We start from the raw sequence: 53,690 nt of genomic DNA, 5'->3' as shown, positions 1-53,690 counted from the left end.
GCGGGCGGGGGGCGTAGGCTGTTTGCGGCCCGGGCGAGATCTTTGCGAGTCCCGCCGCTTTGCAATCGAAGGAGATTATCATGACCGTCAATCGCGCCTCCGCCCGCTATGAAGGTTTCGGCAAGGACGGCAAAGGGTCGATCACGACCAAGTCGGGGGTGCTCGACGCCCAGCCCTATGGCTTCGGCACCCGTTTCGAGGGGCAGCCCGGAACCAACCCCGAGGAGTTGATCGCCGCGGCGCACGCCGCCTGTTTCACCATGGCGCTGTCCTTCGGCCTCGCGCGTGCGGGCTATTCGGGCGACACGCTGGAGACGAGCGCGGCGGTGACGCTCGAGTCGCAGGACGGCGGCTTCACGATCACCCGGTCGGCGCTGACGCTGACCGGCAAGGTGCCGGGCATATCGGCGGACGAATTCGCCGCGATCGCCGGCGAGGCCGAAAAGACTTGTCCGGTGTCGAAGCTGCTGAACTGCGAGATCATACTCGAGCATAAGCTCGAAAGTTAAGCAGCCCGGCGCAGCGGCGGAGGCAATTCGTCGGCCATGAAGTCGAACATCGCCTGCGCCGGCGGCGCGAGCGTCCAGCTTTGCAGCACGCGGTGCCGACGATGGCCGACATGGCTTTCGATCAACGCCAGCTCGCGCGGAATCCAGGTCCAGGCGAGCGGCGCGGCGGGGAAATCGCATTCGCCATAGCCGAGCGTGATGTGCGGGCGGAGGCCCGCCTTGCGGTGCATGGGCGCGATATCATGCGGCGCGAGCAAAGCGACAATCGCTTCGTAAAGCTGGCGGACCCCGCCGCCGCCGCCCGCGGTGACGAGCTCGGCGCCCTCATCGCGGGCGACGATCCGGCCGAAGGGAATCGGGCTCGCCGCGGGCAGGCCGGTTTCGAGCGCCTTTGCCACCCGCTGGCGCAGGAAGGGATGCGGCGCCGCCGTCTCGGCAATCGTGCACAGCGTCAGATGATAAAGCTGCGGCTTCAGCCCCGCGAACAGATCGCCCGCGACCGGCGGCAATTGGCGCGCCAGCCAGCCGGCGCGGTCGGCGGCGACCTGAAAGCCCAGAAAATAGCGGAACAGAGGCACCATCATCATTCTCCGAATCGGATAATGTTCCTATTATGTTCTTATCTGGCGCGCGAGTCGAATCCTTCCCTCGACGGAAGAGAGCATCGGTCGAAACCCTCCTGTTCCCCCGCGAAGGCGGGGGTCCATCCTCGATGCTGTCGCTGTCCTGCACCGCGGACTGAATATCGATAGGGCGGAAGATGGACCCCCGCCTGCGCGGGGGAGCAGGGCGTTTGAGAATGGTCGGGTGCGTTACTGGCAGTTGGCCTCGCGCTTTTCTTCCTTGCCGCTGGCGAGGAACCAGCGGGCCTTGTCGGGATCGGCGGCTTCGTCGAAATAGCAGACATCGGTCGCGCCGCTGCGCGGATCGATCTGGACCGACCATTGGTGCGGGCCGCAATTATGCGCTTCGCACGCCCAGGACACGATTTTGTCGCCGCGCATCTCGATCGGCGCGGCGGGCCCCTGAAGGGTCGTGATCGCCTTGCGCACCGCGGCGTCCGTCACCGTCGCGGCGATGCCCGCCTTGACGAGCGCATGGTCGTTCCACGCGACCCCGTCGACCTTGTCGAACGGATATTTGCCGACATAGGAGGCGAGCTTGCTGCCCGCGGTCGGCGGCAGCGGCGAGGTTTCGCTGGGGCCGGTGTCGGACGCCCTGGTGGCGCTCGCGCCGGGTGGATCGCCGGTCGGGGCGGTCGCCGTCGGCGCTTCGCCTTTGGGCGCGTCGGCCGCCGCCTTGTCGGCTTTGGCGCCGCACCCGGCGACGACCAGGGCCAAAGTCAGGACAGGGGCGGCGAGGAAGGGAAGGCGACGAACGGGCATGGGGCTCTTTCTCCTGCTGTCGCGCCTTTCCTATCATGGCGTGGCGGCGAGAGCCATCGGCGCGGCGAGGCGGTGGTCCTCGCCCGTGCGGCACGGCTGGAAAATCCGGGCCCGATATGCCATCCTCATGCGATGGCAAAGGACATGCCCGCAAAGGGAAAAGCGCCCGTCCTGCTGTCGGGCGGCAATCCGCAGATCGCAAAGGGCGACGGCGACGCGCCGGTGCAGGCCTATATCGCCGCGATGCCGGGGTGGAAGTCGGCCGTCTGGGCGCGGCTCGATGCGCTGATCGAGCGGACGGTGCCGGGGGTGCGCAAGGCGGTGAAGTGGAATTCGCCCCTCTATGGCGCGCCCGCTGCCCTGCCGAACCATTGGTTCCTCAGCGTCCATTGCTATGATCGCTATATCAAGGTCGCCTTTTTCGACGGCCAGCGGCTCGACCCGGTGCCCCCGGTTTCGTCGAAGAGCGGAAGCACGCGCTATGTCCATATCCATGAGGCCGATGCGGTCGACGAAGCCGCATTCGCCGACTGGGTGCACCAGGCGTGCGCGCTGCCCGGCGAGAAGATGTGAGGGCGAGGATGGCGGACGACGATCCTGCGGCGCTGATCGATGCCAAGATCGCGTCGCTCGGCGACTGGCGCGGGGCGACGCTGGCGACGCTGCGCGCGCTGATCCGCGAGGCCGATCCAACGATCGAGGAGGCGGTCAAATGGCGCAAGCCGACCAATCCCGCGGGGGTGCCGACATGGGAGCGCGCGGGGGTGATCTGCACCGGCGAAACCTATCGCGACAAGGTCAAGCTGACCTTTGCCAGGGGCGCGGCGGTCGATGATCCGACGCGGCTTTTCAATGCGAGCCTCGACGGTCATGTCCGGCGCGCGATCGACCTGTTCGAGGGCGATGCGGTCGACGCCGCGGCGTTCAAGGCGCTGGTGCGCGGCGCGGTTGCGGCGAATCTGGCGAAACCCGCGCGCGGCGGGACATAAGCCGGCGCGCCCGCGGGGGCACCGCGATCAGGGGGCCTTGCTCCCGTCGGTGTCATGACCGCCTTCGCTATCGTCGGAGGGATCGAGCCGCACCACCCATTGCGGCTGCCGCTTCCCGGTGCTGGAGGGCGGCGACAGCGCGATGTCGGGCGAGGGCACCAGATCGTCGCCGGTTTCGATCCACCCGCGCCCGTCGCATTTGGGGCAGCACGCGCGGATCGAGCGCTGGCTGATCAGGTCGATCTGGCTGTTCCACTGGCCATGGCCGGCGCAGACGGGGCAGCGCAGGTCGAGATCGCCGGTGCGAGGCCGGACGGAGATGCCGTCGAGCGCGTGCGGATCGTGCGGGCCGGAACAATGGACGATGTTCGAGGGGTGCGACATACGGCCAGTTTATCACGCGGGGGAATGGCAAGGAAAGGGGCCGCCGACCGCTCCGGGTAGCGGCCCCGTCGTTAGGGTCAGGACCCATTAATTGCACGATCGAGGCGTCGAAATGGCGAAGATATTGGGTTTGGGTGGCCGCCGCGGGTAGCATCGCTACCCGCAAGGCCGCACGAGCCCAAGATCGAAGCCATTTCGGCGTCCCTTCGGGATTTGACCGATTTTGCCCATGGCTTCGTCGGCAAGTCTTGAAATATCGACATATTCCGTCGCCTTGCCTCCTCGCCCTGAGCAAAATCGCTTCAAACCTCGATCGCGCAATCAATGGGTCCTGACCCTAGGCGTCAGCGGCAGCGCACGTCGTTCTTGTTGTTGCCGCTGCGTTCGATCGCGCGTCCGGCGACCGCGCCGCCGACCGCGCCGAGGATGGTGCCCAGCGTCTCCGATTTGCCGGGGGCGATGACATTGCCGATCACGCCGCCGGCGATGCCGCCGACGATCAGCCCGGTCGATCCGTCGTTGCGGCGGCAATAATATTTATTGTCGCGGCCGCGATAGACGCGGTCGCTGTTCGACAGGCGGCGTTCCTTGTACCGGCGGTCGTTGCGGTAATATTGATCGGCATAATAGCCGCCCTGGCGCGGGTCGGGGCGGTCATAATCATAATGGCCGTTCTGGGCGTAATAGCCCTGATCATAATAGCCATAGCCGCCATCGTCATAGCGCCCGGCGCCCGCACCGACACCGCCATAAAGGCCGTTCGAGGCGCAGCCGGCCGCGAGCGCGGTTGCGGCGGCAAGGGGCAGGATCATCAGCGTGTTCATCGACATCACTCCATCAGGATCGCGTGCCGGGCCAAGCGGGGCGTGGGCATGCTCTGTTTTTGCCCCACGCATGGAATAAAGCCCCGAGACGGATGGGAGTTCCGCCGGGGTCAGGCGGCGCGGAGCCGCCAGCGGCCGTGGTCGACATGGGTGGTCTGGCCGACGACGCTTTCCGTCAGGATGATCTCGTCGACCGTCCAGCCGATCGGCGGCATTGTCTTGCCCAGAATCTGAGTGCCCAGGCGGTCGCCGCGATAGTTGATCGTGATGTGCGGTTCGGGGGTGGTGCCGTCCATGATCGGCGCCTTCTCACGCAGCAGATGGTTCACCAGCGCCTTCTGGAACGCCCGCGCCTCGGCTAGCGGCTCGCGCGTGCGCAGCGTCACCGCCTTGCGGTTCTCGATCCGGTCGAAGGCGAGCGGAAAGGGCGCCGCGACGAAGCTGTCCAGCGCGGCGATGGTCGCGGGCAGCCACGCGGGCGGCGCATGGTGGAGGTCGTAGAGCGAGATGAGCGTGACATGGAGGAGGTGGGGGCCGCGTCCGGGATCGTTGCGCGGCAGCGCGGCAATCTGCGCCTGCACCTCCGGCGGCGGCTTGGCCATGACGTAGAGGGGGCTTCGGGCGCGCATGGGCGGAGTGTAGCATGGTGTGGGCGTGAGGCCGACTGGCGCCGCTCCATGCGGAAAGGAATTTGCGGAGTTAATAAACTGTCCCGCAATCCCAAGAGCTAATCAATTATTGTTTGAGTTTCACATTTTTCATGGGATTGTAAATGGCCATGGGAGGGTGAGATGATAGAATTTGAGCTCAAGTTCGACGGGGGATTTGCGGATCAGGGGCTAATTGAGTTCTACGATGCGGCTAAAGCGTTGGCCGGTTTTCAGAGATCTTTAGCATTAACGACACATCTTGCGATCAATGGCGAGATCATAACTCAAGCGCCATATGCTCGAGGGTTTAAGATTTTTGTTCCTCCGTTCCAAGAGGGAAGTTGGAAAACCAAGGCTATAATCGTATTGGGAGCAACTGTTACGCTGACCTCGGCCGGAAAAGACTCGCCTTTAGGTCACTTGGTAACGTCAATATATGACGCGGCGCTATACAATACGATGGGTTTTCACGTCGACTACGACAAGACTCTGCAGCAGCTTTATTCTGAAAATTCTAGGCCCAGCATTACTCCAGAAAAATTGGATAGTCTGTGCGAAAAGATAGAAAATAGCATTGCTGATATGCATAGGCCTATTGTCATATCGGAAACCGCTACGCGGGCACAGGTTGAAAAATGTGGGTCCCGCAGCGGCTCAATTGGTCCCGTAATGTCACCGATGACTTACGAGTACGTAAAACAAACAAGACGCGAGGACGAAGAGTCTTTCGTGGACGGCTTTGTTTCGAGCTACAATATCAACACATTTACAGGAAGGTTATATTCGGAGGAAGAAGGCAGGCCTATACCCTTTGAACTGGAAGAAGGAGCGAGAGTCCGCCGCATTGTAGGCATGCTAACACGCAGTCAGCACATCAATGGCCAATCGCGCTTCGATCCCAAGGCGCGAGTCCGATTGCACTGTCACAAACTAACTAGCCCTAATAGAAAAATAAAAAGACTTTCCGTAAGTTCTGTTGATAGTTTTGACTAGATGGCTGAGTATTATCTTCCTACGCTGGTCCTTGCCCTATCGTTGCTAATATGCGATTCTTCAGGCCTCGTTTTAACTCATCTGCGTTTGTCCAAACAATATGGTTAAATTGTCGAGTATCGAAGTGAATATGGTTCATGAGGTCAGATCTACATGTCCAGATGACCGGAAGGCCAAGGCCGAGTGCAAATCCAGCTTCAAAATAAACGCCTCCCCGAGGCGATCCGATATTACTAGTGAAATCTGCTATTAGAAATTTACTTTTTCTAATCTCACCGATTATCTCATCGTCAATCCTATTGTTGTGCTCTTTTCGATCAATTCGAAGTGGACGAAATCCGCACTCTCTGACTGCCCCCTCTACCCCTTTTTCATAGGGCTCCTGCATACTTTGATCGAACCACATTGCCACGAATGCTTGATCGGACTTATGCGCTGAAGAGTCCTGTTCAAATCGGGCATAACCGGCTGGAAGGACGGTGATCTCATCGATCGCAGATCCAGTGGGAGCTTTGATAAGATTTTGATCCGCTAGCATGCTCAATAAGAACCAGACCTCTTCTTCATTCAGAGAATCTGACCAAGCAAAAAGAGGTGCCGCCGCGGCGCCGGTTCTAAATCCGATATAAAAAATATCTGGGTCTGAAGGAATGACCGTCTCTTTAGGAAATACGATCTTTTTTCCTAGATAGTCGGAGCTTCGTATAAGGTATTCAAGCAATCTTCCGGCCCGTGCTTGTGGTAGGAAAGTCGGATACTCAGGAAGAGCGGATATGGTTTGAGTGGATATAGAAGCGATTGAACCTAAGGCGTTATTCTCGACAATCTCATGTGTCAGAGCTACCTTTTGCTGTTCCGTCAGTGCTTGAACTGCTGAAGCCGCCGAGCCGGAAAGAAAGTAGCGGCCTCCTGCCCTCGGAGAATCGAATGCGACGCCATCTCTTTCCTCATAACCCCTAAGGGGTATCGCGGGCGTTCCCCAAATAGCGCATTGCGTAGCCGCCATTCCTTACTCCGAGCAAAGGCCACTTTTGAACAGATGCTGGTCGTTAGTGGCCTAGCTTGCAAGGTCAATCATGCTCCCGATCACCCGCGCCCATATACAGCTCGCGCCCCGTGTCCTCATAGACCTGGCTCATTTCCGCCATGCCCTTCTCGGCTTCTTCGGCGGCGATGAAGCCGGCGCTGTCCTGATTTTGCAGCTTCGCGAATTCCCGCACTTCCTGGCTGATCTTCATCGAGCAGAACTTTGGCCCGCACATGCTGCAGAAATGCGCGGTCTTGGCGCCTTCGGCGGGGAGGGTCTGGTCGTGATATTGCTCCGCCGTGTCGGGGTCGAGCGACAGGTTGAACTGGTCGCGCCAGCGGAATTCGAAGCGGGCTTTCGATAGCGCATCGTCGCGGACCTGTGCGGCGGGGTGGCCCTTGGCGAGGTCGGCGGCGTGGGCGGCCAGTTTATAGGTGACGACGCCGACCTTCACATCGTCGCGGTCGGGGAGGCCGAGATGCTCCTTGGGCGTGACGTAGCAAAGCATCGCGGTGCCGTACCAGCCGATCTGCGCGGCGCCGATGCCGCTGGTGATATGGTCGTAACCCGGCGCGATGTCGGTGGTGAGCGGCCCGAGCGTATAGAAGGGCGCCTCGCCGCACGCTTCGAGCTGCTTTTCCATGTTCTCCTTGATCTTGTGCATCGGGACGTGGCCCGGGCCCTCGATCATCACCTGCACATCCTGCGCCCAGGCGCGCTTGGTGAGCTCGCCCAGCGTGTAGAGCTCGGCGAACTGCGCCTCGTCGTTCGCGTCGTAGATGCTGCCGGGACGCAGGCCATCGCCGAGGCTGTAGGCGACGTCATAGGCCTTCATGATCTCGGTAATCTCGTCGAAGCGTTCGTAGAGGAAGCTTTCCTTGTGATGCGCGAGGCACCATTTCGCCATGATGCTGCCGCCGCGCGACACGATGCCGGTCATGCGCTTGGCCGCGAGGGGGACGTAGGGCAGGCGGACCCCGGCGTGGATGGTGAAATAGTCGACGCCCTGTTCGGCCTGCTCGATCAGCGTGTCGGCGAAGATCTCCCACGTCAGGTCCTCGGCGACGCCGCCGACCTTTTCGAGCGCCTGATAGATGGGGACGGTGCCGATCGGGACGGGCGAATTGCGGATGATCCATTCGCGGGTGTCGTGGATGTTGCGGCCGGTCGACAGGTCCATGACGGTGTCGGCGCCCCAGCGGATCGACCAGACCATCTTGTCGACCTCGGCCGCGACATCGCTGGCGACCGCGCTGTTGCCGATATTGGCGTTGATCTTGACGAGGAAGTTGCGGCCGATCGCCATCGGCTCGCTTTCGGGGTGGTTGATGTTGCTGGGGATGATCGCGCGGCCGCGCGCGACCTCGTCGCGGACGAATTCGGGGGTGACGTAATCGGGGATGCTGGCGCCGAAGCTTTCCCCGTCGCGCTTATATTCGGCGAGGCGCGCGCGGCCGAGATTCTCGCGCTCGGCGACATATTCCATCTCGGGCGTGATGATACCCTGACGGGCGTAGTGCATCTGGCTGACGTTCGCGCCGGGCTTGGCGCGCAGCACCTGGCGGCGGACGTTGGGGAAGGCGGGGACGCCGCCGCTGCGGTCGGGGCCGAGCTGGCCGTTATCCTCGGGGCGAACCTCGCGCTGGGTGACTTCGGTGACGTCGCCGCGGCTGCGAATCCACTGGCTGCGGATTTCGGGGAGGCCGGCGTTGATGTCGATCGTCGCGTTCGCGTCGGTGTAGGGGCCGCTGGTGTCGTAGACGCGCACCGGGGGCTCGCCCGAATGCGGGTCGAGGTCGATCTCGCGCATCGCGACGCGGATGCCGCTGCCGGTTTGCGTCGCGACGTGGATCTTGCGGCTGCCACGGATCGGGCCGGTGGTCACACCGATCGGGGTCGCTTGCGCCTTGTCGAGGCGGGAATCGATATCGGCCATGGCATTCGCTCCAATTGTCGGAGCGAGAATGGGGATTCCGTGTGCGGAACGCCGACCCTCCCTCCGCCGGTATGACCCGGATCAGGTTCAACGGGTCGCGGGCTATTCCGCTCTCAACCCCTGCCTGCGCAGGGGCTCCCCGGGGATGGGGTGGTTCTAGGCTGGCCGGGGAGGCGTGTCCAGCGGCGGCTGCGTTCGCATTGCACGATTGTAATGTTGCGGACGCGCTGGTGCCATGACCGCCGTGCGATGGTCGAGCCCATCCCACAGTGGGGATGAAAGGAAAGTCCATCATGCAGATCATCAAACTCGCGACGCTCGGCGCTGCCGCGCTGTTCGCGCTGTCGGGGACGGCCGCCACGGCCCAGAATGCGACGCCCTATTGTTCGAAGACGGTCACCGACAATTGCATGCAGCGCGAGGGCCATGCCGCCGCGCATCATATGGCGCCGAAACACCACGCTGCCGCCAAGCACCATGCTGCTGCGAAACGCCACGCAACCGCCAAGCGCCATGCCCCCGCGAAACATCGCGTTGCCGCGCATCATCGCTCCGCGCCGCATCACAAGATGGCGGCGAAAGCCGCGCCGGCGCCCGCGCGCAAGATGTAGTATCGGGTTCGCGCGCCGCCGTCGGCATGGCGGCGCGCAATCCGTTTTCATCACGCACCGCCTTGCGGCTCGAACCGGTCCGGCTAATGTCCAAAGAACAAGGGACATCGAATAGCGGGAGAGCGATATGGCGTCGGTGGTGGACGAAGCGCGGGCGGTGAGCCCGGTCGATGTCAGCGACATCGCGCTTTATGTCGAGGACAAGTGGCGCGAGCCGTTCGCGAAGCTGCGCGCCGAGATGCCGGTGAGCTGGTGCCCCGACAGCCCCTATGGCGGCTATTGGTCGGTGGCGACTCACGCGCTGGTGCAGGCGGTCGAGCTTGACCCCGCGACCTTCTCCTCGTCGTGGGAGAATGGCAATATCGTCATCGCCGACCCGCCACCGCAGTCGAACCTGCCCAATTTCATCGCCGCCGACCCGCCGGTCCACACCGCGCAGCGCCGGGTGATCTCCCCCGCCTTCAACCCGAGCCAGATGAGCGAGCGCGAGAAGGTGGTCAAGCAGCGGACGCGCGAACTGTTCGACGGCCTGCCGCTCGGCGAGACGTTCGACTGGGTCGAGCGGGTGTCGGTGCCGCTGACGATCGGGATGCTGTGCATCTTGTTCGATTTTCCGTGGGAGGAACGCCACGATCTCAAGCGCTGGTCGGACTATGGCGGCAATGTCTCGCCCGAGACCGCGACCGAGGAATATCGCGCCGAATGGATGGCGCAAATGCAGGCGATGCTCGCGCGCTTCGACGCCGAATTCGCCGCGCGCAAGGCGCTGCCGCCGAGCGACGACCTCCTCTCGCGCATGGTGCACAGCGAGGCGATGGGGAACCTCAATCCGATGGAGCGGCTTGCGAACATCGCGCTGCTGATCGTCGGCGGCAACGACACGACGCGCAATTCGATGAGCGGGCTGGTCGAGGCGCTGCACCGTTTTCCGGGCGAACTCGACCGGCTGCGCGCCGACGCATCGCTGATCCCCAATGCGGCGCAGGAGATCATCCGCTGGCAGTCGCCGGTCACCCATATGCGGCGAACCTGCATGCGCGACATCGAGCTGGGCGGACAGGCCTTGCGCAAGGGCGAGAAGGTGATCCTCTGGTATATTTCGGCGAACCGCGACGAGAGCGTCTTTGCCGACGCCGATGTCTTTGACGTGCGCCGCGAGAATGCGCGGCGGCACGTCGCCTTCGGACACGGCATCCATCGCTGCGTCGGCGCGCGGCTGGCCGAGATCCAGCTTTGCACGCTGATCGAGGAGATTGTGGGCCGCGGCATCCGCATCGCGCCGCAGGGGTCGGCCGAGCGATTGCCGAGCCCGTTCCTGCATGGCTTTACGCATATGCCGGTGCGGATCGTGGTGGGATAGTGGTCGGCCTTTCTTTCCGATTCGGAAAGAAATGACTTGCCAATGTGGAAAGTGGTGGCTATCGCTTTCCACATTGGAAAGTTGAGGAGCCATTTCATGAATCCGATCGAAGCCCGCGCCGCGCTCGACAGCATCGATGCCGCGCAACGCGACCTGGCGCTGAAGGCCACCTATTGTCCGCTGTGGCGGCACGCCGCCTTCGCTGCGGTCCTGACGATTCTGGTTCTGGGCGTCGGGTTCGGCCTGGCGATCCAGTTGCCGAGCGTCGTCCTTGCGATGGCAGGGGTCGCGTGGCTGGTCACCGACGATCGGCGGCGCTACGGCGTCTTCGTCAACGGATACCGCAAAGGCGCGACGCTGCCGGTGACGCTGGCCTTGGTCGCCGTCATGGTCGCCACGATGGCGGCCGAAATCCACGCTCGCATCAGCGGCTTGTCGATCGTCCCCAAGTTGGGAATCGGCGGAATCGCCTTTGTCGCGGCGCTGGGCGCGAGCATCGCGTGGAGCCGTAGTTATCGCCGCGAACTGATGCGGGGGGCGGCATGAGCGTCGATGCGATCGACATGCTGCTTCATCCGCCGGCGCGGTTGCAGATCGCGGCGCTGCTTGCGAAGGTCAGCGAAATGGAATTCGCCAAGCTGCGCGAACTCACCCGCGTCAGCGATTCGGTGCTGTCGAAGCATCTCGCGGCTTTGGGCGACGCCGGCTATGTCCATTTGCGCAAGGCCGCGGTCGGCGGGCGTCAGCGGACCTGGGCGTCGCTGACCCGTGTCGGCGCCCGCGCGCTTGACGCCCATGTCGCTGCGCTGCGCGCTCTGGTCGCGCATCTGCCCGCCGCGGCCGAATAGGGGAGGAGCCGGAAGCGGCTCCGGTCGGCGCTCAGGCGCCGGGGATCGAGGCGCTGGCGTCGCGGCCGTCGCCTTCGGGAGCGAAGACGATGTCGCGGGTGACGAGACCCTTATCGACGACCTGGGTGCCGGGGCTGCCGACGCTGCTGCGGATGCCGGGGACGGCGCGATCGCCATCGGCCTGGCCGATGACCTGCGCTTCGGCCGCGCTGCGCGGCGCGTCGCCGCCGAAGAGCGCCTTGAGCGTCTGTTCGGCGGTGGTTTCATTGCCCGGACGCGCGGCGCCGGGGGCGGGCGGGGTCAGCGAAAAATCGGGCGGCACGACGAGCGGCGCCTGGCGCGACACCGCCATTTCGTCGGGGCGGTCGCGGTTGAACAGGCTGTTCGAGCCGCAGGCCGAAAGCGTCGTCGCAAGAATCGAGGCGGCGAGGATGGCGGTGGTCCGGTTCACGTAAATCATACTCCCAATGCGCCCCGTTTAATCAGCAGCGGGCTTCTCGTCAGAGACAGCTGGCGCTTCGGGGGTCTTTTCGCCCAAGAGCAGCGCGCGCGCAACCAGCAAAACGACGCCGATCGTGATGCACGCATCGGCGACGTTGAAGATCATAAAGGGCTTGAAGGCGCCGATGTGCAGGTCGGCATAGTCGACGACATAGCCGAGCCGCACGCGATCGACGATATTGCCGAGCGCGCCACCAAGAATCAGCGCGAGCGCGATCACGTCGCCCTTCGCCTTTTCGCGCGTCATCCAGACGGCGACGCCGATCGCGACCGCCGCAGTCACTGCGACGAGCGTCCATCGCGTCGTGTCGTTGCATTTTGCGAACATCGACAGCGAGATGCCGCAATTCTCCGCCCAGGTCAGATTGAAGAAGGAGGTCAGTTCGATCGACCGGCCGGGCTGGGTCGCAACCGATAGCGGGACGGTGACGACCCACTTCGCGAGCTGGTCGAGGGCGAAGGCGACCGCCGCGACGAGAAGGCCGAAGCCGAGATGGGGCGAACGCTGGCTCATGCTGCGTCCAATACCGTCTCGCAGCGATTGCACAAGCTGCCGTCCTCGGCGACCTCGGGCAGGTGGCGCCAGCAGCGGCCGCATTTGTGGTTTTCAGTGCGCTTCACGTCCCAGTCGCCCTGATGGACGGTCGAGGTGATGAAAATTTCCTCGACATCGACGTCGCCGGACTCGTGGGGGAGCCACACTTCGGCTTCGAGGCTGGAACGGATGATCTTTTCGCGGCGCAGCGGTTCGATGCGTTCGGTGACGTGCGCGCGGGTTTCGCGGATTTGTGCCCATTTTTCGGCCATCGCCGTGTTCCCGCCAAGAGTGGGGAGCGCGGGGAGGCTGGGCCATTCGAGCAAATGCACGCTGCCCGCTTGCGGATAGCGCGTCCCCCACACTTCCTCGCTGGTAAACACCAGCACCGGCGCCGCATAGCGCACCAGCGCGTGGAACAGCACATCGAGGACGCTGCGATAGGCGCGGCGGGTGTCGGTGCCGAGCGGGACGGCGGGACCGAGGTCGCAGTAGAGGACGTCCTTGCGGATGTCGAAATAGAAGGCCGACAGATCCTCGTTGCAGAAATCGGCGAGCAGGCGGGTGTAACTATTATAGTCGAAATCATCGACCGCGCGGGCCAGCTTCGCGTCGAGGTCGGCGAGCAGGCTCAGCATATAGCGTTCAAGCTCGGGCATCGCGGCGACGTCGGTGACGCGCTCTTCCTCGGTGAAGCCGTCGAGCGCGCCGAGCAGATAGCGGAAGCTGTTGCGCAGCTTGCGATACTGGTCGGCGACCCCGGTCAGGATTTCCTTGCCGATACGGTGGTCCTCGGTGAAATCGACCGACAGCGCCCACAGGCGGAGGATGTCGGCGCCATAGTCGCGCATCAGGTCGATCGGGCTGATCGTGTTGCCGAGCGACTTCGACATTTTGAAACCCTTGGCGTCCATGGTGAAGCCGTGGGTGAGGACGGCCTTATAGGGCGCCTGTCCGCGCGTGCCGCACGATTCGAGCAGCGACGACTGGAACCAGCCGCGATGCTGGTCGCTGCCTTCGAGATAGAGGTCGGCGCTGTGGGTGCCGCCGTCGTGGCGGACGAGTGCGGGCCAGCGGCCGCTTTCGAGCACGAAGGCGTGGGTGCAGCCCGAATCGAACCAGACGTCGAGAATGTCGACGATGCGCTCGTAATCGGCGGCGTCATAGGCGGTGCCGAGATAGTCCTGCGCGCGCGCGTCGCTCCATGCGTCGACGCCGCCCTCGCGCACCGCCGCGACGATGCGGTCGTTGACGATCGGGTCGTTGAGATATTGCCCGGTCTTGCGGTCGACGAAGAGCGTGATCGGCACGCCCCAGGCGCGCTGGCGGCTCAGCACCCAGTCGGGGCGCCCCTCGACCATCGATCCGATGCGGTTGCGGCCCTTGGGCGGCACGAAGCGCGTGTCGTCGATCGCCTGCATCGCCGCCTGCCGCAGCGTTGGCGCGGCGCAAAGCACCTCATCGGCGGGGTTGATCGCGCCGCCTTCATTCTCCCAGCGCTTTTCGCTCGGCGTCTTGGGCGAGATATGGGTCATCACCCTGTCCATCGGCACGAACCATTGCGGGGTGCAGCGATAGATGACCTTCGCTTTCGAGCGCCAGCTATGCGGGTAGCTGTGCTTGTAGTCGGCGCTGGCGGCGAGCAGCGCGCCAGCTTCGCTGAGGTCCGAGCAGATCGGGCCGTCGGGGGCATTGAACTTGGGGTTGATGACGCTGCCCTGACCGCCGAGCCATGCCCAGTCGGCGCGATATTTGCCGTCGCCCTCGACCGCGAAGACGGGATCGATGCCGTTCGCCTTGCAGAGGTCGAAATCATCCTCGCCATGGTCGGGCGCCATATGGACGAGGCCCGTGCCGCTGTCGGTGGTGACGAAATCGCCCGCGAGGAAGGGGCGCGGGCGGGCGTAAAATTCCAGCGCGCGCTCCCAATCCTTGTCATTCCCGCGAAAGCGGGAACCCAGGGTGGGGTCAGCCGATGCGCGCTCTGGGTTCCCGCTTTCGCGGGAATGACGAAGGTGGTTGTAGATCGGGTGGCGGGCGACGGTGCCGGCGAGGTCGGAGCCGTGGTGGAAGCTGTCGATACCCCACGTGCCGATCAGTTCGGGGTTCTCTGTCCCTCTTACCGTAGCGTCGACACGGTGTTGAAATGCGTCGACCAGATCGGTTGCGACAAGGAAACGACCAAGAATCTTGCCGTCGTGGTTACGACAAACAGTCAATGCATAATCCACCTCTGGCCCATAGGCCAAAGCCTGGTTGACCGGGATCGTCCACGGCGTGGTCGTCCAGATCACCGCATGCGCGCCGACCAGTTCGGCGATCGGGCTTTCGACGATCTCGAACGCCACATCGATCTGCGTCGAGACGATATCCTCATATTCGATCTCGGCCTCGGCGAGCGCGGTCTTTTCGACCGGCGACCACATCACCGGCTTGGCGCCGCGATAGAGCATGTCGTTCGCGGCGAATTTGAGCAGTTCGCGGACGATCGTCGCCTCGGCCTCATAATCCATCGTGAGGTAGGGATGGTCCCAGTCGCCGCCGATGCCGAGGCGCTTCAGCTGCTCGCGCTGGGTATCGACCCAATGCTGCGCATAGGCGCGGCATTCGGCGCGGAATTCCTCGACCGGAACCTCGTCCTTGTTGAGCTTTTTCTTGCGATATTGCTCCTCGACCTTCCACTCGATCGGCAGGCCGTGGCAGTCCCAGCCGGGAACGTACGGCGCGTCCTTGCCCTTCAGCGTCTGGGTGCGGACGACCATGTCCTTGAGGATATGGTTGAGCGCATGGCCGATGTGCATGTCGCCATTGGCATAGGGCGGGCCGTCGTGGAGGATGAACTGGTCGCGGCCCTTGCGGGCCTCGCGAATCTGCCCCTCCAGATTGCCCTCGAGCCATTTGGCGAGAATCAGCGGTTCCTTCTGCGGCAGGCCGGCCTTCATCGGAAAGTCGGTCTTGGGCAGGAAGACGGTGTCGCGATAGTCTGGAGCATCGGTCATGGCCGGGCGCTTAGCGCAGTTTTGCGGCGGCGCAAAGGTTCACGCGGAGACGCGGAGACGCGGAGAGAAAAGATTCGCGCAGCGGCGCAGAGATCGCAGAGGAGGAGAGAAATAGGGCAGCAAAGCCGCCGATCCTTTTTCTTCTCCGCGTCTCCGCGCCTCCGCGTGAACCCAATTCTCTGCGATCGCAGCGCTTCGGCGCAAATTACATATATGCGAGCAGCGCCTTCGCCTGGTCGCAGTCCGCGGCGATCTGCGCCATCAGCGCGTCCATGCCGTCGAATTTCGCTTCCTCGCGGAGAAAGGCGTGGAAGGCGATGTCGATTTCCTGGCCGTAGAGGTCGCCCGAAAAATCGAAGAAATGCGGTTCGAGCAAGAGCTTGGGCGGGTCGAAGCTGGGGCGGATGCCGAGGTTAGCGGCGCCCTTTAATATGCGGCCATCGGGCAGGCGGCCGGTGACGGCGTAGATGCCGTAGCGCGGGCGCAGATATTGGCCCATGTCGAGGTTCGCGGTCGGGAAGCCGAGCAGGCGGCCGTTCTTGTCGCCGTGCTGGACGATATTGCGGACCGTGAACGGGCGGGTGAGGAGGCGCGTCGCGGTCGCGCAGTCGCCCGTGCGCAGCGCGTCGCGGATGCGGCTCGACGAGACGGTTTCTTCGGCGTCATCGACGGGGGCGACCATTTCGGTGAAGAAGCCGAGGCGGCGGGCCTGGTCGGCAAGCGTGACGACATTGCCGCCGCGCCCCTTGCCGAAGACGAAATCGGCGCCGGTGACGACCCCGGCGGCGCCGTAGCGACCCAGCAGCAATTCGGTGATGAAATCCTCGGCCGTGGTCGCCGCCAGCGTCGCGTCGAAGGGCAGGACGAGCATCGCGTCGGCGCCCGCCGCGGCGAACAATTCCTGCCTTTGGTCGAGCGTGGTCAGGCGGAAGGGCGGGACGTCGGGCTTGAAAAAGCGCACCGGATGCGGGTCGAAGGTCGCGACGATCGCGGCGCGCCCGTCATCCTTGGCATGATGCACCGCGCGGCCGACCACCGCCTGATGCCCGGCGTGGAAGCCATCGAAATTGCCGAGCGCGATCACGCCCTCGCGCAGCGCCCCTTCGATGCGGTCGTGGCCGTCGAGGCGGATCATATCCGCCCTCCCTTCCGTTCGTGCTGAGCTTGTCGAAGCACCGTTCTTTCCTTCAGCGCTGCCAAGGAAAAGAACGGCCCTTCGACAAGCTCAGGGCAAACGGATTTGGAGATCGGGCTCATGGGGCAGGCGGCGTCAGCGGGACCAGTCCCGCGCGCAGCACGCGGATCGCGTTGCCGCCCATCGCGGCGCGGATCTCGTCGTCGGTGAAGCCCGCCTCGATCAGCGCCTCGGTCACCTGCACCAGCTTCGATGTGTCGAAACGGACGGTGGTCGCGCCGTCATAGTCGCTGCCGAGCGCGACATATGGGATGCCGACGAGGTCGCGGACATGCTTCATCGCCCTGGCGACGCTGGCGGGCGAGGTGTCGCAGACCGCGGCGTCCCAATAGCCGATGCCGACCACGCCGCCGGTCGCGGCGACCCCGCGAATCTCGTCGTCGGTGAGGTTGCGGTTGACCTTGCACGTCGCCTGCACCCCGCCATGGCTGGAGACGACGGGGCGACGCGCCATCTTGAGGATGTCGGCGACGCAGGCGTGGCTGCAATGGGCGACGTCGACGATCATGCCTTTCGCTTCCATCCGCCGCACGACCTCGCGGCCGAGGGGGGTGAGGCCGCCCTTTTTCAGGCCGTGCATCGACCCCGCGAATTCATTGTCGAAAAAGTGCGTGATCCCCGCCATGCGGATGCCCGCGGCGTAGAGCTTGTCCAGATTGTCGATATTGCCTTCGAGATTGTGCAGCCCCTCGACGCTCATCATCGCGCCGACCGGCGGCGGCGTCTTCACTTGCCGTGCGGCGAGCAGCGCGTCGAGTTCGGCCGGGGTCGCGACCGCGATCAGCTTGCCCGCCGAGGCGGCGGCGGCGCGGTGCAATTTTTCGGCGTGCCAGAGCGAGCGTTCGAGCAGCGAATTCCATGTCCGCACCGGCTGAAGCTGGGCGATCGCCAGCATCGTGATATTGTCGGTATCGCCGCTGTTCGCGTCGTAATTCTGCCCCTTGGGCGACTTGGTGGTGCTGGAGAGGATTTGCAGCGCGACATTGCCGTCTTCGAGGCGCGGCAGGTCCATATGGCCGCGGGTGCCGCGATCGAGGAAATTGCGGCTCCACAACAGGCTGTCGCTGTGCAGGTCGACGATCGTCAGCGTCTTGTGCAGCGCCCTCGCGTGGTCGCTGACGGCCAGCAGCGGCTTGCCGTCGATCTTGTTGGTGCCGCGTTCGATCATCCCCGGCGCGAGGAGGAAGAAAGCGGCGGCTGCGACGAGCAGCAGCGCGAGGATAGCCATCAGCCAGCGACGCATATTCTTTCTCCGTTCCGGGTCTGTGGGCATTCAGCTTTTGGCAAAGCCATCATAGAGAAATCCTGTGTCCCCGCGAAGGCGGGGACCCATCTCCTGCCGGTTCCAAACAGCGCCGACCGGAGATGGACTCCCGCCTTCGCGGGAGCACACGGCTTATTCCCTAATTGTAAGGGATGAACCCCCACAGGACCTAGTCCGGCCTGCGGGTGAAGGTGACGAAGCTGTAGGCCGGGCGGCCGTCGCTTGCGGCATGATCCTCGCGCGCGATCTCCTGCCAGTCGTTGGCATCGGGATAGGCGATCGTCGCGTCGCCCGCGGGCTCCAGCGCGACCTCGGTCAATTCGATGCGGTCGGCCATGGGCAGGAAGAGGCTGTGGATTTCGGCGCCGCCGATCACCATCACCTGCGGCGCGTTGGCGCGTTTGAGGGCTTCGTCGACGCTCGGCGCGGGCTCGGCGCCCTCCTCGTGCCAGTCGGGGTCGCGGGTCAGCACGATGTGGCGGCGACCGGCAAGGATCGCGGGCAGGCTGTCGAAGGTCTTGCGCCCCATGATCATCGGGCGCCCCATGGTGAGCTGTTTGAAGCGGCGGAGGTCGGCGGGAAGGTGCCACGGCATCCGGCCGTCGGCGCCGATCACGCCATTGGCGGCGCGCGCGAGGATCAGGGTGATTTCGGGGCGGTTCATGCGGGAGGGGGTCCGGCCGCGAAACCCACCCATGTCGCGTGGCCGAGTTTCCGGCCTTCGCGCACCTCGGTCTTGCTATAATGGTGGACGTGGCAGTTTTCGTCGGCGAGCAGGTCGGGGACCTCCGCGATCTGGTCGCCGATCAGATTGCGCATCACGACCGGCAGCGGACCGCAGGCAGTGCTGCCGAGCGGCAGGCCGGCGATGGCGCGGATGTGATTTTCGAACTGGCTCGTGACCGCACCCTCGATCGTCCAGTGGCCGCTGTTGTGGACGCGCGGCGCCATTTCGTTGAACACCGGCCCGGCGTCGGTGGCGAAAAATTCGCCGGTGAGCACCCCGACATAGTCGAGCGCATCGGCGACCTTTGCCATCATCGCGCGCGCTTCGTCCTGCTGACCCAGGATGATGGACGGCGGCGGCAGGCTGGCGGTGGCGAGGATGCCGTTCTCGTGGACGTTGACCGATGAATCCCAGAAGCGGACCTCGCCGTCGATGCCGCGGACGAGGATCACCGAAAATTCATGCGCGAAAGCGACGAAGCCTTCGAGGATCGCCGCGTGGCGGCCGATCGCGTCCCACGCGGCATCGGCGTCATCGGCGCTCGCGAGGCGCGCCTGTCCCTTGCCGTCATAGCCCAGGCGCACGGTCTTGAGAATCGCGGGTGCGCCGATGGCGGCGAGCGCGCTATCGAGCGCGGCGCGGTCGGGGACGGCGGCGAAGGGGGCGGTGCGGCCGCCGAGGTCGGCGACGAAAGCCTTTTCGGCGAGGCGGTCCTGCGCGATTTCGAGCGCGCGCACGCCGGGGTGCACCGCGACATGGCCCGACAGGAAGCGGACGGTATCGACGGGGACATTCTCGAACTCGAAGGTGACGATGTCGCAGGCGGCGGCGAAGGCGGCAAGGCGCGGTTCGTCGTCCCACGCGGCCTGGCTGTGGTGCGCGGTGACTTCGGCCGCGACGCTTTCGGCATCGGGGGCATAGATGTGAACCTTGTAGCCGAGCTGCGCGGCTGCGAGGCCAAGCATCCGGCCGAGCTGGCCGCCGCCCAATATGCCGATCGTCGAACCCGGGGAGAGCACCGGCGTTCAGCCCTCGCGAACGGGGGTGGGAGCGACGCCGTCGGTTTGGGCCGCGCGCCAATCGTCGAGCCGCTGCGCCAGATCGGGGTCGGTATTGGCGAGCAGCGCGGCGGCGAACAGGCCGGCATTGGTCGCCCCCGCCTTGCCGATCGCGAAGGTCGCCACCGGGACGCCGCCGGGCATCTGGACGATCGAATAGAGGCTGTCGACGCCGCTGAGCGCCGCCGATTGCACGGGGACGCCGAGCACCGGAACGCGCGTCATCGATGCGACCATGCCGGGCAGGTGTGCGGCGCCGCCGGCGCCCGCGATGATCGCCTTGAGTCCCCGATCCGCCGCGCCCTTCGCATAGGCGATCAGCCGGCCGGGGGTGCGGTGCGCCGAGACGATCCGCACGTCGTGCGCGATCCCGAACTCCTCGAGGATATGGACCGCATGCGCCATGGTCGGCCAGTCCGACTGGCTGCCCATGATCACGCCCACCTGCGGGGCCGCATCGTCCATCCGTCACCCTCCTGTCCCGGCCGTCGATTGATGAATCGCCGCCGCCCTCCCCCTAGCCGCTGTCCCGCAGCGGGGCAACGTCCGCGCGCGGCACCGCATTTCGGGGCGCGCGTTTACCGATTGGTATCCAGTCGGGACTAACAGATGCAGACAGATAGAGCCGTCGGCAATCCGGCCGGTGGGGAACAGCGTGCGTTCGGGGACTGGGAATGGATATCGCAGGGGGGGCACGGTTAGCGGTCGATCGGGCCGGCTTTGTATCCGTCGACTCCATCGAGGACCAACTGCGCGAATTGCGCCGCGAACGCGACGGACTGCGCCGCGAAAACCGCATCCTGAAGATCGCGGTCGCCGAGCTTGAGCGCGTGTCCGAGCGCGATACGCTGACTCCGCTGTTCAACCGCCGCTATTTCCTGACCGCGATCCACCAGCGGCTCGCGCGCTTCGAACGCCACGCCGAAACCGCCGCGGTCGTTTTTGTCGACGTCAACCAGCTCAAATATATCAACGACAGCTTCGGTCACGCCGCGGGCGACTTTGCGCTGATGGAAATCGCCAAGCGTCTGGGCGAATCGATTCGCGCGAGCGATGTCGCGGCGCGGATCGGCGGCGACGAATTCGGGCTGATCCTCGACCAGTCGAGCGAGGAGGGCGCGCGCGTCCAGGTCAACCGGCTGCGCCACATGCTGAGCGCGACGCCGGCTAGCTATGACGGACACGACATCGCGCTGTCGGCCTGTTTCGGGGTCGCGATGCTGTGCGCCGGGGCAACCGAGTCCGAGATATTGGCGACCGCCGACCGCGACATGTATCGCTGCAAGCAGGCGCAGGACGCCGATTCGCCCGCGCGGCACCGCTAAACCACCGCTAACCACCGCTTAACCATATGCGCGCATCTTCTCCTGTGGGGACAGGGGGTGAATCATGGCTATCCAGACCGATCCTTTTCAGGACATTCAAAGCCGCATCAGCGGGCAGATCGGGGCGCTCGCCGAGGCGCTGCCGCATTGTGCGCTCGGGCAGATCGTGCAGGGCATCGACGACATTCGCTGCCTGGCGCGCGACCATGGCTTCGGCGCGGTCGAGACGCTGGCGAGCCGGCTCGAATCGGCGGTCGCGGGCGGCGGCTATCGCGCGGCGATCCTGACCTATCTCGACGCGATGAGCGACGCGGTCGCCGCGCCGCGCGGACCGCTGCCCAGCGGCGCGCAGGAAGCGTGGCTTGCGTCGGTCGCGATGCGACTCGGGCATTGACGCCGCGGCGCTGACGTCGCACGCCGTCTTTCATGGATGCGATCATGCTCGCGCTCGTCGCGGTGGCTTTGGCCAATGCCGACGGACGCACGGGGCTTTTCCTTTCTGATCTGCTGAACGTGCGGCCGGACCGCCGGACCATCGTCGTCGTGGTTTTCGGCGCCTTCCTGATCCACGCGCTGGTCGCCGCCTTCGCGGGGGCCTTTGCCAATCGGATGATCGGGCAGGGCGTCGCCCAGCTGCTCGTCGCGGGCGCCGTGCTGTCGGCGGCGGCCGCGCTGCTGTGGCGCGGAAGCCCGCTCGCCGACGCGGGGGCCAAGGATGCGCGGCCGGTGATGCTGGCGGGGCGGATGCTCGCGCTTCAGTTCGGCGACCGCAGTCATTTCCTGATCGGCGCGCTGGCGGCGACGAGCGGCGCCGGGCTGTGGGCCGCGGCGGGGGGCATGATCGGCTGGATGCTGGCGATGCTGCCCTTTCTGGCCTTTGGTCCGGCGATCGCCGACCGGCGCGCGGCGCGCGCGATTCGCTGGGGAAGCGCGGCGATTCTGGCGCTGTGGGGTGTTCGGACCGCGATGGGGGCCTTTGGCCTGTAAAATCGATTGATGGGATAGGTTTCATCGCTTTTATCGATGACAGCGATCCAATAGCTCCATGGGCCTTTCCGGCCGATTTGCCCTATATAGGGGGTTGAAAAAGAAAGGATTCTCCCATGCCCAATACCAAGAACCAGCCCGCCGTCGCCGATGCGCTCAACGCGCTGCTCGCCGACAGCTTCGCGCTGTATCTCAAGACCAAAAATTATCACTGGCATGTGCAGGGGCCGCGCTTTCGCGACCTGCACCTGCTGTTCGACGAGCAGGCGGCGCAGATTCTCGCGACGACCGACCTGATCGCCGAGCGCGTGCGCAAGAATGGCGCGGCGACGCTGCGTTCGATCGGCGACGTGTCGCGGCGCCAGTCGATCAAGGACGACGATGCGGCCTCGGTCGAGGCCGACGCGATGATCGGGGCGCTCGCCGCGGACAACCGGACGCTGCTCGACCAGCTCAAGGAAACCAAGGCCGCGGCCGAAGCGGACGGCGATATCGCGACGAGCGGGCTGGTCGACGGCTGGGTTGACGAGACGCAGCAGCGCATCTGGTTCCTGGAGGCGACTTTGGGATATTAGGGTCGGCTTCCGCTCGAAAATGGCCGATCATCGCCGTCGCGCGGCCAAACAAGAGGCGATTATGGAGCTTGCAAACACACGCTCGCCACCCTCGTCATGCTGAACGTATTCAGGGTGACGGAGAATGAAGGAGATCGGCCGACAGCCGATGGGTTTGCAAACGACATAATCGCCAAACAAAAAGGGCGCCCGAGGGCGCCCTTTTCATTTTCAGCGCAAGGCTTCGCTTATGCTTCGGGCTGCAGGTTCACCGCGGCGAACTTGCCGCGATCGTCGACCTCGATATCGAAAGCGACGCGGTCGCCCTCGTTGAGGCCGGCCATGCCGGCACGCTGCACCGCGCTGATGTGGACGAAGGCATCGGCCTGTCCGTCGTCGCGCGCGATGAAGCCGAAGCCCTTCGTCGTGTTGAAGAATTTCACCGTGCCCGAGGTGCGTTCGCCGGTCAGCTGGCGCCGACCGCGGGCGCCGCCGGGCGCCGGACGATCCCCGCCGGCGCGATCATCGCGGCGCGGCGCGAAATCCTCGACCGGCATCGGTTCGCCTTCGATCTTGAGATCGATCGCCGATACCTTGCCGTTGCGTTCGACGAGCGTGAAGCCGAGCGGCTGGCCCGAGGCGAGACCCTGGAGGCCCGCCTGCTCGACCGCGCTGATGTGGACGAAGACGTCTTCGCCGCCATCGTCGCGCGCGACGAAGCCGAAACCCTTTGACGGGTTGAAGAATTTCACGGTGCCATTGCCTTCGCCGACGACCTGCGCCGGCATGCCGCCGCCGCGTCCGCCGCCGAAGCCGCCACGGTCGCCGCCGCCGAAACCACCGCCGCCGCCACCGCTGCGATCGCCGCCGCCGAAGCCGCCGCCACGGTCGCCGAAGCCGCCGCCACGATTGCCGCCACCATAGCTGTCGCCGCCATAGGGTGCGGGTTCAAAGCTGTCGAAATTGCCGAAATCATCGCGCTTGCCGCGTCCCCGCGGGCCGCGGCGATCCTTGTTGAAACTCATAGTCTGATAGTCGCTTTCGGTTCGTCCGCACCCCATTTACCCGACTCCTTGCGCCGGACGGGGACGCAACTCGCCACGGGCACGGACTCGCCCCGTGCCACAAACAGAGCAAGATATAGCCTAATTATCCACAGCCTGCGAACAGAAAATTTCAGGGAGGTGATGCAGAATTTTGCACGCTTTACCGTGGCGACGGGCCTGTCGTGCGGGCTTCGCGAATCCAGTCATTGAGCGGCAAGGCCGCTTCGCCTAAGGCGGAGAATATGAGCATATATTTCCACGAAGAAGATCTGCCCGAGGGCGCGCTGGGGCCGGGCGCGGTTGCGGTGGACACCGAGACCATGGGTCTGAACCCGCTGCGCGACCGATTGTGCGTCGTCCAGATCAGCGACGGGTCGGGCGACGAGCATCTCGTCCGCTTCAAGCCCGGCAGCGCCTATGACGCACCGGTGCTGAAGGCGATATTCACTGACCCCAACCGGTTGAAAATATTTCATTTCGGTCGCTTCGACATCGCCTCGATCCAGCATGCGCTGGGGGTGGTGACGGCGCCCGTCTATTGCACCAAGATCGCCTCGAAGCTGGTGCGCACCTATACCGACCGGCACGGCCTCAAGGAACTGGTGCGCGAGCTGCTCGGCCAGGATGTGTCGAAACAGCAGCAGTCGAGCGACTGGGGCGCGGCCGACCTTTCGGACGCGCAGCGCGACTATGCGGCGAGCGACGTGCGCTTCCTCCACGCGATGAAGGAGGTGCTCGACGCGCGGCTGGCGCGCGAGGGGCGCACCGGATTGGCGCAAGCCTGCTTCGACTTCCTGCCGACCCGCGCGGCGCTCGACCTCGCGGGCTGGCCCGAAACCGATATTTTCGCGCACACGTAAAAGCGATTCGCAGAAAAGATCATGTCCGAACGCGCCGACCATGACCGCACGATGCGCCGCCTGTGGGCCGCGAAAGGGTCGAGCCACGACCGCGTCGTGCGCATCCTGCGCTATGGCCTGCCGCTCGTCATCGGGGTGATCGCGGCGGTCCTCGTCTTTTCGCCCTTCACCCAGCGCACCGAAATCAGCTTCCTGCTCGCCAAGGACAAGGTCGACATGGCGAGCGAGCGGATGAAGGTGACGCGCGCCGAATATCGCGGCCAGGATTCGAAGGGCCAGCCCTTTGCCCTGCTCGCGGGGAGCGCGGTGCAGAAGAGTTCGGCCGAACCGATCGTGCGCATGCAGGATCTGTCGGGGGCGATTCGCCTGCAGGACGGTCCGGCGACGATCGCCGCCGCGGCGGGACAATATAATATGGACACCGAAAAAGTGACGGTGCCCGGCACGGTCAAGGTGCGCAGCGCCGACGGCTATGCGATCGATGCGAGCAATGTCGCGATCGACCTTAAAGGACGCAGCCTTGCGGGCACCGGCGGTGTCGACGGCACATTGAATATCGGCCAATTTTCGGCCAATCAGCTTTCGGCCGATCTCGACAGCCGTATCGTGCGCCTGTCGGGCAATGCCAAGCTGCGGATCAACCAGGGAGCGCTGAAGAAATGAAGGGGCTTTCGACGATGAAGAGCGCCATGATCGCGGGCGCGGGCTTCGCGCTCACCAGCCTGGCGATTCTCGCGACCGGCGGCGGCGCCCCGGCGCAGGCGCAGGCGCTCGCCAACCACAACAGCAATGCCCCGGTCGATTTCGACGCCGGCAGCATCGAGGTGCAGGACCGCGCCGACCGCGTCGTGCTGTCGGGCGGCGTCACGGTGACGCAGGCGGGCCTGACGGTGCGCGCGCCGCGGATGACCGTCGCCTATACGCGATCGGGCGGCACCGACGTCAACCGGCTCGATGCGACCGGCGGGGTGACCGTGAACAAGGGCGACGAGACCGCGAAGGGCAATGTCGCCATCTATGACCTCGACAAGCGCCTGATCACGATGGTCGGCAATGTCCAGTTGCAGCAGGGCGGCAATCACCTGACCGGCGGGCGGTTGGTGATCGACCTCAACAGCGGCCGCGCGACGGTCGACGGGCGCGGCGCGGCGCGCGGACCCGACGGCAATCCGATCACCGGTGGGACCAACGGGCGCGTCACCGGAACCTTCTCGGTTCCGCAAAGGACGCAGTAACCTTACGCCTTAACCTTTGGGTAAGCGCCCGCGCGCGAAGAACGGCGCGGGGGCCAGAGTCATTGCGGTGCCGGGGGGCGGCCGCGTCAGCAAGGCGTGCCCCCGATGCGATATTCCCCTTTGCTTCCCGTCCGTCGCCCGACGTTCGGTCGCCGCAAGCCCGTCGAAGAGATAATCGAACCCGCCGAGCCGACGAGCGAGGAGCGGCGGTTGATCGACCGCATCATCCGCCATGCGGGGCCGCGCGGCGGGCGTTAGAACAGCGGCATCGGCCCAGTCTCACAAAGGCATAATGGCGCAAAATTAGGCGATTATGTCGTTTGCAAACACATCGGCTGTCGGCCGATCTCATTTGCTCTCTCGTCACCCTGAGCCTGTCGAAGGGTTCAGCATGACGAGGGTAGCGATGGTGGTGAGGGCGGGTTGGCCGCCGCGAATGGGGAAGCGCCATTGCTCCCCCATTCGCCGCGATCCTGTTCAGGCGCCGAAGGTGCGCTGCCACCAGCCGCGGCGGGGTTCGCCGTCGGGGCCGGTTTCGTCGCCATCCGCTTCGGCGGCGACCGGTTGGGCCTCGCTCGACTCGGCCTCGTTCGCCTTGACAGGCTCAGCGGCCGCCTCGGCGACGGTTTCGGGTGCCGGCTCGGCCGCCTTCTTGGCGCGGCTCGGCCGCTTTCTGGGCGCGGGCTTGGCGGGTTCGGCCTCGGGCTCGGGCTCGACGACCGGGGCTTCGGCCAGCGGCGCTTCGACGGCCTCCGCAGCCTCGGCTTCGGCGGTCGCCGCGGCCTTGGTCTTGCGCGGCGCGCGCTTGCGCTTCGGCTTTTCCTCAGCGGCGGCGGGCACGTCTTCGGCGACCGGTTCGGCGTCTTCGGCTTCGGCCGGAGCGGCTTCCTCGGCGACGGTTTCGGCTTCGACCTCCTCGACCTTCTTGCGGCCGCGTCCGCCGCGGCGGCGGCGCGGCTTGGCTTCGGCGGTTTCTTCGGTTGCCTCTGCCGCATCCTCTACCGGAGCGGCCTCTTCGACGGAGGTGTCTGCGGCGTCGGTGTCGGCGTCGGTATCGCCTTCGTCGCCGCCCTCGGTCTCGGCGATTTCATTGCCTTCCTCGTCACGACGGCCGCGACGGCCGCGACGGCGGCGGCGACGGCGCTTGCGGCCTTCGCCATCCTCGCCGTCGGGGCTTTCCGGCCGCTCGCTGCGCGCGGGGCGATCCTCTTCCTCTTCGCTTTCCTCCTCGTCGTCTTCGACGAAATCATCGTCGTCGTCCTCGATCTCGACGATCGGGGCAAAGCTGCGGCGCTGGGTCGGCGGCGGGCCGCTGACCTCGACCGCCATGCGCGCGCCCTCGGTCTCGCCGTCGAGGAGGATTTCGACGCTGACGCCGTAAAGCTCCTCGATCTCGCGCAGTTCGCGGCGCTTTTCGTTGAGGAGGTAGAAGGTCGCTTCCTGGCTGGCGCGCAGGATGATCTTGCTGCCCTTGCCGCGCGCGGCTTCCTCTTCGATCAGGCGCAGCGCGCTGAGGCCCGCCGACGACGCGGTGCGGACGAGGCCGGTGCCTTCGCAATGCGGGCACGGCCGCGTCGAGGCTTCGAGGACGCCGGTGCGCAGGCGCTGGCGGCTCATCTCCATCAGGCCAAAGCCCGAGATGCGGCCGACCTGGATGCGCGCGCGATCGTTCTTGAGCGCGTCCTTCATCGCCCGTTCGACCTTGCGGACGTTCGAGCCATGATCCATGTCGATGAAGTCGATCACGATCAGCCCGGCCATGTCGCGCAGGCGAAGCTGGCGGGCGATTTCGTGCGCGGCCTCGAGGTTGGTGCTGAGCGCGGTCTGCTCGATATTATGCTCGCGCGTCGACCGGCCCGAGTTGATGTCGATCGACACCAAAGCCTCGGTCGGGTTGATCACCAGATACCCGCCCGATTTCAACTGGACGACGGGGTTGAGCATCCCCGCGAGTTGGTCCTCGACGCCGTAGCGCTGATAGAGCGACACCGGGTCGGCATATTGCTTCACGCGCCGCGCATGGCTCGGCATCAGCAGTTTCATGAACTGCTTCGCGGCCTTGTAGCCCTCGTCACCCTCGACGAACACTTCCTCGATATCCTTGTGATAGATGTCGCGGATCGCGCGCTTGACGAGGTCGCTGTCCGAATGGACCAGCGCCGGCGCGCTCGACGATAATGTCTTTTCGCGAATCTCGTCCCACAGCCGCGCGAGATAGTCGAAGTCGCGTTTGATCTCGACCTTGGTGCGCGCCATCCCCGCGGTGCGGACGATGCAACCCATCGTCGGTGGCAGGGCCATCTCGTCGATCATCGCCTTCAGCTTGCGGCGATCGGCACCGTTGGAAATCTTGCGGCTGATGCCGCCGCCGTGCATCGTGTTCGGCATCAGCACGCAATAGCGGCCGGCGAGCGACAAATAGGTGGTGAGCGCCGCGCCCTTGTTGCCGCGTTCCTCCTTGACGACCTGGACCAGCATCACCTGGCGGCGACGGATGACATCCTGAATCTTGTAGCGGCGGCGCAGCGACATACGGTTTTCGCCGTCCTCGTCGTCGCCGCGGCGACCACGCCCACGGCCCCGGCCGCCCTTGCGGCCATCGCGCCCGCCGCGCCCACGGCCCCGGCGATCGCCGCGACCGCCTTCCGCGCCTTCCTCGGTGCTTTCGCCGCCCTCGTCGCCTTCGTCATGCGCGGCGTCGTCATGCTCGTCATGATCATCACGATAGTCGTCGCGGTCGTCCCGATCATCGTCGCGGTCGCCATTCTCGTCGTCATGCTCCTCGACGTCGGCGACATCGCCTTCGAGTTCGTCGAGGTCATCCTCGGCGCGCATGGCGGCTTCGGCGGCATGTTCGGCCTCTTCGCGCAGCAGCGCGTCGCGGTCTTCCTTTGGAATCTGGTAATAGTCGGGGTGGATTTCGCTGAACGCCAGGAATCCGTGGCGATTGCCGCCATATTCGACGAACGCCGCCTGCAGCGACGGTTCGACGCGGGTCACCTTGGCCAGATAGATATTGCCCTTGAGCTGTTTGTGCTCGGCGGACTCGAAATCAAACTCCTCGATGCGGTTTCCCTTGGTGACGGCGACCCGGGTCTCTTCCCGGTGCCGCGCGTCGATCAACATGCGCGTGGTCATTATTATCACTCCAGGCGCGCCGCGGCGCGCCAAACAAAAAGGCCGCGACCATCCGGAACGGACGGCGGCGGTCGCTAGGGTTCAAAGAATAGAAGACGTTATTGCCGCGTGCGGCCCGCGTCCGGTCCTGGACGCGCATGCGGTCTTCGGTCGCGACAAGCACAGGGGCGAAAGCGCCTGCGTCGCGATCAGAAGAGGGCATGGCAAGCCTCATGCGGCATCAACCTGGTTATGGGGTGAGCGGAGAGGCTGGTCGACATTCCGCGGAAGGTCGCGCCGGCCGCCCGATCATCCGGGTGGACTGACGGACGTGCGTTCTTCCCCGCGTGCCCGGCACCAGGGCGACCCCGATCCGCGATTTGCGCGGATCAGGCCTTCCCCTCAAAAGGCCGGACGGCGCCGGGTAGGACACCGTCAGTGTGGGGGTGCTAGCATCGGCATGCGCCGACGGCAACCTTTGCCACCGCACAAAGATGGGATTGTGACGCGCCCTTGCAATCAGGACGTGCAGCCAACGGGCGGTTAACCCGCGTTTGACACGATGCGGTTAATAAGAGATTCACCGCGTTTCACGGCCGAGGGCTTCATGGTTTCGAACAGGCGCTGGTTTTCTTCATGGGCGCGACGCGGCGGTCAGGCGGCTGCGCTGGCGCTCGTCTTGACGAGCCTGTCGTCGCCGATGGCGCAATCGGGCGACGCTTTCCGGCACAGCGTCGGGCTCGACCGCGCACCGGGGGCCGAAGCCGCCCGGTTCCGGGCCGATCGGCCGAAAAAGCGCTACAGCGTCACCGTTCCGATCGGCAAGCCGAAGCCCGCGCTGCCGCTTCCCGCGATCGAAGGGCCGGCCGACCCGCGCCTGCCGCTTGTCGTGATCGACGCCGGGCATGGCGGGCACGACCCCGGCGCGATCTCGCCGCACGGCGGCCAGCGCGAGAAGGACATCACCCTCGCGCTCGCCGGGGCGATCCGCGATGCGCTGATCGCGTCGGGCCGGGTGCGCGTCGCGCTCACCCGCGCCGACGACCGCTTTCTGGTGCTCGAGGAGCGCTATGGCATCGCGCGGCGGCTGAAGGCCGATCTCTTCCTGTCGATCCACGCCGACGCCGCGACGAACGAGGAGGCGCACGGCGCGTCGATCTATACGCTGTCCGAGGTCGCGTCGGATCGCGAAGCCGCGCGGCTCGCGGCGCGCGAGAACAAGGCGAACATCATCAACGGCGTCGACCTGGGCGCGCATGGCAGCGCGGTGTCGTCGATCCTGCTCGACCTTACCCAGCGCGAGACGATGAACAGCGCGGCGGATTTCGCGCGCCTGCTCCAGCGCGAGGCGTCGGACGAGATGCAATTCCGCACGACCGCGCACCGTTTCGCCTCCTTCGTCGTGCTCAAGGCGCCCGACACGCCGTCGATCCTGTTCGAGACGGGGTTCGTGTCGAACAAGGACGACGTCGAATTTCTCGCCTCGAAGGCGGGGCAGCAGAAGGTCGCGCGCGGCGTGCGCGACGCGGTGCTGATCCATTTTGCGCGGCGGACCGCCACGGCCCGCTGACCCTGTTTCATGGGTTGACCAACCGCGCTTCGCCCACCAGCCTTGCATTGATGGGAGAGGGCGGGAGAGAGGCATGAGTTGGAGCAACTGGTCGGGAAGCGTCACCGCGCCCGTCGCTGTCGCCAGGCCGCAGAGCGAGGATGAGCTGGCGGCGCTGGTCCGCGGCGCGCGCAAGGTCCGCGCGACCGGGGCCGGACACAGCTTCATGCCGCTCTGTCCGTCCGACGAATTGATTCTCGGGCTGGATCGCCTCGCCGGTGCGCTGTCGGTCGCAGCCGACCGCAAGAGCGCGCGGATTCCGGCGGGGTGGAGCATCAAGCGCCTGACCGCGGCCTTGTGGGACGAAGGGCTGGCGCTCGCCAACCAGGGCGATGTCGATCCGCAGTCGCTTGCCGGGGCGATGGCGACGGGGACGCACGGCACCGGCGTTTCGCTCGGCTCGCTCGCGGCGATGGCGCGGGGGTTTCGGCTGGTGGGTGCCGACGGCGTGGCGCGCTGGTGCGACGCGGCGACCGAGCCCGACCTGTATCAGGCACAGCGCCTCTCGCTCGGCCTGTTCGGGATCGCGACCGAGATCGAGGCGGCGGTGGTCCCCGCCTTTCACCTTGCCGAACGGATCGAGAAGCGCCGCTGGGACGAGGTGCGCGAAAGCTATGACGAGCTTGCCGAGCGGCATCGCCACATCGAATTCTGGGTCTTCCCGCACGCCGACACGGTGATTTTGAAGACGCTCGATCCCTGCGATCCCTGCGATCCGCCCTCCTCGACCACCGACATCGAGGAAGCCGCCTTTCGCCGGGTGCTCGATATCGCGGCAAAGCTGCCTTTCCTCACGCCCTTCCTCCAGCGGATGATGATGAAGACGCGCTTCGACGGGCAGCGCCGCGGTCCCGCGCACGCGATCTTCCCGTCCGACCGCACGATCCGGTTCGAGGAAATGGAATATGAGCTGCCGCGCGCCGCCGGGCTCGACGCACTCACCGAGGTCATCGGCTGGATCCGCCGCAAGCGGTTGCCGGTCAGCTTTCCGTTCGAATATCGCACCGTCGCCGCCGACGATATCTGGATGAGCCCGATGAACGCGGGCCCGGTCGCCGCGATCTCGATGCACCAATATGCGAAAATGCCGTGGGCGGACCATTTCGCGGGCGCCGAAGCGATTTTTCGCGCTCATGGCGGGCGGCCGCATTGGGCGAAGCGCCACACGCTGACGCGCGGCGATGTCGACACCCTCTATCCGATGGCCGAGCGCTACCGCACCGTGCGCCGCGCCGCCGACCGCCAGGGCAAATTCCTCAACCCCCATCTGGAGGCCTTATTTTCATGAGCGACGACATCAGGCTGCACGCGCATCTGGTCGGCCGGCAGGGATCGCGCGCCGACCTCAACACGCCGGTGCTGATCCTCGATGTCGAGGCGCTCGACCGCAACATCGCCGCGCTGGCCGCGCTGACCGCCAGCCATGGCGTCGGCCTGCGCCCGCATGCCAAGACGCACAAGAGCGTCGATATCGCGAAGCGGCAGCTCGATGCGGGCGCGCTCGGCGTCTGCTGCGCCAAGATCGGGGAGGCCGAGGTGCTGGCAGAGGGCGGCATCGCGGGCATCCTCATCACCTCGCCGGTCGCCGCGCCGCGCGCGATCGAACGGCTCGCGGCGCTTGCGGCGCGCGCCGACGGGCTGATGGCGGTGGTCGATCATCCCGCCGTCGCCGAACGGATCGACGCGATGCTGGGGGCCGAGCGTGCGACGCTCGACGTCGTCATCGATATCGATCCGGGCATCGCGCGCACCGGGGTCGCGTCGGCCGACGCCGCGGTCGATCTCGCGCGGGCGATCGCGGCGCTGCCGCGCCTGCGCTACCGCGGCGTGCAATATTATTGCGGGTCGCAGCAGCATATCGAGGATCATGCCGAACGCCGCGCCGCGATCGTCGAACGCACCGATTATCTGAACAGCGTCATCGCGGCGCTCGCCGATGCGGGCTTCGCCCCCGACATCGTCACCGGATCGGGCACCGGCACGCACCGGATCGACCTTGCCCTCGGGGTCTTTACCGAGCTTCAGGCGGGTTCCTATGTCTTTATGGACAAGCAATATCTCGATTGCGACCTGACCGGCGACGGCGATGCGCCGTTCGAGACCGCGCTCGGCGTCGATGCGCGCGTCGTCAGCGCCAATCATTCGGGACTCGTCACGATCGACGCGGGGTTCAAGGCGCTGTCGACCGACGGCGGAGTCGCGCTCGTCCGGCGCGGGGCGCCCGAAAGCGCCTTTTTCGCCTTCATGGGCGACGAGCATTCGGCGCTGATCGCTCCCGACATCGGCCGCACGCTCGCCCCCGGCGATCCGGTGACGCTGACGGTGCCGCACTGCGACCCGACGGTGAATCTTTATGACCATTATCATGTCGTGTCGGGCGACACGCTGGTCGCGATCTGGCCGGTGAGCGCGCGCGGGCGGGCGCGTTGATTTCCGGCTGACGTCGGAAGCGGCACCGGCCCGCTCGCCCACCCGGCCTCCCATAGGATACTGCCGCCGGGAGGCCGGGCAGGGGAGCGGGCCGGTGCCGCCAAGCCAAAGCCGCAACCCACCGCAACCCCGCTTCCCTTTCCGCCAGACAGGCTTTAGAGGCTTGGCCCTATGCCGTCCGAGACCATGTCCCATTTTCGCTACCGCCTGCGCCGCGACGGCAATGCGGCCATCATATGGTTTCGCGAGATGTGGGTGCGCCGCTGGTTCCGCTGGCTCGGCTATCTGGTCGGCGCGGGGCTGCTGGCGCTGCTCCTCGGCTGGATCGTCTTCGCGCGCGACCTGCCGTCGGTCGACCAGCTTCGCGACTATGAACCGCCGCTGCCGACGATGGTCCGTGACGGCGAGGGCAAGCCGGTCCACAGCTATGCGCGCGAACGGCGCGTCCAGCTCGAATATAGCGAATATCCGCCGCTGCTCGTCCGCGCCTATCTGGCGGCGGAGGACCGCACCTTCTTTGAACATGGCGGGATCGACTATCCGGGGATCGCCAGCGCGATCATCACCAATCTGACCAGCAGCGGCCGCCCGATCGGCGCCTCGACGATCACCCAGCAGGTCGCGAAGAACCTGCTCCTGACCAACGAGGTCAGCTATCGGCGCAAGATTCGCGAGGCGATCCTGGCAAAGCGCATCGAGGCGGCGCTGACCAAGGAACAGATCCTCGAGCTTTACCTCAACGAAATCCCGCTCGGCCGCCGCAGCTTTGGCGTGCAGGCGGCGGCGCGTGCCTATTTCGACAAGGACGTCGACCAGCTCGCGCTCCACGAAATGGCCTTCCTCGCCATTTTGCCCAAGGCGCCCGAAACCTATGGCCGCGCGCGCAACGCCGACAAGGCGATCGCGCGGCGCAATTTCGTGCTGTCCGAAATGTTCCGCAATGGCTGGATCACCGCGGCGCAGCGCGATGCCGCGCAGGCGATGCCGCTCGGCCTGTCCGAAACGGGCAACAAGGCGGTCGCGCAGGTCGGCGGCTATTATATGGAAGAGGTGCGGCGCCAGTTGATCGGCCTGTTCGGCGAGACCCCCGACGACGGCTCGCTGTCGGTCTATGGCGGCGGCCTGTGGGTGCGCACCGCCTATGACGGCAAGATGCAGGACGCGGCGACGAGCGCGCTGCGCCGCGGGCTCGTCCGTTATGATACGGGCAAGGGCTGGTCGGGGCCGATCGCGCGGATCGAGGCCGACGACCAGTGGAAGAGCCGCCTTGCGTCGAGTTTCATCGGCATCGACTATGACGGCTGGCGGGTCGCGGCGGTGCTTTCGAAATCGGCGGGCGAGGTGCGGATCGGCTTCGCGAGCGGCGACACCGGCCGCCTGCCCGCGGGGGCGGCAACGATGGGATATCGCAAGACCGGCGGCAGCGCCTTTTCGGCGATGCGCCCGGGCGACCTGATCGCGGTCAAGGCGACCGCGCCTGGCGTCTACCAGCTCAAGAACATCCCCGAAGTGTCGGGCGGCATGGTCGTCGAAAGCCCGCATTCGGGCCGCATCTATGCGATGCAGGGCGGTTTCGACGTGCGCCTGTCGCCGTTCAACCGCGCGACCCAGGCCGAACGCCAGCCGGGTTCGACGATCAAGCCCTTCGTCTATGCGACCGCGCTCGACAGCGGCATGACCCCGGCGACGCTGATCGTCGACGGGCCTTTCTGCGTCTATCAGGGCGCCAACCTCGGCAATAAATGCTTCCGCAACTATGGCGGCGCGGGCGGGTCGGGCGAACATACGATGCGCTGGGGCCTCGAACAGTCGCGCAACCTGATGACGGTGCGCACCGCGAGCCAGGTCGGGATGGAGCCGATCGTCGAGACGATCAAGACGATGGGCATCGGCCAGCACGAACCCTATCTGTCGACCGCGCTCGGCGCCGGATCGACGACGGTCGAGAAGATGACCAACGCCTTTTCGATGCTCGCGAACCATGGCCGCGAACTGAAACCGCGGCTGATCGACTATGCGCAGGACCGGCGCGGCAAGGTGATCTTTCCAAAGAACTGGCGCCCGTGCGACGGCTGCAATGCCAAGGATTGGGACGGCCGCCCGATGCCGCGCTTCGCGCCGTCGGGCAAGCAGCTGATGGACCCGCTGACCGCCTATCAGGTCATCCATATGCTCGAGGGCGTCGTCCAGCGCGGCACCGCGGTGCGGCTGCGCGATCTGGGCGTGCCTTTGTTCGGCAAGACCGGCACGACGACGGGGCCGAAGGACGTCTGGTTCGTCGGCGGGTCGCCCGATGTCGTCGCGGGCGTCTATGTCGGCTTCGACCAGCCGCGCAACATGGGCGGCTATGCGCAGGGCGGCAGCCTGGCGGCCCCCATCTTCAAGGATTTCTTCCTCGGTGCGCTGACCGATGCGCCGCCGGTGCCCTTTACCGCGCCGAAGGGCATCCGCATGGTGCGCATCGACCGCCAGTCGGGTCGCCGCGTCTATGGCAGCTGGCCGGGAACCGACCCCAAGGCGGCGATCATCTGGGAAGCCTTCAAGCCCGAAAGCGAGCCCCGGCGGACGATCCGCGAAGAGGAGATCAAGCCGGTCAAGACGCCGAAACGCCAGGACGTGCCCGTCGAGCAGGGAAATGGACGGCGCACCGACGCCGATTTCCTCGACGATCGCGGCGGGATTATCTAGGGTCAGGACCCTAAGGTAATTGTGCCCCTGCCTTCGCGGGGACACGCTGGCTTATGAATACCGTTGGCGCGCGGCCCTTGTGGGAAGATGCGGGCGCCTCTATGGCCGGACGCCACCCGATTCAGGAGCTAAAACCATGCGCGCCGAAGCGCAGGATCATGTCGATACGATCAACGCCGCGCTCGCATTGCTGCGCCGATTCCTCGACTGGGATCGCGCGGTGCGCCGCCTCGACGAATTGAACGCCAAGGTCGAGGATCCGACGCTGTGGGACAATCCCAGGGCGGCGCAGGACGTCATGCGCGAACGCCGCCGCCTCGACGAGGCGATCACCGCGACGCGCGCGATCGAGACGGAGATGGCCGACACCGTCGAGTTGATCGAACTCGCCGAGATGGAGGGCGACGAGGCGCTGATCGACGATGCGGTGGCAAGCCTCGCCGTGCTCGCCGCGCGCGCAGAGGAGGACAAGGTCAAGGCGCTGCTCGCGGGCGAGGCCGACAGCTATGACTGCTATATCGAGGTTCACGCCGGCGCGGGTGGCACCGAAAGCCAGGACTGGGCCGAAATGCTCCAGCGCATGTACAGCCGCTGGGCCGAAAAGCGTCGGATGAAGGTCGAGTTGATCGAATATCAGGCGGGCGAGCAGGCGGGGATCAAGTCGGCGACGATGCTGGTCAAGGGCGAGAATGCCTATGGCTATGCCAAGACCGAAAGCGGCGTCCACCGCCTTGTCCGCATTTCGCCCTACGACAGTTCGGCGCGGCGGCACACCAGCTTTTCGTCGGTGTGGGTCTATCCGGTGATCGACGACAATATCGAGATCGAGATCAAGGAAAGCGACCTCAAGATCGATACCTATCGCGCCTCGGGCGCGGGCGGGCAGCATGTCAACACGACCGATTCGGCGGTCCGCATCACCCACATGCCCACCGGCATCGTCGTCGCTTCGCAGATCGACCGCTCGCAGCACAAGAATCGCGCGACCGCGATGGGGATGCTGAAGGCGCGCCTGTATGAGGCCGAGCTTCAGAAACGCGAGGCCGAGGCGTCGGGCGAATATCAGGCCAAGACCGAGATCGGCTGGGGCCACCAGATTCGCTCCTATGTCCTCCAGCCCTATCAGCTCGTGAAGGATTTGCGCACCGGGGTCACCTCGACCGCGCCGGGCGACGTGCTCGACGGCGCGCTCGACCCCTTCATGGCGGCGGCGCTGTCGCAGAAGGTGACCGGCGAAAAGGTCGATGTGGAGGATATCGACTGATGATCCGCCGCGCGGCCCTGCCCGCGCTGGCGGCGCTCGCGCTGCTCGGCGGCTGCAACGGCCCGTGGAGCAGCGACAGCGATCGCCCCGAAACCGCGCGCGAATTTCCGCCCGCCGACCGCCCGGTCGCGCCGATCACCTCGACCAAATGGTCGACCGAGGAAGCGCGCGACCGCGTCAACGAAGCCGACGACATCATGGATTCGGCCGACGTCCGCCCCGGCATGACCGTCGCCGACATCGGCGCGGGCGACGGCTATTACACGGTGCGCCTCGCGCCGCGCGTCGGCGCGACGGGGCGCGTCCTGGCGCAGGACATCCAGCCCGAGGTGATCGAACGGCTTGCCGACCGCGTCGCGCGCGAGCGGCTTGACAATGTCTCGCTCAAATTGGGCGCGGTCGACGATCCGCGGCTTCCCGCGGGCAGTTTCGACCGCGTCTTCATGATCCATATGTATCACGAGATCGGCGAACCTTACGCCTTTCTGTGGCGGCTGCGCCCGGCGCTCCGCAAGGGCGGACAGGTCATCGTCGTCGACGGCGACCGCCCGATCGCGCAGCATGGCACGCCCTTTCGCCTGCTCGTCTGCGAGTTCGAGGCGGTGGGCTACAAACTCGTCTCCTATGACGACAAGGCGCATGCCGGTGGCTATCTCGCGCGCTTCGTCCCCGACGGCAAACGCCCGAAACCCGAAGATATTACGGTGTGCAAGAATCCGTAAACGGCCGTCGTCCGCGCGGGGGGCGACGCGATCAATAAACGACCATCTGATCCCCGGCGCCCGCTTCGGCCAGAAAGCTGACCAGCCCGCCCGCGCGCACCTGCGGCGCCAGCTCGTTCGCGGTCATGCCCGCCAGCGCCAGGCCCGACTGGCAAACGATCAGCCGCACCCCCATCGCCATGGCTTCGGCGATCAGCGACGCGAGGTCGGGCTGCCCGGCGGCGCGCCGCGCGGCGTCGCCGGCGAAGGACACGGGCGTGCGGAGCAGCGCCGCCGCTTCGCCCTGGAGGAAGAGGCGCGCGGGGCGCCCGAGCGCGCTTGCCGCGGTCGCGGCCTCGAGCGCGGCATAGAAGCGGGCGCCGTCGGCCGCGGGAACGATGAGGCTCAGCCCCGGCATATCGGGCACTCGGGTTCCTTGGCGAGCGCGACCTCGCGCCAGCGCCGCTCGAGCATGTCGAGGATCGTCAGGCGGCCGGTCAGCGGCCGCCCCCAGCCGGTCAGCGCGCGCACCGCCTCGAGCGCCGCCATCGTCCCGACCATCCCCGGCAGCGCGCCCATGACGCCCTGTTCGGCGCAATTGATGCCGGGGCGATCGGGATCGTCGCCGACGAGGCAGGAATAGCATGGGGCGTCGGCGCGCCAACCCTCATAGAGCGCGACCTGTCCCTCGAAGGCACCGATCGCGGCCGAGAGCAGGGGAATATGCAGCGCGACCGCGGCGCGGTTGACCGCGAGCCGGGTCGCGAAATTGTCGCAGCCGTCGAGGATCAGGTCGGCGCCCGCGAGCAGCGCTTCGGCATTGGCGATGTCGAGCCGTTCGGGCATCGCCACGACCTCGACATGCGGGTTGATCCGCCGCGCCGCCGCCGCCGCGACCTCGACCTTGAGCGCGCCGAGGTCGGCATCGGTGAAGAGCGGCTGGCGCTGGAGGTTCGACAGTTCGATCTGGTCATGGTCGATGATGGTCAGCGTGCCGACCCCCGCCGCGGCCAGATAGGTGATCGCCGGACAGCCGATCCCGCCCGCGCCGATGATCGCGACATGGGCTCCCTTCAGCTTCGCCTGTCCGGCGCCGCCAAAGACGGGCAGGATGATCTGGCGCGCATAACGGTCGAGTTCGGCGTCGCTGAGCATGGACCCTAATCGCCCGGCTGGCGCATCTTCATCGCCGCCAGCGAACCGAGATTGTCGGGGATATGGTCGTCCTCGATCGCTTCGACGCCATCGTCGCTCGCGACCCCGGTCGAGCCGAAACCACCCGCGCCGCGCGCGGTCTCGTCGAGCGTTTCGACCTCGGCGAAGGCGGCGCGCTGAACGGCGGCGGGGACGAGCTGGGCGATGCGGTCGCCGCGGCTGATCTCGAAATTATCGTCGGACAGATTGGCGAGAATGACCTTCACCTCGCCGCGATAGTCGCTGTCGATCGTGCCCGGCGTGTTGAGGCAGGTGATGCCATGCTTGAGCGCGAGCCCCGATCGCGGGCGCACCTGGACTTCATAGCCCGGCGGGATCGCCATTGCGAAGCCGGTCGCGACCGCGTGGCGCGCGCCGGGGCGCAGCGTCAGCGTCTCGGCCGCGACGACGTCCATCCCCGCTGCGCCGTCGCTGGCATAGGCGGGTAGCGGCAGGCCGCCGCCGTTCGGCAGGCGCTGAACCCGGATTTCAATCATCGGAAGCGGATATGCGGGCGTCGAGCTCATCGGCGATCTTTTCCATCAATTTGCGGGCGACCACCTCTTTGGGCAGCCGGTCCCAGCTGTCCACGCCGTCCTTGCCGACGATATGGACCCGGTTCGTCTCGCCGCCCATCGGGTCGGCCGAAACATCATTGGCGACGATCCAGTCGCAGCCCTTGCGCGCGAGCTTCGCCTCGGCGTGCGCGAGGACATCGTTGGTCTCGGCCGCAAAGCCGATCAATAGCGGTGGGCGGCGCGGACTTTTGGCGAGGCCCGCGAGGATGTCGGGATTTTCGGCGAGCGCGAGCGGTGCGACCGCGCCGCTGCCGTCCTTCTTGATCTTTTGCGGCGCGGTGTCGGCGGCGCGCCAGTCGGCGACCGCAGCGACCATGATCGCGGCGTCGACGGGCAATCCCGCCTCGACCTCGGCCGCCATCTCGCGCGCGGTTTCGACATCGACGCGGATCACGCCCGGCGGGGTCGGGAGCGGCACCGGCCCGGCGATCAGCAGCACCTCGGCGCCCGCCTCGGCGGCGGCGGCGGCGATCGCGAAGCCCTGCTTTCCGCTCGACCGGTTGGCGATGTAGCGCACCGGGTCGATCGGCTCGTGCGTCGGTCCCGCGGTGATCAGGATGCGGCGGCCGTAAAGCGGGCGGTGGTTGGCGGGGGCGAAGTCGGGCTGGCCGTCGATGTCCCCCTCCCGCTTGCGGGAGGGGCTGGGGGAGGGCATGTCGGTAGAGCGGCGCGCGTCGTCTGATGCTAAGGTTGACGGCGCCACAGGCGCTCCCCCGACCCCTCCCGCAAGCGGGAGGGGAGAAGCCAGCGCATCTCCGATCGCCGCAAAGATCGCCGCTGGTTCGGGAAGCCGTCCTGGGCCATATTCGCCGCACGCCATCGCGCCCTCGTCGGGCTCCATCACCGTCACTCCGTCGCCGTGCAGCGTCGCTACATTGCGCCGCGTCGCGGGGTGCAGCCACATGCGCACGTTCATCGCCGGCGCGGCGAGCACCGGCTTGTCGGTCGCGAGCAGCAGCGTCGTCGCCAGATCGTCGGCGATACCCGCCGCCATTTTCGCCAACAGGTCGGCGGTCGCGGGCGCGACGACGACCAGGTCGGCCTCGCGGCTGAGCTGGATATGCCCCATCTCGACCTCGTCCTTGAGGTCGAAAAGATTGGTATAGACTTTGTTCTCGCTGAGCGCGGCGAGGGTCAGCGGGGTCACGAACTGCTCGCCCGCGCGGGTCAGCACGCAGCGCACGATATGGCCGCTCTTGCGAAGCAGCCGGACGAGCTCGATGCTCTTATAGGCCGCGATGCCGCCGCCGATGATGAGCAGGATGCGTTTCGGGGTCATGGCGTCAATACCCGCTGATGAGCATGTCGAGGGCCGACATGACGAGATAATGTTGGTCGGACAGGGACGTCACGAAATATTTCAGATCCGCCACCGGCACCGTCAACGCGAACTGCGTGTAAAGCGCCATCGGTTCGTCATCGATGGCAAAGACGGGATTGAGCCGTTCGGCGAGCTTTGGCCCATGGTCGGGGCTGACCAGCGGGATCACGAAACGGGTGTTGTAATGGTCCAGCGTGTCCGACTGGAAGTCGAGCAGATACTCGCCTTCGTCGGTGCGGAACACATCTAGCTGCGCCACAGGCGATCTCGATACCGGGCCAGCGGCAGCCCATGCTTGCGCACATATTCGTTCGAAGACTCGATGGCTTCCTTATTTTCGCGCTTCCATTCCTCGCCCAGCCTCTTTCTGACCTCTCCCATCAACCCGGCTTCGCAAGCCTGCGACACGTTGATTCCCAGGCGTTTGGCCTCGGACACCAGATTGGCCGGCAGGGTGACGTTTGTCGGTTTTCTGCCGGTGATGGAGCGCGACGGACGATTCATGCGCAAAATCTATGCGCATGAACCATGCCTGTCAACTGAGCCAGTGCAGCACTCCCGCGCCCGCCGCCGCGCCAACCAGCGCGGTCAGCGCATAGCGCCACCAGACGCGCTTCTGGTCCTTCTCCCACATCAGCGCGATATCGGGCAGCGGCGGCGCGGGCGGCGCGGCGCCCTTTTTCGGCAATTGCGCGTCGAGGCGGCGGATGATGTCGGGGATCAGCGCGAGCGTCTTGCCCTGTTCGCGCAGGCCGTCGGCGAGCGCTGCTTCGGGACCGAGTTCGTCGCGAATCCATTCGCGCACGAAGGGGCCGGAAACGTCCCACATATTGATCTTTGGATCGAGCATCGTCGCGACGCCCTCGACCATCACCATCGTCTTTTGCAAGAGCAGCAGGTGCGGCTGCGTCTGCATGTCGAAATCGCGGGTGATCGCGAACAGCCCGTCGAGCATCTGGCCGACCGACAATTCGCTCACCGGCTTGCCGCGCATCGGCTCGCCGACCGCGCGCAGTGCCGTCGCGAATTCCTCGACGCTGTGATAATCGGGCACATATTGCGCCTCGAAATGAATCTCGGCGACGCGGCGGTAATTGCCGGTGGTCAGACCATAGAGGATTTCGGCAAGCCAGTAGCGTGCCTGGCGGTTGATCCGCCCCATGATGCCGAAATCGACCGCGGCGATCGTCCCGTCGGCTTTCACGAACAAATTGCCCTGGTGCATGTCGGCGTGGAAAAAGCCTTCGGCAATCGCCTGGCGCAGGAAGGCGTTGACGAGGTTTGCCGCCAGTCTTTCCATGTCGTGCCCCGCGGCGATCAGCTGGTCGCGGTGCGAGATCTTGATGCCGTCGATCCAGTCCAGCGTCATCACGCGGCTGGCGGTGCGGTCCCAGTCGATCGCCGGCACTTCATAGGTCGGCACGCCGACCATCGCGTCGGCAAGCTCGGACGCCGAAGCGGCTTCGCGGCGCAGGTCGAGTTCGCGCAGCGTCCAGCGGCGGAAATTGGCGATCACCTGACGCGGGCGCAGCCGACTCGCCTCGCCGCCGAACGCCTCGAGATGCGCCGCCGCCCATTCATAGGTTTCGATGTCGCGCGCGAACTGCTTGTCGATGCCCGGACGGCGGACCTTGACCGCGACCTTGCGGCCATCGGTCGTCACCGCGCGGTGGACCTGTGCGATCGAGGCCGAACCAACGGGTTCGGGATCGAATTCGGCATAGAGGCTTTCGAGCGGGGCTTCGAAGGTCGCTTCGATTTCGCGCCGGATATGGTCGAAGCCGACCGGCGCGAGGGCGTCCTGCAGGCTCAGCAGGTTGCGCGCCGCCTCTTCGCCGACGAGGTCGGGGCGCGTCGCGAGCGTCTGCCCCAGCTTGACCGCGGCGGGGCCGATCGCCTGGAAGGCCGCGGCATAGTCGGGGATGCGCGGCTGGATCGTCCCCAGCCGCGCGATCCGGCACAATCGCTTGACCCCCGGCGGCGTCTGCGGCGCCGACTCGATCCCGCGCAGCGCGCCGTGGCGCGCGAGAATGCGGCCCCATCGCAGCAGGCGAAAGATGTGCGTGACGGGTTGGGTCATGTCCTGGTTCCCCTCCCGCCAGCGGGAGGGGTTAGGGGTGGGCGCGAGCGAAGCGAGCTTGCGACATCGCGTCCGCCCACCCCGCTGCGACGAGCGAACAAGTTCGCAAGTCTCGCTGCCCCTCCCGCCAGCGGGAGGGGAGAAGAATGCGGTTTGCTCACGCTTTCCACCCGCTGTGGATCGCGACCAGTCCGCCCATGATCGGCTCGACCTTGACCGCGGTGAAGCCCGCGTCGCCGATCATCCTGGCGAAGGCGGGCATCGGCGGAAAGCGGCGGATCGATTCGATCAGGTAGCGATAGCTGTCCTCGTCCTGCGCGATCAGCTTGCCGAGCCTGGGCACCATATGGTGCGAATAAGCGTCATAGGCCTGCGCGAAGCCCGGCCATTCATTGGTCGAAAATTCGAGGCAGAAGAAGCGCCCGCCATAGCGCAGCACGCGGTGCGCTTCGCGCAAGGCGGCCGGAATGTCGGTGACGTTGCGGATGCCGAAGGCGATCGTATAGGCGTCGAAAAACTGGTCGGGAAAGCTCAGCGCCTCGGCATTTTGTTCGGACCAGACGAGGCTGTCGATCCCGCGCCCGGCCGCGCGCTCGACGCCGACGCCGAGCATGTCGGGGTTGATGTCGGCGACGGTGATGCTGGCGCCCGACCGCTCCATGCGAAAGGCGATGTCGCCGGTGCCGCCCGCCATGTCGAGGATCGCCTCTCCGCTGCGCGGCTTGACGCGGCGCACGAAGCGGTCCTTCCACAATCGGTGCATGCCCCCCGACATCGCGTCGTTCATGATGTCATATTTGCGCGCGACGCGGCTGAACACTTCGCCGACCATCGCGGTCTTTGCGCCCGCGGGAACCTGTTCATAGCCGAAGCTGACGGTATCGGGGGTGGTCATCGGAGTCGCGCCTTTGCGGGGAGAAGGGAAGTCCGACCGGCCTTTAGCGGGGCCTTGTCGCGCGCGCAAATGGCGCGTAGCGCAAGCCGCGATATGCCCGAGCTTCCCGAAGTCGAAACCACCGTCCGCGGCCTTGCGCCCTTCCTCGAAGGGCAAAGGCTGACCGCGGTGACGACCTTCCGTCCCGACCTGCGGCGGCCCTTTCCGGTTGATCTGGCGCAGCGGCTGACCGGCGCGACGGTCACCACCCTGTCGCGGCGGGCGAAATATGGCATCGTGTCGACCGACCGCGACGATCATATGATTTTTCACCTCGGCATGTCGGGGCGCTGGCGGACCGAAGGCGGCGAGGCGGGGAAGCACGACCATCTGCTGCTCGAAACCGGCGCCGGGCAGCGGTTGTTCCTGCACGATCCGCGGCGATTCGGCTCGGTCGACCTGGTGAGCGGCGACCCGTTGACGCGGTTCCCGGCGTTCATGGCGCTCGGCCCCGAACCGCTGGCGGACGCTTTCGACGCCGCCTGCCTCGCCAGCGCGCTTGCCGGACGGCGCGCGCCGATCAAGGCGATGCTGCTCGACCAGGCGATCGTCGCCGGGCTCGGCAATATCTATGTCTGCGAAGCGCTCAACATGGCGAAGATTTCGCCGCTGAAGCCCGCGGCCGATATATCGAGGGCGAAGCTCGCGGCGCTGGTGCCCGCGATCAAGCAGGTGCTGGCCGCGGCGATCGCGGCGGGCGGATCGACGCTGCGCGATTTCCTCAGTCCCGAAGGCGATCTTGGCTATTTCGCGAAGGACTGGCGCGTCTATGGCCGCGAGGGCGGGACATGCGAATGCGGCGGGACGATCGCGCGCGTCGTGCAGAGCGGGCGATCGACCTTCCATTGCCCGAAATGCCAGCGCTGATGTCGGTATTTCCTGTGAAAAGCGTTGACCTTCGCCCCCTTGCTGGCTATGGGCGCACCCTTCGAGCAGGGTCCGGTCGTCCGGAACCGGCCGCATCCGGACATTGATTCGCCGCACCTCGCGCGATTCGGCTGCTCCGATGAGGCTGCGCTCCGACCATGTTGACCGTTTGAAAGACTAGAGGAATTTATGGCCAATACGCCGCAGGCAAAAAAGCGCATCCGTCGCAACCAGGCACGCGCTACCGTGAACAAGAATCGCGTTTCGCGCATCCGCACGCTGGTGAAGAAGGTCGAAGCGGCCGTCGCTTCGGGCGACAAGGACGCCGCGGCGACCGCGCTGAAGGCCGCGCAGCCCGAAATGGCGCGCGGGATCGCCAAGGGCGTGCTGCACAAGAATACGGTCGCCCGCAAATATTCGCGCCTGACCAAGAGCGTGAACGCGATCGCCTGATCGATCGTCCCGAAAGGGCACAAAAATACCCGCCGGCTCGATGCCGGCGGGTATTTTTTTGCGCATCGGTTCGGGACTCTGCGATGGCATTTTTGTTGCAGCGCGGTAAGTGACGGATTTGCTGCGATTCGCTGACGTCCCATTCGGCACTGCAAATAAGACATTGAAAAACGGCGGAAAATTATAGTTCCGACGCGATTCCGACCCCCCCTGCGAGTCAAGATTTTTATTTCAGTATTTTTACACCCGTCGGACTTGATCGACTCGCGCCGCCTTGCCTAGACAGGGGTGTCGTCGGCCTTCGCTGGCGGCCGTCACATTGACATGATTCGTGTTCTTTCGGACTGCGTGTCCGGGAAGGAATGCTTGCGCCCGCGCGTAAGCAGCGACGGGTCGGCGTGTGGGCGGCTGCGCGGGGATTCGGACGGGGGGCATCTCAGGGGGCGGCACGGCGTGATACAAAGCGGGGATCGGCATGGCACGGACGCAAGGAATGGAGCAGTGAGCGGGGACGCCGCCATGCTCTGGCCGCGCGTCGCCGAGGGCCTGCGCCGCGACCTTGGCGCGCGCACCTTCGACCATTGGCTGAAGCCCGTTCGCTTTGGCGATTATTGCGCCTTGTCGGGGGTCGTGACGCTCGAGACGCAGAGCCGCTTCTCCGCCAACTGGATCAACGAACGCTTCGGCGACCGGCTCGAACTGGCGTGGCGCCAGCATCTGCCCGACGTGCGCGGTGTGACCGTGCGCGGCGGAGCCGTCGCCGACGCGCGCGCCGCCACCCTTTCGAGCCAGCCGCTGCCCGCGTTCGAGGCGTCGCCGCCGATCGCCGCGAACCCCGCCTTGCTCGGCTTCGACCCGCGCCAGTCGTTCGACCGTTTCGTCGTCGCCCGCTCGAACATTCTCGCCGCTAACGCCGCGCGCCGCATGGCGATGGTCGAGGTGCCGCAGTTCAATCCGCTCTATCTCTGTTCGGGCACCGGCCAGGGCAAGACGCACCTGTTGCAGGCGATCGCGCAGGATTATGCCGCGCTGCACCCGACCGCGACCATCATCCTGATGTCGGCGGAAAAATTCATGCTCGAATTCGTCGGCGCGATGCGCGGCGGCGACATGATGGCGTTCAAGGCGCGGCTGCGCGCCGCCGACCTGCTGCTCCTCGACGATCTGCAATTCGTGATCGGCAAGAATTCGACCCAGGAAGAATTGCTCCACACGATCGACGACCAGATGACGGCGGGCAAGCGGCTCGTCGTCACCGCCGACCGGCCACCCGCGATGCTCGACGGGGTCGAGGCGCGGCTGCTGTCGCGCCTGTCGGGCGGGCTGGTCGCCGATATCGAAGCGCCCGAGGATGATTTGCGCGAACGCATCATCCGCCAGCGGCTCGCCGCGATGCCGATGGTCGAGGTGCCCGACCCGGTCGTCGCCTATCTGGTCAAGCATTTCACGCGCAATATCCGCGAACTCGAAGGCGCGCTCAACAAGTTGCTGGCCTATGCCGCGCTGACCGGGACGGTGATCGACCTCGCGCTGGCCGAGGATCGGCTCGCGGAAAATGTCCGCAGCGCGCGCCCGCGCATCACGATCGACGAGATTCAGCGCGCGGTTTGCGCGCACTATCGGCTCGACAAGTCCGAAATGGCATCGAAGCGCCGCGTCCGCGCGATCGCGCGCCCGCGTCAGGTCGCCATGTATCTGGCGAAGGAGCTGACCCCGCGCTCCTATCCCGAAATCGGGCGCCGGTTCGGCGGGCGCGACCATTCGACGGTGATCCACGCGGTCCGCACGGTCGAGGCGCTGCGCGTCCACGACAGCGAACTCGACGCCGAGATCGCGGCGATCCGGCGCAGCCTCAACGGTTGATCCACAGCTTTATCCCTGGGTTATCCCCGGGTTTGTCCCCATCGCCCGCACGGCCGTAACGCCGAAGGTCCGCTTTGGGGTGGGGAGCGGACGTTGAAGGATGGCGCTGATGTCCCCTCCCGCAAGCGGGAGGGGCAGCGAGACTTGCGAACTTGTTCGCTAGCCGCAGCGGGGTGGGCCATTGCGACGCCGCTGCCCACCCCCAACCTTCCCGCCTGCGGGAGGGGAGAGCAGCCGTCCGCAATCAGTCGATTGCAGGCTTTAAACCTCGTCATGCTGAACTTGTTTCAGCATCCATGGCCTGAGTTCGCGTCCAGCGCCGCGCTGAAGGAGACGTCCGGCCATGGACCCTGAAACAAGTTCAGGGTGACGATGAAAGAGATGTCGCCTTTCAGTCGCAAGCTGCCATCGTTTCCTTCCAAACGAAAAAGGCCCGCCTTTCGCGTGAAAGGCGGGCCTTGTGTCAGGCTTTGAAGGCGGTTCAGCCCTTTTCGGGCGGCGCCACGGTGATGCGGACGCGTTCGCCCGAATTGCCGGGGAAGCCCGTGAACATCGCCTCGATGAGGTTCGGAACCAGCGCTTGCAGATTATTGTCGCGCGACTGCGCCTCTGCATGCCCTTCGAACAGGCGGTAGCCGTCGGCGGCGCGGTTGATCTGCAGGTTCAGCCCGCTCGAATAGACGGTGTAGCTCGACACGTCGTTATAGCCCCAGCCGGGACCGAAGCCGCCCCACAGGAACGGGTCGCGATAGCCATAGACATAGCGGCGGCCGCCGGGGCCGCGCACGATGACCGGGCGGTAATAGCGCGGGCCGAAACCGCCGTACCAGGGATCGCCGAATCCGGGCGACGACACGACGCGCTCGCGTCCCTTGTCGACACCATAGTCCATGCGGACGATCATGTCGGGATGCTCGCCGTTGGCGGCGGGCCGATAACCGTAGCGCGTCAACTCACCGGCGACGAGATTCGCATATTGGCCGAACTCGATGCCGCCCTGCAGCGCGGGATTGGCTGCTTCGATCACGAAGCTCTGGCCCTGCGGCGCGGGAAGCTGGGTCTGGAAGCGCGCGACATCGGCCTTGAACGGGGTCGCGCAGCCAGCCAGCGCCAGCGCTGCGCCCGCGATGGCGGCCAGGCCGAACCGTCGGGAAATTTTCTTGCTCATGTTCATGCTCCGTGATTCGGAAGGACGCACAGCATGCGCCATTTATAACATGACTACGCCGCTGCGACTTAACCTTGGTTGAACTCGTTTCGCCGCACGAAGGCACCCGCTCCCAATATGGGCCAGCGACTGCGATAAACAAGAATTTCCTTGCGGCCGAAACGGCTTGGCTAGCGGCAGAGACCCAGCGCGGCATAAGCGGCGTCGAGCGTCGGCCGGGCGAGCGCCGATGCGCGCGCCGCCCCGGCGTCGAGCGCCGCGTCGATCGCCGCAGGGTCGCGCTTGAGCGCCGCGAGCCGCGCCGCGATCGGGCGCAGCGTTTCGACGAGCAATTCGCCGAGCGCCGGCTTGAAGGCGCCGAAGCCCTGCCCGGCAAAGCGGGCGAGCACCTGGTCGACGCTTTCGTCGGCCATCGCGGCATAGATGGACACGAGATTGCGCGCCTCGGGCCGCTCGCCCAGCCCCGCGGCCTCGGACGGCAGCGGCTCGGGATCGGTCCTGGCCTTGCGAATCTTCGCCATGATCGTGTCGGGATCGTCGACCAGGTTGATCCGGCTCATGTCGCTCGGGTCCGATTTCGACATTTTGGCGGTCCCATCGCGCAGGCTCATGATCCGCGCCGCCGTTGGCGGGATCGTCGGCTCGGGCAGGGTGAAGGTCTCGGTCGCGGTGTCGAGGTTGAATTTGGTCGCGATGTCGCGCGCCAGCTCCAGATGCTGTTTCTGGTCGTCGCCGACGGGGACGTGCGTCGTCTGATAGAGCAGCACGTCGGCCGCCTGGAGCACCGGATAGGCGAACAGGCCGACGCTTGCGCTTTCGCGATTCTTGCCCGATTTTTCCTTGAACTGGGTCATCCGGTTGAGCCAGCCGATCCGCGCGGTGCAGAACAGCAGCCACGCCAGCTCGGCATGCGCGGGGACGCGCGCCTGATTGAACAGGATCGCCTTTTCGGGGTCGATCCCCGCCGCCATCAGTGCCGCCGCCATCTCGCGCGTGTTCGCGGTCAGCTCGGCCGGGTCGTTGTGGACGGTGATCGCATGGAGGTCGGCAAGGAAATAGAGCTTCTCGCCCGGCATGTCGTCCTGCATCCGCACCCAGTTGCGGATCGCGCCCAGATAATTGCCGAGGTGCAAATTTCCGGTGGGCTGAATGCCCGATAGCGTCCGCATGTTCTACTCCTGCATTGGCGCCGGTTTGGCGCGCCGCCGCGTCAGCATGGCGACCAGATCCTTGTCAAGCGCGCCGGTGACGAAAGCGGTGGCAAAGAAGACCGCGCCCCCCGCGCCGCACAGCGCCCCCAGCGCGCCGACGCGCTGGGGAATATTGCCGCCATACCAGGGCTCCATCAGCGGCATCATCCACCACAGCAGCGCCGCCATCGCCGCCACTGCGATGAGCTGGCGCGCGATGCGTCCGGCGAGCTTCGCGGTGAAGCGGAACCAGCCGCGGCGGTGCAATATGACATAGAGCAGCAGGCAGTTGAGACTCGCCGAAACCGCCGTCGCCCCCGCGAGCCCGACGATCCCGAAACGCTGCACGACATAGAGGTTGATCGCGATATTGACGATCAGCGACGCGAGCGCGGTCCACACCGGGGTCTTGGTATCCTCGCGCGCGAAGAAGCCGGGGTTCAGGATCTTGACGATCACATAGGCGGGCAGGCCCGCGACGAGCGCGACGACGATATGCGCCATCGTCGCGCCATCGGCGCTGGTGAACTTGCCGCCGACAAAGAAGGCGGTGACGAAAGCCGGGGCGCAGATCGCGAGCGCGGCGGCGGCGGGAAGGGTGAGCAGAGTCGCGATCTCGAAGGCGTTCGCCTGCAGCCGCTGGGCCTCGGCGCCGTCGTCGCTGTGGATATGGCGCGACAGCATCGGCAGGATCGCGGTGCCGAGCGCGATGCCGACGATGCCGAGCGGAAGCTGATTCAGCCGGTCGGCGAGCTTGAGCAGCGTCAGCGACCCCTGCGGCAGCGAGGTCGCGAAGAAGGTGTCGACGAACTGGCTGACCTGATAGATGCCGGCGCCAAAGGTCGCGGGCAGGATCAGCATCCCCAGCCGCTTCACCTCGGGGGTGAATTTGGGAAAGCGGAAACGCAATGTCAGGCCCGCGCGGCGCACCGCCCACCAGAGATAGGCAAGCTGGGCGACCCCGGCGAGGCTGACCGAAATGGCGAGCGCTTCGGCGACGATCCGGTCGTCGCCGCCGGGGCCACGCACCCGCCAGCCGATTGCGATCCCGGCGATCAGCAGCAGGTTGAGCAGCACCGGCGCGAGCGCCCCCGGCGCGAAGCGCGAGCGGGCGTTGAGCAGCCCCGACAGCATCGCGACGAGGCTGATGAGCGCGAGATAGGGAAAGGTCACCCGGCTCAGGAACACCGCGAAATCGAACTTGCCCGGCACCGCCTGGAAATCGCGCGCGAGAATCCACACGATCCCCGGCATCGCGATCATCATCACCGCCGAAAAGACGAGCAATATCCACAAAAAGACCGACAGGACGTCGTCGGCGAATTTCGCCGCGGCCGCCTCGCCGCTCGCTGCGTCGGCGGCGCCGTGCAGCGCGCGGCTGTACATCGGCACGAAGGCGACCGAAAAGGCGCCTTCGGCGAACAGGCGGCGAAACGTGTTGGGCAGGGTGAAGGCGAGCTGGAAAGCGTCGGCGGCCAGCCCGGCGCCGAGCACGCGGGCGAGCAGCATGTCGCGCACGAAGCCGAACAGGCGGCTGATCATCGTCAGGCCGCCGATCGTCCCGACGCTTTTGACGAGGCTGGTCATGCGGCCCCGCTTTCCATGATCACCGTCATTGCGAGCGGAGCGAAGCAATCCAGAGTGTCCGTAAACCGCTCTGGATTGCTTCGCTTCGCTCGCAATGACGAGATATTCAAGTCAGATCAGGCCTGGCCGACCGGCGTCATGTCGCCGACCTGCTCGTCCTGCGACGCCTGCGCCTGCTGCAGGAACAGGCCGTGGAAATCGATCGGCTCGAGCAGCAGCGGCGGGAAGCCGCCGTCGCGGACGACGTCGGCGACGACGCGGCGCGCGAAGGGGAAGAGGATGCGCGGCGCTTCGGCGAGGAAAAAGGGCTGAAGCTGGTCGTCGGGGACGTTGCGGACCCCGAACAGGCCGGCATATTTCAGATCGACGACGAACATCGTGCCCTCGTCGGCCTTGGAACTGATGTCGATCTTCAGCGACACTTCAAAGATATTCTCGCCGACATTGTCGGCGCCGATGTTGAACTGGACATCGATCTGCGGCGCCGACTGCCACTGATAGGCGGCGGGGGCGTTCGGGTTCTCGAACGACAGATCCTTCACATATTGCGAGATCAGGCCGATCGCGGGCGCGGTGTCTTCACCATTGGCCTGCGGTGCGGGGTTAATGTCGATGCCGGTCTCATCAGCCATGATCGTGACGCTTTCGTTGGAAATAAAGGACAGGATTCGCCCGCGGGCGGAGGGTTGCGGCGGCGCTTAGCAGCGGCAGCGGGCCAGCACAATGGGCGGCGCGCGCCGTCGGCGGCGCCCCGAATCGTTGACCCGCCGCGCTGCCGGCGCCATGGTGGTTTGAAACATCGCCATGGATCGCTTATATCATGGCCGATACTGTTCCTGTTCCATATCGGATTTTGCCTGTGACCGCTTTTTCGATCGTCCTGCTTGCCATGATCGCTGCCTTCCTCGGCATGCGGCTCTATTCGGTGCTCGGCAAGCGGACCGGGCACGAACAGGAGCCCGTTCTGCCGCGCCGCGACGAGCGCGCGGCGCCGTCGCCGATGTCGGGACGCCTCGACGATGGCGAGACGTCCGCGGCGCTGCCCGCCGCCGGGACGAGCGGCGCCGGGCTCGTCTATGAACCCGCCGCCGAGGCCGGGCTTCGCCAGTTGCTCGCCGCCGACCGCCATTTCGATGCCGGCCGCTTCATGGAGGGGGCCGAGGCGGCGTATCGCATGATCCTCGAGGCGTTCTGGGCCGCCGACCGCGACACGCTGCGCGACCTGTGCGACGACGACAGCTATGAAGGCTTTGTCGAGGCGATCGAAGCGCGCGATGCGCGCGGTGAAAAGCTCGAAAACCGGCTGATCGGGGTCGATTCGGCCAAGATCACCGCGGTTGAGATCAATCGCAGCGAAGCGCGGATCACGGTGCGCTATCAGGCCGATATCAGCGCGGTGACCCGCGATGCCGACGGCAAGATGATCGCGGGCTCGATGAGCGATGCGACGCAGGCCAATGATCTGTGGACCTTCCGCCGCCAGGTCGGCAGCAGCGATCCCAACTGGCTGCTCGACGAAGTCGAAGCCGCCTGATTTTCGTGCGCGAGGCACGGGTGGCGCGCGCGTCTCTCCACACGGCCCTTGGGTGGGTGCTGCTCTTTCCGTTGCTGTCGGGCTGCGCTTCGGTGATTCCCGAGGCGGCGAGTCGGCCCGCGACCTCGCGCCCCGCGCCGACTCCGCCGCCCGGCGCGCCGCCGTCCTATACGCCACGTCCGTCCGAAACCGGCGGTGTCGCCGCAAAGCCGATTCCGGCGACCCCCAACCCGCCGCTGCCTGCTCCGGCGCCACCTGCCACGGCGACGACGGCTGTCGATGCGGGGGTAATCGCGGGCCCCGAATTTAATGAACTCGGCGTCTCGGCCGAACGGGCGACCGCCGCGCTCAAGGCGTTCCGGCTGAGCTGCCCTTCGCTGCTTCGCCGCGCCGACACCAGCGGTCTGACGCAAAATGGCGAGTGGGACGAAAGCTGCGCCGCCGCGAAGGGCTGGGCCGATCGCGACGCGACCAATTTCTTCAGCCGTTATTTCGGCACCGTGCAGGTCGGCGCCGGAACGGCGTTCGTCACCGGCTATTACGAGCCCGAGATCGCGGCCTCGCGCGACAAGCGGCCGGGCTATGACGTCCCCATCTATCGCCGCCCCGCCGATCTGGTCGACGTCGACCTCGGGCTTTTTTCGAAGGATCTTCAGGGCAAGAAGATTCGCGGCCGCGTCGATGGCAGCCAATTCCTGCCCTATTACGACCGCGCGACGATCGAGCGCGGCGCGCTGGCGGGGCGCGGGCTCGAAATCGCCTGGGCGGCCGACGCCGCCGAATTCTTTTTTCTCCAGGTCCAGGGCTCGGGGCGGCTGCGGCTGCCCGACGGCGGGATCATGCGCATTGGTTACGACAGCCAGAACGGCCGCGATTATGTCGGCATCGGCAAGCTGCTGCTCGACCGCGGCGCGCTGCAACCCGGCCAGGCGTCGATGCAGGGCATCCTCGACTATCTGCGCGCCGACCCGGTGCGCGGCGCGGCGGTGATGAACGAGAATCCAAGCTGGGTCTTTTTCCGCGAACTCACCGGCCCCGGCCCGCTCGGCGCGCTCGGCGTTCCGGTCACCGGTCGGGCGAGCGTCGCTGTCGACCCCAAATATGTGCCGCTCGGCGCCCCGGTCTTTCTCTCACTCGATCGCGCGGAGCCCAATGGCCTGTGGATCGCGCAGGACACCGGCGGCGCGATCAAGGGCGCGAATCGCTTCGACAGCTTCTGGGGCGCAGGCGAGGCGGCGCGGGCGATCGCCGGCGGCATGGCGGCGCGCGGTTCGGCCCTGCTCCTGCTGCCGCGGGCGAGCGTCGCGCGG

The 53,690-nt window shown here is 65.9% G+C and carries 55 protein-coding genes, 1 pseudogene and 1 riboswitch (1 of these 57 running past the window's edge); of the genes and pseudogenes, 27 read left to right on the top strand and 29 right to left on the bottom strand.

The window, feature by feature from the left end; all coding sequences use genetic code 11:
* Positions 1-80: 80 nt before the first annotated feature.
* Positions 81-509, top strand: a complete 429-nt coding sequence (locus CVO77_RS09640) for an OsmC family protein (RefSeq protein ID WP_105998855.1) — start codon at positions 81-83, stop codon at positions 507-509.
* On the opposite strand, the gene CVO77_RS09635 is transcribed toward CVO77_RS09640, so the two are convergent.
* On the bottom strand, positions 506-1,090 hold the full coding sequence (locus tag CVO77_RS09635) for a 2'-5' RNA ligase family protein (RefSeq protein WP_158258031.1): 585 nt from the start codon (positions 1,088-1,090) through the stop codon (positions 506-508). The two genes, CVO77_RS09640 and CVO77_RS09635, sit on opposite strands and share 4 nt — an antisense overlap.
* A 231-nt stretch (positions 1,091-1,321) precedes the next feature.
* The gene (locus CVO77_RS09630; protein WP_105998853.1) at positions 1,322-1,894 is read right to left on the bottom strand and encodes a hypothetical protein; all 573 of its coding nucleotides are present in this window, start codon (positions 1,892-1,894) and stop codon (positions 1,322-1,324) included.
* A 132-nt stretch (positions 1,895-2,026) separates the two neighbouring features.
* Here CVO77_RS09630 and CVO77_RS09625 point away from each other — a divergent pair, with 132 nt between their 5' ends.
* Both CVO77_RS09625 and CVO77_RS09620 read left to right on the top strand, forming a co-directional pair.
* Positions 2,027-2,467 (top strand): DUF1801 domain-containing protein, encoded by a 441-nt coding sequence (locus CVO77_RS09625; protein ID WP_105998852.1) that lies wholly within the window; start codon positions 2,027-2,029, stop codon positions 2,465-2,467.
* An 8-nt stretch (positions 2,468-2,475) separates the two neighbouring features.
* Entirely contained in the window at positions 2,476-2,883 is a 408-nt protein-coding gene (locus CVO77_RS09620) for a DUF1801 domain-containing protein (protein WP_105998851.1), read from the top strand.
* A 27-nt stretch (positions 2,884-2,910) separates the two neighbouring features.
* Here CVO77_RS09620 and CVO77_RS09615 read toward each other — a convergent pair whose 3' ends face one another.
* From CVO77_RS09615 to CVO77_RS09600, 3 genes are all read right to left on the bottom strand, one after another.
* The gene (locus tag CVO77_RS09615; protein ID WP_105998850.1) at positions 2,911-3,267 is read right to left on the bottom strand and encodes a hypothetical protein; all 357 of its coding nucleotides are present in this window, start codon (positions 3,265-3,267) and stop codon (positions 2,911-2,913) included.
* Between the two features lie 344 nt (positions 3,268-3,611).
* Positions 3,612-4,097 (bottom strand): glycine zipper 2TM domain-containing protein, encoded by a 486-nt coding sequence (locus CVO77_RS09605; protein ID WP_105998849.1) that lies wholly within the window; start codon positions 4,095-4,097, stop codon positions 3,612-3,614.
* Between the two features lie 104 nt (positions 4,098-4,201).
* Positions 4,202-4,720 (bottom strand): 2'-5' RNA ligase family protein, encoded by a 519-nt coding sequence (locus CVO77_RS09600; RefSeq protein ID WP_105998848.1) that lies wholly within the window; start codon positions 4,718-4,720, stop codon positions 4,202-4,204.
* Between the two features lie 162 nt (positions 4,721-4,882).
* Between CVO77_RS09600 and CVO77_RS21010 the strand changes: the two genes are divergently transcribed.
* Entirely contained in the window at positions 4,883-5,734 is an 852-nt protein-coding gene (locus CVO77_RS21010; RefSeq protein WP_146130846.1) for a DUF7946 domain-containing protein, read from the top strand.
* Between the two features lie 19 nt (positions 5,735-5,753).
* Here the strand turns inward: CVO77_RS21010 and CVO77_RS21005 are convergent, their stop codons facing one another.
* Positions 5,754-6,740 (bottom strand): hypothetical protein, encoded by a 987-nt coding sequence (locus CVO77_RS21005; RefSeq protein WP_146130845.1) that lies wholly within the window; start codon positions 6,738-6,740, stop codon positions 5,754-5,756.
* Positions 6,741-6,804: 64 nt separating this feature from the next.
* The gene (gene thiC, locus CVO77_RS09595; protein WP_105998847.1) at positions 6,805-8,697 is read right to left on the bottom strand and encodes a phosphomethylpyrimidine synthase ThiC; all 1,893 of its coding nucleotides are present in this window, start codon (positions 8,695-8,697) and stop codon (positions 6,805-6,807) included.
* A gap of 41 nt (positions 8,698-8,738) precedes the next feature.
* A riboswitch (TPP riboswitch) is annotated at positions 8,739-8,849 on the bottom strand.
* Between the two features lie 141 nt (positions 8,850-8,990).
* Here thiC and CVO77_RS09590 point away from each other — a divergent pair.
* The 4 genes from CVO77_RS09590 (at position 8,991) to CVO77_RS09575 (ending at position 11,516) form a co-directional block, all read left to right on the top strand.
* Positions 8,991-9,308, top strand: coding sequence for a hypothetical protein (locus CVO77_RS09590; protein ID WP_105998846.1), 318 nt, complete (start codon positions 8,991-8,993; stop codon positions 9,306-9,308).
* 127 nt (positions 9,309-9,435) lie between these two features.
* Positions 9,436-10,668: a cytochrome P450 gene (locus CVO77_RS09585; RefSeq protein WP_105998845.1), complete on the top strand. Its 1,233-nt coding sequence runs from the start codon at positions 9,436-9,438 to the stop codon at positions 10,666-10,668.
* Between the two features lie 96 nt (positions 10,669-10,764).
* Positions 10,765-11,214, top strand: coding sequence for a hypothetical protein (locus tag CVO77_RS09580; RefSeq protein ID WP_105998844.1), 450 nt, complete (start codon positions 10,765-10,767; stop codon positions 11,212-11,214).
* On the top strand, positions 11,211-11,516 hold the full coding sequence (locus CVO77_RS09575) for a transcriptional regulator (RefSeq protein WP_105998843.1): 306 nt from the start codon (positions 11,211-11,213) through the stop codon (positions 11,514-11,516). The genes CVO77_RS09580 and CVO77_RS09575 overlap by 4 nt, the downstream gene beginning before the upstream one ends.
* 31 nt (positions 11,517-11,547) lie before the next feature.
* Here CVO77_RS09575 and CVO77_RS09570 read toward each other — a convergent pair whose 3' ends face one another.
* The 8 genes from CVO77_RS09570 to purE form a co-directional block, all read right to left on the bottom strand.
* Positions 11,548-11,967, bottom strand: a complete 420-nt coding sequence (locus CVO77_RS09570) for a DUF3035 domain-containing protein (protein WP_106000757.1) — start codon at positions 11,965-11,967, stop codon at positions 11,548-11,550.
* Positions 11,968-11,994: 27 nt separating this feature from the next.
* Complete coding sequence (lspA, locus tag CVO77_RS09565; RefSeq protein WP_105998842.1) at positions 11,995-12,531, bottom strand: signal peptidase II; 537 nt, start codon at positions 12,529-12,531, stop codon at positions 11,995-11,997.
* Positions 12,528-15,551, bottom strand: coding sequence for an isoleucine--tRNA ligase (gene ileS / locus CVO77_RS09560; RefSeq protein ID WP_105998841.1), 3,024 nt, complete (start codon positions 15,549-15,551; stop codon positions 12,528-12,530). Before ileS ends, lspA begins: the two co-directional genes overlap by 4 nt.
* Before the next feature lie 205 nt (positions 15,552-15,756).
* Positions 15,757-16,686 carry a bifunctional riboflavin kinase/FAD synthetase gene (locus CVO77_RS09555; protein WP_105998840.1) on the bottom strand — a complete coding sequence of 310 codons (930 nt, stop codon included), beginning with the start codon at positions 16,684-16,686 and terminating at the stop codon, positions 15,757-15,759.
* Positions 16,687-16,804: 118 nt separating this feature from the next.
* Positions 16,805-17,989 (bottom strand): dipeptidase, encoded by a 1,185-nt coding sequence (locus CVO77_RS09550; protein ID WP_105998839.1) that lies wholly within the window; start codon positions 17,987-17,989, stop codon positions 16,805-16,807.
* A gap of 190 nt (positions 17,990-18,179) precedes the next feature.
* Positions 18,180-18,674: a dihydrofolate reductase gene (locus CVO77_RS09545; RefSeq protein WP_105998838.1), complete on the bottom strand. Its 495-nt coding sequence runs from the start codon at positions 18,672-18,674 to the stop codon at positions 18,180-18,182.
* A complete protein-coding gene (locus CVO77_RS09540) occupies positions 18,671-19,756 on the bottom strand; it encodes a 5-(carboxyamino)imidazole ribonucleotide synthase (RefSeq protein ID WP_105998837.1) in 1,086 nt (361 codons plus the stop codon). Before CVO77_RS09540 ends, CVO77_RS09545 begins: the two co-directional genes overlap by 4 nt.
* Positions 19,757-19,762: 6 nt before the next feature.
* Complete coding sequence (gene purE, locus CVO77_RS09535) at positions 19,763-20,260, bottom strand: 5-(carboxyamino)imidazole ribonucleotide mutase (RefSeq protein ID WP_105998836.1); 498 nt, start codon at positions 20,258-20,260, stop codon at positions 19,763-19,765.
* Between the two features lie 209 nt (positions 20,261-20,469).
* Between purE and CVO77_RS09530 the strand changes: the two genes are divergently transcribed.
* The 4 genes from CVO77_RS09530 to CVO77_RS09515 all read left to right on the top strand — a co-directional run bounded on the left by CVO77_RS09530 (position 20,470) and on the right by CVO77_RS09515 (position 22,682).
* Complete coding sequence (locus CVO77_RS09530) at positions 20,470-21,120, top strand: GGDEF domain-containing protein (RefSeq protein ID WP_105998835.1); 651 nt, start codon at positions 20,470-20,472, stop codon at positions 21,118-21,120.
* Positions 21,121-21,184: 64 nt separating this feature from the next.
* On the top strand, positions 21,185-21,514 hold the full coding sequence (locus CVO77_RS09525) for a hypothetical protein (protein ID WP_105998834.1): 330 nt from the start codon (positions 21,185-21,187) through the stop codon (positions 21,512-21,514).
* Positions 21,515-21,546: 32 nt separating this feature from the next.
* A complete protein-coding gene (locus CVO77_RS09520) occupies positions 21,547-22,107 on the top strand; it encodes a hypothetical protein (protein WP_105998833.1) in 561 nt (186 codons plus the stop codon).
* 116 nt (positions 22,108-22,223) lie between these two features.
* On the top strand, positions 22,224-22,682 hold the full coding sequence (locus CVO77_RS09515) for a Dps family protein (protein WP_105998832.1): 459 nt from the start codon (positions 22,224-22,226) through the stop codon (positions 22,680-22,682).
* A gap of 227 nt (positions 22,683-22,909) precedes the next feature.
* Here CVO77_RS09515 and CVO77_RS21805 read toward each other — a convergent pair whose 3' ends face one another.
* Complete coding sequence (locus CVO77_RS21805; protein ID WP_105998831.1) at positions 22,910-23,686, bottom strand: cold-shock protein; 777 nt, start codon at positions 23,684-23,686, stop codon at positions 22,910-22,912.
* A 263-nt stretch (positions 23,687-23,949) separates the two neighbouring features.
* Between CVO77_RS21805 and CVO77_RS09505 the strand changes: the two genes are divergently transcribed.
* From CVO77_RS09505 to CVO77_RS21265, 4 genes are all read left to right on the top strand, one after another.
* Positions 23,950-24,567, top strand: a complete 618-nt coding sequence (locus CVO77_RS09505; protein WP_105998830.1) for a ribonuclease D — start codon at positions 23,950-23,952, stop codon at positions 24,565-24,567.
* Positions 24,568-24,588: 21 nt separating this feature from the next.
* The gene (lptC, locus tag CVO77_RS09500) at positions 24,589-25,230 is read left to right on the top strand and encodes an LPS export ABC transporter periplasmic protein LptC (protein WP_105998829.1); all 642 of its coding nucleotides are present in this window, start codon (positions 24,589-24,591) and stop codon (positions 25,228-25,230) included.
* 26 nt (positions 25,231-25,256) lie between these two features.
* Entirely contained in the window at positions 25,257-25,802 is a 546-nt protein-coding gene (locus tag CVO77_RS09495; protein ID WP_106000756.1) for an LptA/OstA family protein, read from the top strand.
* Between the two features lie 105 nt (positions 25,803-25,907).
* Complete coding sequence (locus tag CVO77_RS21265) at positions 25,908-26,060, top strand: hypothetical protein (protein WP_158258030.1); 153 nt, start codon at positions 25,908-25,910, stop codon at positions 26,058-26,060.
* Between the two features lie 219 nt (positions 26,061-26,279).
* On the opposite strand, the gene CVO77_RS09490 is transcribed toward CVO77_RS21265, so the two are convergent.
* Positions 26,280-28,940, bottom strand: a complete 2,661-nt coding sequence (locus CVO77_RS09490) for an Rne/Rng family ribonuclease (RefSeq protein WP_105998828.1) — start codon at positions 28,938-28,940, stop codon at positions 26,280-26,282.
* 586 nt (positions 28,941-29,526) lie between these two features.
* Between CVO77_RS09490 and CVO77_RS09485 the strand changes: the two genes are divergently transcribed.
* The 6 genes from CVO77_RS09485 (at position 29,527) to CVO77_RS09460 (ending at position 37,632) form a co-directional block, all read left to right on the top strand.
* Positions 29,527-30,489 carry an N-acetylmuramoyl-L-alanine amidase family protein gene (locus CVO77_RS09485; protein ID WP_105998827.1) on the top strand — a complete coding sequence of 321 codons (963 nt, stop codon included), beginning with the start codon at positions 29,527-29,529 and terminating at the stop codon, positions 30,487-30,489.
* Between the two features lie 73 nt (positions 30,490-30,562).
* Entirely contained in the window at positions 30,563-31,816 is a 1,254-nt protein-coding gene (locus CVO77_RS09480; protein ID WP_105998826.1) for a D-arabinono-1,4-lactone oxidase, read from the top strand.
* Positions 31,813-32,958, top strand: coding sequence for a DSD1 family PLP-dependent enzyme (locus CVO77_RS09475; protein WP_105998825.1), 1,146 nt, complete (start codon positions 31,813-31,815; stop codon positions 32,956-32,958). The genes CVO77_RS09480 and CVO77_RS09475 overlap by 4 nt, the downstream gene beginning before the upstream one ends.
* A gap of 186 nt (positions 32,959-33,144) precedes the next feature.
* Positions 33,145-35,646, top strand: a complete 2,502-nt coding sequence (locus tag CVO77_RS09470) for a penicillin-binding protein 1A (protein WP_242446162.1) — start codon at positions 33,145-33,147, stop codon at positions 35,644-35,646.
* A 136-nt stretch (positions 35,647-35,782) separates the two neighbouring features.
* The gene (gene prfB, locus CVO77_RS09465) at positions 35,783-36,910 is read left to right on the top strand and encodes a peptide chain release factor 2 (protein WP_105998823.1); all 1,128 of its coding nucleotides are present in this window, start codon (positions 35,783-35,785) and stop codon (positions 36,908-36,910) included.
* Positions 36,910-37,632: a class I SAM-dependent methyltransferase gene (locus tag CVO77_RS09460; protein ID WP_105998822.1), complete on the top strand. Its 723-nt coding sequence runs from the start codon at positions 36,910-36,912 to the stop codon at positions 37,630-37,632. The genes prfB and CVO77_RS09460 overlap by 1 nt, the downstream gene beginning before the upstream one ends.
* Before the next feature lie 31 nt (positions 37,633-37,663).
* Here the strand turns inward: CVO77_RS09460 and CVO77_RS09455 are convergent, their stop codons facing one another.
* From CVO77_RS09455 to CVO77_RS09420, 8 genes and pseudogenes are all read right to left on the bottom strand, one after another.
* Positions 37,664-38,029, bottom strand: a complete 366-nt coding sequence (locus tag CVO77_RS09455; protein ID WP_105998821.1) for a DsrE family protein — start codon at positions 38,027-38,029, stop codon at positions 37,664-37,666.
* A complete protein-coding gene (locus tag CVO77_RS09450) occupies positions 38,017-38,766 on the bottom strand; it encodes a HesA/MoeB/ThiF family protein (RefSeq protein ID WP_105998820.1) in 750 nt (249 codons plus the stop codon). Before CVO77_RS09450 ends, CVO77_RS09455 begins: the two co-directional genes overlap by 13 nt.
* A gap of 104 nt (positions 38,767-38,870) precedes the next feature.
* Positions 38,871-39,302 (bottom strand): annotated as a pseudogene (gene dut, locus CVO77_RS09445) (dUTP diphosphatase); the annotation flags it as partial.
* Entirely contained in the window at positions 39,295-40,662 is a 1,368-nt protein-coding gene (locus CVO77_RS09440; RefSeq protein WP_105998818.1) for a bifunctional phosphopantothenoylcysteine decarboxylase/phosphopantothenate synthase, read from the bottom strand. The pseudogene dut and the gene CVO77_RS09440, both read right to left, overlap by 8 nt.
* 4 nt (positions 40,663-40,666) lie before the next feature.
* Positions 40,667-40,963, bottom strand: coding sequence for a CcdB family protein (locus tag CVO77_RS09435; protein ID WP_105998817.1), 297 nt, complete (start codon positions 40,961-40,963; stop codon positions 40,667-40,669).
* Positions 40,951-41,208 (bottom strand): type II toxin-antitoxin system CcdA family antitoxin, encoded by a 258-nt coding sequence (locus CVO77_RS09430; RefSeq protein ID WP_105998816.1) that lies wholly within the window; start codon positions 41,206-41,208, stop codon positions 40,951-40,953. The genes CVO77_RS09435 and CVO77_RS09430 overlap by 13 nt, the downstream gene beginning before the upstream one ends.
* 31 nt (positions 41,209-41,239) lie before the next feature.
* The gene (gene ubiB, locus CVO77_RS09425; RefSeq protein WP_105998815.1) at positions 41,240-42,784 is read right to left on the bottom strand and encodes a 2-polyprenylphenol 6-hydroxylase; all 1,545 of its coding nucleotides are present in this window, start codon (positions 42,782-42,784) and stop codon (positions 41,240-41,242) included.
* A 157-nt stretch (positions 42,785-42,941) separates the two neighbouring features.
* Complete coding sequence (locus CVO77_RS09420; protein WP_105998814.1) at positions 42,942-43,679, bottom strand: class I SAM-dependent methyltransferase; 738 nt, start codon at positions 43,677-43,679, stop codon at positions 42,942-42,944.
* A gap of 93 nt (positions 43,680-43,772) precedes the next feature.
* Here CVO77_RS09420 and mutM point away from each other — a divergent pair, with 93 nt between their 5' ends.
* The 3 genes from mutM (at position 43,773) to dnaA (ending at position 46,901) form a co-directional block, all read left to right on the top strand.
* Entirely contained in the window at positions 43,773-44,585 is an 813-nt protein-coding gene (gene mutM, locus CVO77_RS09415) for a bifunctional DNA-formamidopyrimidine glycosylase/DNA-(apurinic or apyrimidinic site) lyase (RefSeq protein ID WP_106000755.1), read from the top strand.
* A gap of 189 nt (positions 44,586-44,774) precedes the next feature.
* A complete protein-coding gene (rpsT, locus tag CVO77_RS09410) occupies positions 44,775-45,038 on the top strand; it encodes a 30S ribosomal protein S20 (protein ID WP_105998813.1) in 264 nt (87 codons plus the stop codon).
* Positions 45,039-45,539: 501 nt separating this feature from the next.
* On the top strand, positions 45,540-46,901 hold the full coding sequence (gene dnaA / locus CVO77_RS09405) for a chromosomal replication initiator protein DnaA (RefSeq protein ID WP_105998812.1): 1,362 nt from the start codon (positions 45,540-45,542) through the stop codon (positions 46,899-46,901).
* A gap of 481 nt (positions 46,902-47,382) precedes the next feature.
* On the opposite strand, the gene CVO77_RS09400 is transcribed toward dnaA, so the two are convergent.
* The 4 genes from CVO77_RS09400 to secB form a co-directional block, all read right to left on the bottom strand.
* The gene (locus CVO77_RS09400; protein WP_420822537.1) at positions 47,383-48,075 is read right to left on the bottom strand and encodes a DUF4136 domain-containing protein; all 693 of its coding nucleotides are present in this window, start codon (positions 48,073-48,075) and stop codon (positions 47,383-47,385) included.
* Positions 48,076-48,239: 164 nt separating this feature from the next.
* Positions 48,240-49,238 carry a tryptophan--tRNA ligase gene (gene trpS, locus CVO77_RS09395; RefSeq protein WP_105998811.1) on the bottom strand — a complete coding sequence of 333 codons (999 nt, stop codon included), beginning with the start codon at positions 49,236-49,238 and terminating at the stop codon, positions 48,240-48,242.
* 3 nt (positions 49,239-49,241) lie between these two features.
* Complete coding sequence (gene murJ, locus CVO77_RS09390) at positions 49,242-50,846, bottom strand: murein biosynthesis integral membrane protein MurJ (RefSeq protein WP_105998810.1); 1,605 nt, start codon at positions 50,844-50,846, stop codon at positions 49,242-49,244.
* A 116-nt stretch (positions 50,847-50,962) separates the two neighbouring features.
* Positions 50,963-51,478, bottom strand: a complete 516-nt coding sequence (secB, locus tag CVO77_RS09385; RefSeq protein WP_105998809.1) for a protein-export chaperone SecB — start codon at positions 51,476-51,478, stop codon at positions 50,963-50,965.
* 188 nt (positions 51,479-51,666) lie between these two features.
* Between secB and CVO77_RS09380 the strand changes: the two genes are divergently transcribed.
* Together CVO77_RS09380 and mltA are read left to right on the top strand one after the other, a co-directional pair.
* Positions 51,667-52,380 carry a Tim44/TimA family putative adaptor protein gene (locus CVO77_RS09380; RefSeq protein WP_105998808.1) on the top strand — a complete coding sequence of 238 codons (714 nt, stop codon included), beginning with the start codon at positions 51,667-51,669 and terminating at the stop codon, positions 52,378-52,380.
* Positions 52,381-52,400: 20 nt separating this feature from the next.
* A protein-coding gene (gene mltA / locus CVO77_RS09375) for a murein transglycosylase A (protein ID WP_192878894.1) crosses the window boundary here: on the top strand, positions 52,401-53,690 show its 5' portion. 15 nt of this gene lie beyond the right edge of the window; 1,290 of the gene's 1,305 nt are visible here — the first part of the coding sequence; its start codon is at positions 52,401-52,403; the stop codon falls past the right edge of the window.

It is taken from the genome of Sphingopyxis lindanitolerans (assembly GCF_002993885.1).
Lineage (GTDB): Bacteria > Pseudomonadota > Alphaproteobacteria > Sphingomonadales > Sphingomonadaceae > Sphingopyxis > Sphingopyxis lindanitolerans.
This window is presented reverse-complemented; position numbering and strand designations above follow the sequence as displayed.

Excerpts from the sequence above, each read along its gene's own strand:
- CVO77_RS09605 (WP_105998849.1), bottom strand. The coding sequence starts at position 4,097 with ATGTCGATGAACACGCTGATGATCCTGCCCCTTGCCGCCGCAACCGCG.
- ubiB (WP_105998815.1), bottom strand. The coding sequence starts at position 42,784 with ATGACCCAACCCGTCACGCACATCTTTCGCCTGCTGCGATGGGGCCGC.
- CVO77_RS09530 (WP_105998835.1), top strand. The coding sequence starts at position 20,470 with ATGGATATCGCAGGGGGGGCACGGTTAGCGGTCGATCGGGCCGGCTTT.
- CVO77_RS09640 (WP_105998855.1), top strand. The coding sequence starts at position 81 with ATGACCGTCAATCGCGCCTCCGCCCGCTATGAAGGTTTCGGCAAGGAC.
- CVO77_RS09460 (WP_105998822.1), top strand. The coding sequence starts at position 36,910 with ATGATCCGCCGCGCGGCCCTGCCCGCGCTGGCGGCGCTCGCGCTGCTC.
- CVO77_RS09580 (WP_105998844.1), top strand. The coding sequence starts at position 10,765 with ATGAATCCGATCGAAGCCCGCGCCGCGCTCGACAGCATCGATGCCGCG.
- CVO77_RS21010 (WP_146130846.1), top strand. The coding sequence starts at position 4,883 with ATGATAGAATTTGAGCTCAAGTTCGACGGGGGATTTGCGGATCAGGGG.
- CVO77_RS09525 (WP_105998834.1), top strand. The coding sequence starts at position 21,185 with ATGGCTATCCAGACCGATCCTTTTCAGGACATTCAAAGCCGCATCAGC.
- thiC (WP_105998847.1), bottom strand. The coding sequence starts at position 8,697 with ATGGCCGATATCGATTCCCGCCTCGACAAGGCGCAAGCGACCCCGATC.
- CVO77_RS21265 (WP_158258030.1), top strand. The coding sequence starts at position 25,908 with ATGCGATATTCCCCTTTGCTTCCCGTCCGTCGCCCGACGTTCGGTCGC.
- CVO77_RS09575 (WP_105998843.1), top strand. The coding sequence starts at position 11,211 with ATGAGCGTCGATGCGATCGACATGCTGCTTCATCCGCCGGCGCGGTTG.
- CVO77_RS21805 (WP_105998831.1), bottom strand. The coding sequence starts at position 23,686 with ATGAGTTTCAACAAGGATCGCCGCGGCCCGCGGGGACGCGGCAAGCGC.
- CVO77_RS09625 (WP_105998852.1), top strand. The coding sequence starts at position 2,027 with ATGGCAAAGGACATGCCCGCAAAGGGAAAAGCGCCCGTCCTGCTGTCG.
- CVO77_RS09450 (WP_105998820.1), bottom strand. The coding sequence starts at position 38,766 with ATGCTCAGCGACGCCGAACTCGACCGTTATGCGCGCCAGATCATCCTG.
- CVO77_RS09635 (WP_158258031.1), bottom strand. The coding sequence starts at position 1,090 with ATGGTGCCTCTGTTCCGCTATTTTCTGGGCTTTCAGGTCGCCGCCGAC.
- CVO77_RS09505 (WP_105998830.1), top strand. The coding sequence starts at position 23,950 with ATGAGCATATATTTCCACGAAGAAGATCTGCCCGAGGGCGCGCTGGGG.
- CVO77_RS09400 (WP_420822537.1), bottom strand. The coding sequence starts at position 48,075 with ATGAACATGAGCAAGAAAATTTCCCGACGGTTCGGCCTGGCCGCCATC.
- CVO77_RS09480 (WP_105998826.1), top strand. The coding sequence starts at position 30,563 with ATGAGTTGGAGCAACTGGTCGGGAAGCGTCACCGCGCCCGTCGCTGTC.
- purE (WP_105998836.1), bottom strand. The coding sequence starts at position 20,260 with ATGGACGATGCGGCCCCGCAGGTGGGCGTGATCATGGGCAGCCAGTCG.
- CVO77_RS09455 (WP_105998821.1), bottom strand. The coding sequence starts at position 38,029 with ATGCCGGGGCTGAGCCTCATCGTTCCCGCGGCCGACGGCGCCCGCTTC.
- lptC (WP_105998829.1), top strand. The coding sequence starts at position 24,589 with ATGTCCGAACGCGCCGACCATGACCGCACGATGCGCCGCCTGTGGGCC.
- mutM (WP_106000755.1), top strand. The coding sequence starts at position 43,773 with ATGCCCGAGCTTCCCGAAGTCGAAACCACCGTCCGCGGCCTTGCGCCC.
- CVO77_RS09490 (WP_105998828.1), bottom strand. The coding sequence starts at position 28,940 with ATGACCACGCGCATGTTGATCGACGCGCGGCACCGGGAAGAGACCCGG.
- CVO77_RS09520 (WP_105998833.1), top strand. The coding sequence starts at position 21,547 with ATGGATGCGATCATGCTCGCGCTCGTCGCGGTGGCTTTGGCCAATGCC.
- CVO77_RS09630 (WP_105998853.1), bottom strand. The coding sequence starts at position 1,894 with ATGCCCGTTCGTCGCCTTCCCTTCCTCGCCGCCCCTGTCCTGACTTTG.
- CVO77_RS09485 (WP_105998827.1), top strand. The coding sequence starts at position 29,527 with ATGGTTTCGAACAGGCGCTGGTTTTCTTCATGGGCGCGACGCGGCGGT.
- CVO77_RS09590 (WP_105998846.1), top strand. The coding sequence starts at position 8,991 with ATGCAGATCATCAAACTCGCGACGCTCGGCGCTGCCGCGCTGTTCGCG.
- rpsT (WP_105998813.1), top strand. The coding sequence starts at position 44,775 with ATGGCCAATACGCCGCAGGCAAAAAAGCGCATCCGTCGCAACCAGGCA.
- CVO77_RS09550 (WP_105998839.1), bottom strand. The coding sequence starts at position 17,989 with ATGCGTCGCTGGCTGATGGCTATCCTCGCGCTGCTGCTCGTCGCAGCC.
- CVO77_RS09380 (WP_105998808.1), top strand. The coding sequence starts at position 51,667 with ATGGCCGATACTGTTCCTGTTCCATATCGGATTTTGCCTGTGACCGCT.
- CVO77_RS09555 (WP_105998840.1), bottom strand. The coding sequence starts at position 16,686 with ATGATCCGCCTCGACGGCCACGACCGCATCGAAGGGGCGCTGCGCGAG.
- CVO77_RS09515 (WP_105998832.1), top strand. The coding sequence starts at position 22,224 with ATGCCCAATACCAAGAACCAGCCCGCCGTCGCCGATGCGCTCAACGCG.
- CVO77_RS09475 (WP_105998825.1), top strand. The coding sequence starts at position 31,813 with ATGAGCGACGACATCAGGCTGCACGCGCATCTGGTCGGCCGGCAGGGA.
- ileS (WP_105998841.1), bottom strand. The coding sequence starts at position 15,551 with ATGACCGATGCTCCAGACTATCGCGACACCGTCTTCCTGCCCAAGACC.
- CVO77_RS09585 (WP_105998845.1), top strand. The coding sequence starts at position 9,436 with ATGGCGTCGGTGGTGGACGAAGCGCGGGCGGTGAGCCCGGTCGATGTC.
- CVO77_RS09430 (WP_105998816.1), bottom strand. The coding sequence starts at position 41,208 with ATGAATCGTCCGTCGCGCTCCATCACCGGCAGAAAACCGACAAACGTC.
- secB (WP_105998809.1), bottom strand. The coding sequence starts at position 51,478 with ATGGCTGATGAGACCGGCATCGACATTAACCCCGCACCGCAGGCCAAT.
- CVO77_RS09470 (WP_242446162.1), top strand. The coding sequence starts at position 33,145 with ATGTCCCATTTTCGCTACCGCCTGCGCCGCGACGGCAATGCGGCCATC.
- prfB (WP_105998823.1), top strand. The coding sequence starts at position 35,783 with ATGCGCGCCGAAGCGCAGGATCATGTCGATACGATCAACGCCGCGCTC.
- CVO77_RS09600 (WP_105998848.1), bottom strand. The coding sequence starts at position 4,720 with ATGCGCGCCCGAAGCCCCCTCTACGTCATGGCCAAGCCGCCGCCGGAG.
- trpS (WP_105998811.1), bottom strand. The coding sequence starts at position 49,238 with ATGCGGACGCTATCGGGCATTCAGCCCACCGGAAATTTGCACCTCGGC.
- CVO77_RS09620 (WP_105998851.1), top strand. The coding sequence starts at position 2,476 with ATGGCGGACGACGATCCTGCGGCGCTGATCGATGCCAAGATCGCGTCG.
- CVO77_RS09440 (WP_105998818.1), bottom strand. The coding sequence starts at position 40,662 with ATGACCCCGAAACGCATCCTGCTCATCATCGGCGGCGGCATCGCGGCC.
- CVO77_RS09495 (WP_106000756.1), top strand. The coding sequence starts at position 25,257 with ATGATCGCGGGCGCGGGCTTCGCGCTCACCAGCCTGGCGATTCTCGCG.
- CVO77_RS09545 (WP_105998838.1), bottom strand. The coding sequence starts at position 18,674 with ATGAACCGCCCCGAAATCACCCTGATCCTCGCGCGCGCCGCCAATGGC.
- CVO77_RS09420 (WP_105998814.1), bottom strand. The coding sequence starts at position 43,679 with ATGACCACCCCCGATACCGTCAGCTTCGGCTATGAACAGGTTCCCGCG.
- murJ (WP_105998810.1), bottom strand. The coding sequence starts at position 50,846 with ATGACCAGCCTCGTCAAAAGCGTCGGGACGATCGGCGGCCTGACGATG.
- lspA (WP_105998842.1), bottom strand. The coding sequence starts at position 12,531 with ATGAGCCAGCGTTCGCCCCATCTCGGCTTCGGCCTTCTCGTCGCGGCG.
- CVO77_RS09615 (WP_105998850.1), bottom strand. The coding sequence starts at position 3,267 with ATGTCGCACCCCTCGAACATCGTCCATTGTTCCGGCCCGCACGATCCG.
- CVO77_RS21005 (WP_146130845.1), bottom strand. The coding sequence starts at position 6,740 with ATGGCGGCTACGCAATGCGCTATTTGGGGAACGCCCGCGATACCCCTT.